Annotated in this window: 50 protein-coding genes, 2 tRNA genes and 3 pseudogenes; 30 read left to right on the top strand and 25 right to left on the bottom strand. The window is 61.7% G+C overall.

Translation table 11 applies throughout. The features are described 5' to 3' along the window. Window positions 1-156: 156 nt before the first annotated feature. A pseudogene (locus REH34_RS00275) lies at window positions 157-321 on the bottom strand (6-chlorohydroxyquinol-1,2-dioxygenase); the annotation flags it as partial. Between the two features lie 52 nt (window positions 322-373). On the opposite strand from REH34_RS00275, the gene REH34_RS00270 reads away from it, so the two are divergent. Beyond that, window positions 374-1798 (top strand): IS1182 family transposase, encoded by a 1425-nt coding sequence (locus REH34_RS00270; protein WP_311972198.1) that lies wholly within the window; start codon window positions 374-376, stop codon window positions 1796-1798. 109 nt (window positions 1799-1907) lie between these two features. On the opposite strand, the gene REH34_RS00265 is transcribed toward REH34_RS00270, so the two are convergent. Together REH34_RS00265 and REH34_RS00260 are read right to left on the bottom strand one after the other, a co-directional pair. Beyond that, on the bottom strand, window positions 1908-2096 hold the full coding sequence (locus REH34_RS00265; RefSeq protein WP_311972197.1) for a hypothetical protein: 189 nt from the start codon (window positions 2094-2096) through the stop codon (window positions 1908-1910). 200 nt (window positions 2097-2296) lie between these two features. Next, window positions 2297-2437 (bottom strand): annotated as a pseudogene (locus tag REH34_RS00260) (dioxygenase); the annotation flags it as partial. A gap of 674 nt (window positions 2438-3111) precedes the next feature. Between REH34_RS00260 and REH34_RS00255 the strand changes: the two are divergent. From REH34_RS00255 to REH34_RS00245, 3 genes are all read left to right on the top strand, one after another. Next, window positions 3112-3185 (top strand) — tRNA-Cys (locus REH34_RS00255). Window positions 3186-3370: 185 nt separating this feature from the next. Further along, window positions 3371-3757 carry a DUF4124 domain-containing protein gene (locus REH34_RS00250; protein WP_311970316.1) on the top strand — a complete coding sequence of 129 codons (387 nt, stop codon included), beginning with the start codon at window positions 3371-3373 and terminating at the stop codon, window positions 3755-3757. A 238-nt stretch (window positions 3758-3995) separates the two neighbouring features. After that, window positions 3996-4082: transfer RNA gene (locus REH34_RS00245), tRNA-Leu, on the top strand. A gap of 354 nt (window positions 4083-4436) precedes the next feature. Here the strand turns inward: REH34_RS00245 and REH34_RS00240 are convergent. From REH34_RS00240 to REH34_RS00230, 3 genes are all read right to left on the bottom strand, one after another. Further along, window positions 4437-6158, bottom strand: a complete 1722-nt coding sequence (locus REH34_RS00240) for an ATP-binding protein (RefSeq protein WP_311970315.1) — start codon at window positions 6156-6158, stop codon at window positions 4437-4439. 113 nt (window positions 6159-6271) lie between these two features. Beyond that, on the bottom strand, window positions 6272-6523 hold the full coding sequence (locus REH34_RS00235) for a hypothetical protein (RefSeq protein WP_226502762.1): 252 nt from the start codon (window positions 6521-6523) through the stop codon (window positions 6272-6274). A gap of 140 nt (window positions 6524-6663) precedes the next feature. After that, entirely contained in the window at window positions 6664-6897 is a 234-nt protein-coding gene (locus tag REH34_RS00230) for a DUF6555 family protein (RefSeq protein WP_226502761.1), read from the bottom strand. A 206-nt stretch (window positions 6898-7103) separates the two neighbouring features. Between REH34_RS00230 and REH34_RS00225 the strand changes: the two genes are divergently transcribed. The 3 genes from REH34_RS00225 to REH34_RS00215 all read left to right on the top strand — a co-directional run bounded on the left by REH34_RS00225 (window position 7104) and on the right by REH34_RS00215 (window position 12311). Continuing rightward, the gene (locus tag REH34_RS00225) at window positions 7104-9350 is read left to right on the top strand and encodes an ATP-binding protein (RefSeq protein WP_311970314.1); all 2247 of its coding nucleotides are present in this window, start codon (window positions 7104-7106) and stop codon (window positions 9348-9350) included. A 49-nt stretch (window positions 9351-9399) separates the two neighbouring features. Further along, window positions 9400-9861: a response regulator gene (locus REH34_RS00220; protein WP_226502759.1), complete on the top strand. Its 462-nt coding sequence runs from the start codon at window positions 9400-9402 to the stop codon at window positions 9859-9861. A gap of 71 nt (window positions 9862-9932) precedes the next feature. Then, window positions 9933-12311, top strand: coding sequence for a response regulator (locus REH34_RS00215; RefSeq protein ID WP_311970313.1), 2379 nt, complete (start codon window positions 9933-9935; stop codon window positions 12309-12311). A gap of 107 nt (window positions 12312-12418) precedes the next feature. On the opposite strand, the gene REH34_RS00210 is transcribed toward REH34_RS00215, so the two are convergent. The 7 genes from REH34_RS00210 to REH34_RS00180 form a co-directional block, all read right to left on the bottom strand. Then, the gene (locus REH34_RS00210; RefSeq protein WP_311970312.1) at window positions 12419-13720 is read right to left on the bottom strand and encodes an MFS transporter; all 1302 of its coding nucleotides are present in this window, start codon (window positions 13718-13720) and stop codon (window positions 12419-12421) included. Window positions 13721-13803: 83 nt separating this feature from the next. Further along, window positions 13804-14757: a sugar kinase gene (locus REH34_RS00205; protein WP_311970311.1), complete on the bottom strand. Its 954-nt coding sequence runs from the start codon at window positions 14755-14757 to the stop codon at window positions 13804-13806. Further along, a complete protein-coding gene (locus REH34_RS00200) occupies window positions 14750-15547 on the bottom strand; it encodes an AP endonuclease (protein WP_311970310.1) in 798 nt (265 codons plus the stop codon). Before REH34_RS00200 ends, REH34_RS00205 begins: the two co-directional genes overlap by 8 nt. Window positions 15548-15641: 94 nt before the next feature. After that, window positions 15642-16664, bottom strand: a complete 1023-nt coding sequence (locus tag REH34_RS00195; protein ID WP_226502754.1) for a LacI family DNA-binding transcriptional regulator — start codon at window positions 16662-16664, stop codon at window positions 15642-15644. A 100-nt stretch (window positions 16665-16764) separates the two neighbouring features. Beyond that, entirely contained in the window at window positions 16765-17406 is a 642-nt protein-coding gene (locus REH34_RS00190; RefSeq protein ID WP_226502861.1) for a DUF1345 domain-containing protein, read from the bottom strand. A gap of 92 nt (window positions 17407-17498) precedes the next feature. Continuing rightward, window positions 17499-18701, bottom strand: coding sequence for a hypothetical protein (locus tag REH34_RS00185; protein WP_311970309.1), 1203 nt, complete (start codon window positions 18699-18701; stop codon window positions 17499-17501). Then, entirely contained in the window at window positions 18701-19108 is a 408-nt protein-coding gene (locus tag REH34_RS00180) for a helix-turn-helix domain-containing protein (protein WP_226502753.1), read from the bottom strand. The genes REH34_RS00185 and REH34_RS00180 overlap by 1 nt, the downstream gene beginning before the upstream one ends. An 84-nt stretch (window positions 19109-19192) precedes the next feature. On the opposite strand from REH34_RS00180, the gene REH34_RS00175 reads away from it, so the two are divergent. Continuing rightward, window positions 19193-20047, top strand: coding sequence for an SDR family oxidoreductase (locus REH34_RS00175; protein WP_311970308.1), 855 nt, complete (start codon window positions 19193-19195; stop codon window positions 20045-20047). Between the two features lie 210 nt (window positions 20048-20257). Further along, on the top strand, window positions 20258-20923 hold the full coding sequence (locus tag REH34_RS00170; RefSeq protein ID WP_311970307.1) for a polysaccharide lyase family 7 protein: 666 nt from the start codon (window positions 20258-20260) through the stop codon (window positions 20921-20923). A gap of 272 nt (window positions 20924-21195) precedes the next feature. Here the strand turns inward: REH34_RS00170 and REH34_RS00165 are convergent, their stop codons facing one another. Beyond that, a complete protein-coding gene (locus REH34_RS00165) occupies window positions 21196-22107 on the bottom strand; it encodes an aliphatic sulfonate ABC transporter substrate-binding protein (protein ID WP_311972196.1) in 912 nt (303 codons plus the stop codon). Between the two features lie 346 nt (window positions 22108-22453). Here REH34_RS00165 and REH34_RS00160 point away from each other — a divergent pair, with 346 nt between their 5' ends. The 6 genes from REH34_RS00160 (at window position 22454) to REH34_RS00135 (ending at window position 26943) form a co-directional block, all read left to right on the top strand. Further along, window positions 22454-23035: a YjfI family protein gene (locus REH34_RS00160; RefSeq protein WP_311970306.1), complete on the top strand. Its 582-nt coding sequence runs from the start codon at window positions 22454-22456 to the stop codon at window positions 23033-23035. 27 nt (window positions 23036-23062) lie between these two features. Then, window positions 23063-23767, top strand: coding sequence for a PspA/IM30 family protein (locus REH34_RS00155; protein ID WP_311970305.1), 705 nt, complete (start codon window positions 23063-23065; stop codon window positions 23765-23767). A gap of 117 nt (window positions 23768-23884) precedes the next feature. Beyond that, window positions 23885-24544, top strand: a complete 660-nt coding sequence (locus REH34_RS00150) for a DUF2491 family protein (protein WP_311970304.1) — start codon at window positions 23885-23887, stop codon at window positions 24542-24544. Window positions 24545-24600: 56 nt separating this feature from the next. Further along, the gene (locus tag REH34_RS00145) at window positions 24601-25026 is read left to right on the top strand and encodes a DUF350 domain-containing protein (RefSeq protein WP_311970303.1); all 426 of its coding nucleotides are present in this window, start codon (window positions 24601-24603) and stop codon (window positions 25024-25026) included. A 17-nt stretch (window positions 25027-25043) separates the two neighbouring features. Beyond that, the gene (locus REH34_RS00140; protein ID WP_311970302.1) at window positions 25044-25772 is read left to right on the top strand and encodes a DUF1190 domain-containing protein; all 729 of its coding nucleotides are present in this window, start codon (window positions 25044-25046) and stop codon (window positions 25770-25772) included. Window positions 25773-25785: 13 nt separating this feature from the next. Beyond that, window positions 25786-26943 carry a glutathionylspermidine synthase family protein gene (locus REH34_RS00135; RefSeq protein ID WP_311970301.1) on the top strand — a complete coding sequence of 386 codons (1158 nt, stop codon included), beginning with the start codon at window positions 25786-25788 and terminating at the stop codon, window positions 26941-26943. Window positions 26944-27051: 108 nt separating this feature from the next. On the opposite strand, the gene REH34_RS00130 is transcribed toward REH34_RS00135, so the two are convergent. The 5 genes from REH34_RS00130 to REH34_RS00110 all read right to left on the bottom strand — a co-directional run bounded on the left by REH34_RS00130 (window position 27052) and on the right by REH34_RS00110 (window position 35328). Then, entirely contained in the window at window positions 27052-29052 is a 2001-nt protein-coding gene (locus REH34_RS00130) for a U32 family peptidase (RefSeq protein ID WP_311970300.1), read from the bottom strand. 160 nt (window positions 29053-29212) lie between these two features. Then, window positions 29213-31660, bottom strand: a complete 2448-nt coding sequence (locus REH34_RS00125) for a TonB-dependent receptor plug domain-containing protein (RefSeq protein ID WP_409373213.1) — start codon at window positions 31658-31660, stop codon at window positions 29213-29215. A 340-nt stretch (window positions 31661-32000) separates the two neighbouring features. Then, complete coding sequence (locus REH34_RS00120; protein ID WP_311970298.1) at window positions 32001-33347, bottom strand: LLM class flavin-dependent oxidoreductase; 1347 nt, start codon at window positions 33345-33347, stop codon at window positions 32001-32003. 70 nt (window positions 33348-33417) lie between these two features. Further along, complete coding sequence (locus tag REH34_RS00115; RefSeq protein ID WP_311970297.1) at window positions 33418-34104, bottom strand: peroxiredoxin-like family protein; 687 nt, start codon at window positions 34102-34104, stop codon at window positions 33418-33420. Between the two features lie 264 nt (window positions 34105-34368). Next, window positions 34369-35328 carry a D-isomer specific 2-hydroxyacid dehydrogenase family protein gene (locus REH34_RS00110; protein ID WP_226502744.1) on the bottom strand — a complete coding sequence of 320 codons (960 nt, stop codon included), beginning with the start codon at window positions 35326-35328 and terminating at the stop codon, window positions 34369-34371. A 557-nt stretch (window positions 35329-35885) separates the two neighbouring features. On the opposite strand from REH34_RS00110, the gene REH34_RS00105 reads away from it, so the two are divergent. The 6 genes from REH34_RS00105 to REH34_RS00080 are packed head-to-tail and all read left to right on the top strand — an operon-like array spanning window position 35886 to window position 42985. Continuing rightward, window positions 35886-38246: a TonB-dependent receptor gene (locus tag REH34_RS00105; protein WP_311972195.1), complete on the top strand. Its 2361-nt coding sequence runs from the start codon at window positions 35886-35888 to the stop codon at window positions 38244-38246. A gap of 10 nt (window positions 38247-38256) precedes the next feature. After that, entirely contained in the window at window positions 38257-39213 is a 957-nt protein-coding gene (locus tag REH34_RS00100) for an amino acid ABC transporter permease (RefSeq protein WP_311970296.1), read from the top strand. Then, entirely contained in the window at window positions 39206-39991 is a 786-nt protein-coding gene (locus tag REH34_RS00095) for an amino acid ABC transporter ATP-binding protein (protein WP_226502742.1), read from the top strand. The genes REH34_RS00100 and REH34_RS00095 overlap by 8 nt, the downstream gene beginning before the upstream one ends. A 4-nt stretch (window positions 39992-39995) precedes the next feature. Next, the gene (locus tag REH34_RS00090; RefSeq protein WP_409373212.1) at window positions 39996-40925 is read left to right on the top strand and encodes a transporter substrate-binding domain-containing protein; all 930 of its coding nucleotides are present in this window, start codon (window positions 39996-39998) and stop codon (window positions 40923-40925) included. A gap of 20 nt (window positions 40926-40945) precedes the next feature. Continuing rightward, window positions 40946-42523, top strand: coding sequence for an FAD-dependent oxidoreductase (locus REH34_RS00085; RefSeq protein WP_311972193.1), 1578 nt, complete (start codon window positions 40946-40948; stop codon window positions 42521-42523). 27 nt (window positions 42524-42550) lie between these two features. Further along, window positions 42551-42985, top strand: a complete 435-nt coding sequence (locus REH34_RS00080; protein ID WP_226502741.1) for a RidA family protein — start codon at window positions 42551-42553, stop codon at window positions 42983-42985. Between the two features lie 32 nt (window positions 42986-43017). On the opposite strand, the gene REH34_RS00075 is transcribed toward REH34_RS00080, so the two are convergent. Next, window positions 43018-43554 carry a DUF4142 domain-containing protein gene (locus REH34_RS00075; RefSeq protein WP_311970295.1) on the bottom strand — a complete coding sequence of 179 codons (537 nt, stop codon included), beginning with the start codon at window positions 43552-43554 and terminating at the stop codon, window positions 43018-43020. Between the two features lie 238 nt (window positions 43555-43792). Here REH34_RS00075 and REH34_RS00070 point away from each other — a divergent pair, with 238 nt between their 5' ends. The 4 genes from REH34_RS00070 to REH34_RS00055 all read left to right on the top strand — a co-directional run bounded on the left by REH34_RS00070 (window position 43793) and on the right by REH34_RS00055 (window position 49108). Continuing rightward, complete coding sequence (locus tag REH34_RS00070) at window positions 43793-44692, top strand: glyoxalase (protein ID WP_226502739.1); 900 nt, start codon at window positions 43793-43795, stop codon at window positions 44690-44692. A 14-nt stretch (window positions 44693-44706) separates the two neighbouring features. Continuing rightward, a complete protein-coding gene (locus REH34_RS00065; RefSeq protein ID WP_311970294.1) occupies window positions 44707-46146 on the top strand; it encodes an alginate export family protein in 1440 nt (479 codons plus the stop codon). Window positions 46147-46249: 103 nt separating this feature from the next. Beyond that, window positions 46250-47968, top strand: coding sequence for a ubiquinone-dependent pyruvate dehydrogenase (poxB, locus tag REH34_RS00060; protein ID WP_311970293.1), 1719 nt, complete (start codon window positions 46250-46252; stop codon window positions 47966-47968). 201 nt (window positions 47969-48169) lie between these two features. Next, window positions 48170-49108 carry a cupin gene (locus tag REH34_RS00055; protein ID WP_311970292.1) on the top strand — a complete coding sequence of 313 codons (939 nt, stop codon included), beginning with the start codon at window positions 48170-48172 and terminating at the stop codon, window positions 49106-49108. A 22-nt stretch (window positions 49109-49130) separates the two neighbouring features. Here REH34_RS00055 and REH34_RS00050 read toward each other — a convergent pair whose 3' ends face one another. After that, on the bottom strand, window positions 49131-50039 hold the full coding sequence (locus REH34_RS00050; protein ID WP_226502735.1) for a LysR family transcriptional regulator: 909 nt from the start codon (window positions 50037-50039) through the stop codon (window positions 49131-49133). Between the two features lie 275 nt (window positions 50040-50314). Between REH34_RS00050 and REH34_RS00045 the strand changes: the two are divergent. After that, window positions 50315-50641: pseudogene (locus tag REH34_RS00045) on the top strand (hypothetical protein); the annotation flags it as partial. Between the two features lie 7 nt (window positions 50642-50648). Here the strand turns inward: REH34_RS00045 and REH34_RS00040 are convergent. Together REH34_RS00040 and REH34_RS00035 are read right to left on the bottom strand one after the other, a co-directional pair. Next, window positions 50649-51110 carry a YbaK/EbsC family protein gene (locus REH34_RS00040; RefSeq protein ID WP_311970291.1) on the bottom strand — a complete coding sequence of 154 codons (462 nt, stop codon included), beginning with the start codon at window positions 51108-51110 and terminating at the stop codon, window positions 50649-50651. 90 nt (window positions 51111-51200) lie between these two features. Then, on the bottom strand, window positions 51201-51875 hold the full coding sequence (locus REH34_RS00035) for an HAD family hydrolase (RefSeq protein WP_311970290.1): 675 nt from the start codon (window positions 51873-51875) through the stop codon (window positions 51201-51203). A 527-nt stretch (window positions 51876-52402) separates the two neighbouring features. On the opposite strand from REH34_RS00035, the gene arnT reads away from it, so the two are divergent. Beyond that, on the top strand, window positions 52403-54049 hold the full coding sequence (gene arnT, locus REH34_RS00030; RefSeq protein WP_311970289.1) for a lipid IV(A) 4-amino-4-deoxy-L-arabinosyltransferase: 1647 nt from the start codon (window positions 52403-52405) through the stop codon (window positions 54047-54049). Between the two features lie 66 nt (window positions 54050-54115). Here the strand turns inward: arnT and REH34_RS00025 are convergent, their stop codons facing one another. Beyond that, window positions 54116-54373: a hypothetical protein gene (locus REH34_RS00025; RefSeq protein WP_226502731.1), complete on the bottom strand. Its 258-nt coding sequence runs from the start codon at window positions 54371-54373 to the stop codon at window positions 54116-54118. Between the two features lie 200 nt (window positions 54374-54573). On the opposite strand from REH34_RS00025, the gene REH34_RS00020 reads away from it, so the two are divergent. Together REH34_RS00020 and REH34_RS00015 are read left to right on the top strand one after the other, a co-directional pair. Further along, window positions 54574-54819 (top strand): helix-turn-helix transcriptional regulator, encoded by a 246-nt coding sequence (locus REH34_RS00020; RefSeq protein WP_311970288.1) that lies wholly within the window; start codon window positions 54574-54576, stop codon window positions 54817-54819. After that, the gene (locus tag REH34_RS00015; RefSeq protein WP_226502729.1) at window positions 54812-56047 is read left to right on the top strand and encodes a type II toxin-antitoxin system HipA family toxin; all 1236 of its coding nucleotides are present in this window, start codon (window positions 54812-54814) and stop codon (window positions 56045-56047) included. Before REH34_RS00020 ends, REH34_RS00015 begins: the two co-directional genes overlap by 8 nt. Before the next feature lie 237 nt (window positions 56048-56284). Here the strand turns inward: REH34_RS00015 and REH34_RS00010 are convergent, their stop codons facing one another. Continuing rightward, window positions 56285-56620, bottom strand: coding sequence for a hypothetical protein (locus REH34_RS00010; RefSeq protein ID WP_311970287.1), 336 nt, complete (start codon window positions 56618-56620; stop codon window positions 56285-56287). Between the two features lie 284 nt (window positions 56621-56904). On the opposite strand from REH34_RS00010, the gene REH34_RS00005 reads away from it, so the two are divergent. After that, window positions 56905-57546, top strand: coding sequence for a dTMP kinase (locus tag REH34_RS00005; protein ID WP_311970286.1), 642 nt, complete (start codon window positions 56905-56907; stop codon window positions 57544-57546). The last annotated feature ends 125 nt before the right edge of the window (window positions 57547-57671 follow it).

Genomic DNA, 57671 nt, shown 5'->3' with positions numbered 1-57671 from the left:
TGGGGCGTTTCTGAGGGCGTATTGCCTAGGGCTGTGGCAGTCAAGCCCGCACGTCGGCGCCGAACCCTGAAGGACTAAGCACACACACTCGAAATCCAGCGTGCAGTACCCTCGATCGAGGCCATACGGGTCTTCACCCGGCGGATGATCCTGCCAGTTGGCAATCAACGAAGAGCGCACGCCGAAGACCGCCTCCGAATCCAGATAGTCACCGCCTTCACGAAACACATGGGTCACCAGGCGCTCATGATTCGGTGCGGTGATCATGAAATGCAGGTGCGCCGGTCGCCATGGATCAGACCGTGTGAAAACCCTGGAAATATGCTCATCAATTCAAGAAAATGCCCCTATCGCTAGATACGGGCATTTTCTTATGCGCTATATCCAAGGTGAAAACCGTTCCCAGACCGCTTTGTTCCCTGTGTCGATGGACGAGCTTATTCCCGATGATCACCTGGTTCGCGTTATCGACGCCTATGTCGCGCTTCTGGACTTCGAACAGCTGGGCTTCGATAAAGCCAAGCCCAAGGCTACCGGGCGCCCTTCGTATGATCCCGCCGATCTAGTCAAACTCTATTTATATGGATATTTTCAGCGCATTCGTTCGTCGCGGCGACTTGAAGCGGAGTGCCAACGCCACGTGGAGGTCATGTGGTTGTTGGGACGACTGGCCCCTGACTTTAAAACCATTGCCGATTTTCGGCGCGACAACAGTGCGGCGTTCGTCGCAACGTGTCGTGCCTTCGTTCGGTTCTGCCGCCAGGCCGGGCTGATTGCCGGAGAGCTGGTAGCCATCGACGGCAGTAAGTTTCAGGCGGCCGCCTCCGGCAGCAAACACCTGACCTTGAAAACACTTCAAGCCCGAGAAGCGAAACTCGACAAGAGGATTGCGCGCTACCTGGCGCAACTCGATGAAGCGGATCGCGAGGAAGACGCAGAGCCGATCGACCGCTCGGCAGTACAAGTGGCGCTGGCCAAGCTGCAGGTAGAGAAGGCCAATAACCAGACGTGCCAAGTACTGATGCAAGCTCAAGACCTGACTCAGCACGTCGTTGGCGAACCTGATGCGCAAAAAATGCGAGGGCCTTACGTCGCATTGGTGGCATACAACGTTCAGAGCGCTGTGGACGCAAAGCACTGTTTGATCGTGCACCACGAAGTCACTAAGGATTGCTCCGATAACCGCCAACTTGAGCCGATGGCCAAAGCTGTTAAAGACGAGCTTGAGCAATCAACACTCTGCGTTGTGGCGGATGCAGGTTATTCAAATGGCACCCAGTTCCAGGCGTGTGAGGATGCGGCGATCACCGCATTTGTCCCGCCCAACAGATCCACCAACGCGGCGAGTGATGGGGAGCAGTATTTTGACCGCAAAGACTTCGGTTACAACAAAGACACCGATCAATATCAGTGCCCTGCTGGCAAATTACTGAACCCGAAATACCTGAATAACAGTGGTCGAGTCTATAAAGCGAGCATCCGCGACTGCAAGGGCTGCCTGCTGAAAAGCCGCTGTACAAAAGGCGAGCATCGCTCGCTGATGCGCCATGCCCATGAAGAGGCGTTTGAGCGAATGGAGCAGCGGATGAAAGCTCATCCCGAGATGATGTGCTATCGCCGCTCCACTGTTGAGCACCCCTTCGCCAATCTGAAGCACTGGATCTTCGGCAATAGCCGCTTTTTGCTACGCCAGTTGAAGGGAGCTCGTGCAGAAATGGCACTGGCGACACACGCCTACAACCTGAAAAGGGCTATCCAGGTGCTGGGAGGTCGAAAACTGATGGCGCTGATGGGCTGAAAGGCCCTTTTGTTTTTTACGGTTCGTAAAAGCCAATGCCCCGACAAGTCGGGGCATTGGCTTTATTCGCTGAGAACTGAGTTTTTCACACGGTCTGACGGATGGCGGTTCAGCGCCTCCAGCATTTACCGAGGGGGCCGTCATGGGGGATCGGATAGCAGTCAGGCACGATGGTGCGAAAGTGGCATGTGCCTTGTGCATCGGCTTGCAGCACGGCGCGGCCTTGAAAGGTCGCTTCCCCGAGCTCGGGCTTCTGGACATCGTAGAAGCCTGCAGCATCGGCCTGCCAGACCTCCACGGTCCCGGCTTGCCGTGAATGTCCCGCACGTGGGTGCGCACGAACCAGGGCGTTCCAAGCAAGCCTTCGCTGATGTCTGCGCCGAGGTCGAAATGCGGGGCGTTCGGGACATGGAAGGGGCCGAAGACCGTCGCTTCGGTACAGCCCTCAGGCTTGCGGTTGTTCTGCGCGGTGACCAGGGTCGACAGCCCCAGGGTGTCCGAATGCAGGATGAACTCCTGGCGCAGCGGCGAGCAGATCTGCCCGACCGCTGTTAAAAACTGGATGCCCCTGTCCCATTCCTCTTCGGTCAGCTGCGTCTCCCGAGCGAAGTCGTCCAGGTGCTGTATCAGGCCGGCCATTATTTCGTGCAGGCGCGCATCGCCGGTTTCGGCGTTGCGGGCGAGCACGGCTTGAGTGATGGTGTGTTCATGAAGGTTTTTCATGAGTCTGCCCTTCCTGCCCGTGGTTCTACCGGGGATGAACAGTAGCCCTGACCAAGCTGTACGCGGGAGCGCCGGCTAGGCGAACATCGCCGCGCTCTCAAACGGGGGTGGTGGTGCATTTGAATTGGAGTATGTGCATGCTCGCAGAAGATTCCAGGTATCTCGCTTCGACCCGCGAAGGCAGCCAAGGTGTCAACGTGCTCACGGATTTCATCTGCGCAATTGGAAACGTCGATTCGGCGTTTCTGGGGTATGGCGTGCAACTTCCATCCGCAGAGCTAGGGGGCAAAACCGCGGCTGGGGCGAGGGCTGGTTGCCTACCTAGAAAAAAACAATCGGGGTTCCCGACCAATGGGTAAAACCTCTATACGGGCTGGTGCTGGCTCCGAGTGGTAATCTACAGCCGTGCCTGGAAGTTTTTCGCGCGGTGTGTTGACAACCCTTCGAAACCAGTCCAGAATTGCGTCCATTCCTGAGGCAGGAATGAGAAAAACCCTAAGTTAATCAAATGGTTAGCGATTGGATGTTGGTCTCGTTTCCCGCTCCAGTTTAAAGTGTGCAGCAAGCCGGTTTGGGTGCTTCACATCTGAGGCCGAGTAGCAAAATGGTTATGCAGCGGATTGCAAATCCGTCTATGCCGGTTCGATTCCGACCTCGGCCTCCACCTTTGAAAGCCCCGCAGATTAACGTCTGCGGGGTTTTTTTTGATCGCCGAAAAATGGCGGGTATTCTCGGGGCGAGCGATGCCCGGATCAGGGCATTGCGCGTGCGATGTTGGCGATTTAATATGCCTCTCCAACCTCCCACGGCGTACCTCGCCGACGTTATTGCCCGACAAGGACGTTTGCAATGATTCGATCTCTCACGCTCCTGACGCTCCTCCTGGGCGGCGCTGCCGGCGCGCAAGCCGATGTGTTCAAGTGCACGCACCTGAATGGCTCGGTGAGCTTTGCGGCGGTGCCGTGCAGGCCTGAGGTCGGCGCGACCCAATGGGAGAGCACCACCGTGCGCACCAAACTTAAAAGCGTATCGCCCGAAGACGCCAAGCCCCAGGTCATCAACGAGCGCGCCACCGAGATCCTGCGCAAGGGCTATAACACGCGGATCAAGTACACGGTCACGGTCGTCCCGGACCCGAACGGCGAGAAGCTCAAGTACGACGGCAAGCAAGGCTTCAACTACAACACCTGCAACCGCGGCGGGCAGGTGGTAGCGTGCAGCGGCAACGGCCCTTGATCGCGCGTGCAAGCTCCTTCAGTACATTCACAAGCTTTGCTAGCCCACTGATTCACAAGCAGTTTGTATTGGTGGGGCGGCAGAGAAAACTGGTGTCCAATTGCGGATTTCTGCTTGCCTAGGGCGGCTGGGGTGTATATATTCGTCTCCCTGTTCGGGGTATCCAGGCAGCACCTCTCGGTTATTAGCCGCAGGTGACTCGCCAAATCCTCAAACTGATCCGCAACACCGCGCTGCCGCCCGAATGGCGAAACTGGTAGACGCATGGGACTTAAAATCCCCCGCTCGTAAGGGCGTGCCGGTTCGATTCCGGCTTCGGGCACCATCCAAAATCAAGCGCTTAGCTTGCCTGTCTTCAAATATCTCTGATGCACTCCTCTGTGTAGTTGATCCGACTGGGCGCTCTCGTGCTCGGATTGCGTGCGCCTTTTGGACCTATCCTCACTCGCTAAGTGATCCGCGCTTAGCATTGCGGCTCAATGTCCGCATGATTAGTCAATAAATCCTTTAAAAACAGATAGTTGAGGTATCTTTATAATGCTATTTATACGGTGCTGATCAGAGAGCATTTTGAATGGATTATTCTACAAAAACCTTTTAAAACAGATATCTATAGAGGTTTATTAAGGTTTTTTAGAGATTGCGCTGTGGTTGGCGAAATTCACATGTCGCCGCACCTTCAGCTCCCGATCACACCCTTGATCCGACTCGTCAGATCATCCATTGAAAACGGCTTGGTCAGCAGGTGCATCCCCGGCGCGAGCTGCTCTTCCCACGTCGCGGCGTTATGCGCATAGCCGGTAATGAACAGCACTTTGAGGTCCGGGCGCAGGGTGCGGCCGGCGTCGGCCACCTGGCGGCCGTTGATGCCACCGGGCAGGCCAACGTCGGTGACCAGCAGGTCGATCTGTGGATTGCGCTGCAGTACTTCCAGGCCGGTGGCTCCGTCTGCGGCTTCGAGCGCAGTGTAGCCGAGGTCTTCGAGTACTTCGGTGATCAGCATGCGCACCGTCGGCTCATCGTCGATCACCAATACCGTCTCGCCTTGTCCGAGTGCCGAGGGCAGCGCGGGCGCTGAGGGGGTGGCGCACGGAGTGGCTTCGGCACGGGACCTGGGCAGGTAAAGGGTCATTTGAGTGCCCACCTCCAGCTGAGAGAGGATCTGTACGCTGCCGCCGGACTGACGCACGAACCCGTAGATCATCGACAGCCCCAACCCCGTGCCTTCTCCTGTGGGCTTGGTAGTGAAGAAAGGATCGAACGCATGGGCGATCACGTCGCTGGTCATGCCGCTGCCGGTGTCGCGGACACTCAGGGTCAGGTACTCGCCGGGCGGCAGGTCGCGTTCCGCGGCGGCGCGAGCGTACAGGGTGCAGTTGGCGGTACTGATGGTCAGCGTCCCGCCTGCGGGCATGGCGTCACGCGCATTGATGCAGAGGTTGAGCAGGGCGTTTTCCAGTTGATTGGCGTCGACCTGGGTCAGCCACAGGTTGGACTCGCTCTGGGTGTCGATGTGCACGCTCGGCCCGACCGTGCTGCGGATCAGTTCGAGCATGCCCTGTACCAGTCTGGCGATATCGGTCGGGCTGGCTTCGAGCGTCTGGCGGCGGGAGAACGCCAGCAGGCGGTGAGTCAGTGCTGCCGCCCGGTTCGATGCGCCCTGGGCGGCATTCAGGTAGCGCTCGACGTCGGCCACACGGCCCTCGGCGATACGCAGGCGGACCATCTCCAGGCTGCCCATGACGCCCGTCAGCAGGTTGTTGAAGTCGTGCGCCAGGCCACCGGTCAGTTGCCCGACCGCTTCCATTTTCTGGCTTTGGCGCAATTGCTGTTCCAACAGGCGTTGGGCGGTCATTTCGACACCGACGCCAGTGCGGCGCACCGGCTCGCCTGCGGTATTGAAATACGTATGTCCGCGCGACAGTACCCAGCGTATCGAGCCATCGGGGTGAACGATACGGTACTCAAGCTCCAGGTCGCCACTCGTTACCAGGCCGCCGGCCATGGTCTTGCGCAACGCGAACAGATCATCAGGGTGAACGTTGGCCAGAAACTCCGCGCGCTTGATCCCGGCGGCGGCCTGCTCGGCATCGATGCCATAGAGCTCGCTGACACCTTCGTCGCAATAGAAGCAATCGTTGGACACTTCATAGGTCCACACGCCAACACCGCTGACGGCCGAGAGCGCAAGGCGGGCGAAGTCCATGGAGTCGTAGAGTGCGGTATCGCTGGCTTGTTCGGCGGTGACGTCGCGGCCGCCGACTTCGTGCCTCTGCAGGATCGATGCAGCGGCGCGACGCGCATCTGCGATGCTGGCGTAATGCCCCTCGCGCACTTGGGTATCGAGCAAGGCGCCGAGGGCCAGGTCGAGGGCGATGTCCTGGGGGGCACGATAGGACATGCGCAATTCTCTGGGCTGGGTAGTCGAACGTGGGGCGATTATCACCGCCGGGAAGAAAAGTTGCCAGCGCCCGGGCTATTGGTGCAAGCCTGGCGCTCGGTCGATGTTCAGGCCTAGGCGATGTCGGTCGAGCGTCGCCCACGGCCCAGGCCGCGCTCGCGCAATCGGTCGGCGTGAGAGTGGAGCAGGTCGGCATCGTCCTGGAAGGCCAGGATCAGTTTCGCCAGTTCCATACGCTGCGATTGATCATCGATCCTGGCCAGGCGCAGGGAGATGGCCAGCAAGGTATCGATTGAACCCTCCAGGTGGCTGGCAACGGCACGCAGATCCTGATCGATAGTGGGCGGCGCTCGTAGTTTGCGCATCAACTGTCCGTACGTGTTTCCGATTGATTGATCCATGTGAAGGGCACTACTCGTGAGGATGAGTGAGTTGGCAGCTCCTGCGCGCATAACCCTGTGATAGCAAAATGCTCCCAAGGTTCCCAACCAGGTAGCAATTGCCATCATCCCGGCATCCGTCGCCAGGTTACGCCCGTCACCCCACACTGCTGAGCGTGCAGCTGTATTTCACGCGAGCAGCCTTTGGTCATGGTCACGCCATAGACCCGCCCGGCGCCACTGTGCAGGGCCGAGTAATACCAGGCATCGGCATCCGACATCCGCGAATCCTTTTGCGAGAACTGCTTGTGTTCGCCCTTGAACAGATAGCTGATCAGGTAGTGCTTTTGGATGCTCATGTGCACCACATCTCCCTTGTGAGCGCAATATGACCCTGTGGCCATAGGCCAGTTCCGTAACGCCGGAAAAAACCCTTAAACAGTAATCAAACACCTTGTAACCTGTGCAAAAGGGCAGCCTCTGTACAGTTTTTACGATATCTTTGTCACCTGTGCCCGGCGCCGCCTGCCACGAGGTCGCAAGCAGGGCAACAAGGAGATCTTCTTTGACATCTAGTTTCACAGGCTTGGATTACGCGCTCGCTGCGCAGAATTGCGCCAAAGAGCCTATTCATATCCCTGGAAGTATTCAGCCCCACGGCTTTTTGCTGGTACTCGATGAACACAGCCTCGAGATCTTGCAGGCCAGCGCCAATGTGTCGAGCTGGCTAGGGCTGGATCCCGATCGGGTGGTCGGCAACAGCCTGCACGCGCTGTTGATCGACAGCGCCTCGTTGGCCGCACGGCTAAAGGCCCTGCCGGTGGACGAGCAGCATCCGTTCCACGTGGGAGACGTGCGCTTCAATCAGGGCAGCCGTGTCGACAAGCCCATTGCCATGATGGTGCACCGCAACGATGGCGTGCTGATCGCCGAATTCGAGCCCACCAACGATTCGGTGAGCGGCTATTGCACTATTTATCCCCTGGTCCGGGCGTTTATCGGCCAACTTCAGGAAGCCCAAGGCATCGACGAGCTGTGCTATCGCTCGGTGCAGGAAGTCAAGCGCATGACTGGCTTCGGTCGGGTCAAGGCCTACCGCTTCGATGGCGAAGGCAATGGCCTGGTCAATGCCGAGATCGCCGACGAGGGATATCCGAGCTACATGGGCCTGTGTTTTCCGGCCAGCGATATTCCGCAGCAGGCGCGTCGCCTGTACTGCGCCAACCGCATCCGGGTGATCGAAGATGCGCGTTACCAGCCGTCGCCGCTGCTGCCGGTCAACAACCCCCGCACCGGGCAACCACTGGACCTGGGGTTTGCGGCGCTGCGCAGCGTCTCGCCGGTGCACGTGCAGTACATGCTCAATATGGGCACGCTGGCCTCGATGTCGATCTCCATCGTGGTGCGCGGCGAGTTATGGGGGCTGATTTCCTGCCATCACGACAGCCCGCGCCCGGTGGGTTTCCAGACCCGCACCGCCTGCGAATTGCTCGGCAGCGTGCTGTCGTTGCAGATCGAGACCCGTGAGGCACAGGCCGCTGCCGAGCGTATGCTCAACCTGCGCCACCAGATCGTGCAAATGCTCTCTGCCATGGCCGATCGCGACAGCGTGCGTGATGGTCTGTTGGCCGTGCCGCAGGTGTTCACCGGTTTTACCGGTGCCAGTGGCGCAGCGATCATCTCCGACGCGCGTTGCGAGCTGGTGGGCGATACCCCCCCGCAACCACAAGTCGATGCCCTGATCGACTGGCTGGCAAATTACCAGCCGGGCGCCGAGGTATTCCAAAGCGACAACGTCAGCCGCGATATCCCGCAATTGCCCGAGCTGGCAGCCCATATCGGTGGTGTCCTGGCCGTGGCTATTTCGGAGATCCACTCGCATTATCTGATCTGGTTCAAGCCCGAACAGACCCGTACCGTGCAGTGGGCCGGCCGCCCCGAGAAGAGCCTGAGCGACAGCGGCGCCCTGAATCCGCGTAACAGTTTCGAGCAGTGGCAGGAGAGCGTCGGTGGCTATTCCACGCCTTGGCATCCACTGGAAGTCGAAGGCGTGGCCGAACTGCGTACCGCTACCCTGGGCATCGTGCTGCGCAAGGCTGAAGAAATGGCGCAACTGGCCGGCGAGCTGAAAAAATCCAACAAGGAACTGGAAGCCTTTTCCTACAGCGTTTCCCACGATTTGCGCGCGCCCCTGCGGCACATCGCCGGTTACGCCGAACTGCTGCGTGACCTCGAGGCTGCCAAGCTGTCCGAGCGCGGTGTGCGCTTCCTTGAACATATCGGCGAGTCTGCCCGGTTCGCCGGCACGCTGGTCGACAATCTGCTGAGTTTCTCGCAGATGGGCCGGGCGGCGTTGCGGTTTTCCGACGTCAACCTCGGCGTTCTGGTCGACGCCATCCGCACCGAAATGCTCCCGGACTATGAAAACCGTTCGGTCACCTGGAAGATCGCGCCCTTGCCGATCGTTTTCGCCGATGCGGCATTTATCCATCTGGCGTTGCGCAACCTGTTGTCCAACGCCATCAAGTACAGTCGCAAGCGCGAGCAGGCGGTGATCGAGGTCGGCTCCTTCGAGCAAGACCGCGAGGTGGTGGTGTTCGTGCGTGACAACGGCGTGGGCTTCGATATGGACTACGCCGGCAAGCTGTTCGGCGTCTTTCAGCGCCTGCACCGCATGGAAGAGTTCGAAGGCACTGGTATCGGCCTGGCCAGCGTGCGACGTATCATCGATCGCCACGACGGCCGCGTATGGGCCGAAAGCGCTCTGGACCAAGGCGCGACATTCTATTTCGCACTCCCTAAACACGACTGATCGCTTGCAGCGCCCGTGACGCCCGCAAGTTGAAACAAATGAGGCCCCTATGCTCAAACCCATCGTTCTGGTCGAAGACAACCCCCATGACCTGGAACTGACCCTGGTCGCGCTCGAGCGCAGCCAGTTGGCCAACGAAGTCATCGTCCTGCGTGACGGTGCCGAGGCGCTCGACTATCTGCTGCGCCGCGGTGAACACAGTGATCGGCTCGAAGGCAATCCGGCAGTGATGTTGCTGGACCTCAAATTGCCCAAGGTCGATGGCCTTGAGGTGCTGAAATCGGTGCGCGAGTCTACCGAACTGCGCAGTATCCCCGTGGTGATGCTCACGTCCTCCCGTGAAGAGCCGGATCTGCAGCGCGCGTATGAATTAGGAGTGAACGCTTACGTAGTCAAACCGGTCGAATTCAAAGCATTCGTGGCAGCCATCTCGGACCTCGGCATTTTCTGGGCTGTACTCAACGAGCCACCCCCCGGTTCGCTGCGCCTGACTCGCCGTTCCGACTCCTGATCCACGCACCGCGAATCACAGCCTGGACTCACGTTCCGGCTGACTGCCCCTGACTTGAAAGACGATCCTCGATGCCCGCAAAGCCACTGAAACTGCTGTTCGTCGAAGACAGCCCCCGTGACGCCGAGCTGACGCTCCTGACCCTCGAACGCAGCGGACTCGACGTCGATACGGTGGTGGTGCATAACCACATCGGCGCCGAACAGGCCTTGCTGGCACAACCTTTCGATTTGATTCTCAGCGACTACATGCTGCCGGGTTCCTCGGGGGGGCAGGTACTTGAGTGCGCGCGGCGCTGCGCCCCGGCTACGCCGTTCATCTTCCTGTCCGGCATCTTCGGAGAAGAGCACGCGGTGTCGATGATGCGACAGGGCGCCGTCGACTACGTCCTCAAACAGAACCTGGCGCTGCTGCCCAAGGCCGTCAATCGTGCTATGGCCGAGGTCCACGAGCGCCAGCAGCGTCAAGTCGCCGAGCAGACCCTGCACGACGTTGAAGCGCGTGCACGCCTGGCAATCGATGCGGCGCAAATGGGCACCTGGGATTACGATCCGCGCAGCGGCAACTTGATCTGGGATGAGCGCTGCAAGGCGCTCTACGCCCTGGAGGAAGGAGGCGAGGTCACCTTCGAGTATTTTCTTGACCGCACCCACCCTGACGATTTGCAGCTCATCGAGGACAAGATCGCTGAAGCCTTGCGCGGTCCCGAAGGTCGTGGCTACCAGGTGGAATATCGCATCGTGCTGCCCGACGGCAGTGAACGCTGGCTGTCGACCAGCGGCCGTTCGACCTTCGTCGATGGCCAGTGCGTGCGTTTTACCGGGGTGATCCAGGACATCAGCGAGCGCAAGCAAAGCACCGAAGCCTTGGAGCGACTCAACGAACTGCTGGGCGATCGCGTGCAAAAGCGCACCCGCGAGCGCGATCGTACCTGGGAGCTGTCCCGCGAGTTGCTCGCGGTGATGACCTTCGACATGCAGCCCATCGCGCTTAACCCAGCCTGGGAAGTGACACTGGGCTGGACTCGCCAGCAACTGCTCGACGGCTGCCTGCTGGACCTGATTCATGCGGACGACGTCAGTGCCACCGTGCAGGAAATCGACAACATCGCCAAGGGCAATGTGTCGAGTCGCTTCGTCAATCGCATGCGCCATGCAGCCGGGGATTTTCGCTGGCTGTCCTGGACCATGGTGCCTGATGCAGGCCTGATGTATGCCGCTGTGCGCGACATAACCGGTGAGCGCGCCATCGTCGATGAACTGGCGGCGACCAACCAGCGCCTGCGTGATCAGATCAGCCAGCGCGAGCGTGTCGAGGCGGCGCTGCACCAGATGCAGCGCCTGGAGGCGGTCGGCCAATTGACCGCCGGCGTGGCGCATGACTTCAACAACTTGCTGACGGTGATCCTCGCGAGCTCGAGCTTCCTCAGCCGGGACCTCGAGAAAGGCCAGTTCGATAAATTCCGCAGCCGCCTGCAGAGCATTCAGGAAGCCGGTGAGCGGGGTGCCAAGCTGACCGGGCAGTTGCTGTCGTTCTCCCGGCGCCAGCGCCTCGAGCCGCTGCCGGTCAACCTTAACGACACCCTTTTGGGCATGTTCGAACTGCTGCAACGCTCGCTGGGTGGCAGCATCTGGGTCGAGACCGACACCGCGCCCGACCTGTGGAACGCCCTGGTCGACCCCACTCAGACCGAGATGATCATTCTCAACCTGGCGATCAACGCCCGAGATGCCATGCCCAACGGCGGCGTATTGAAATTGCAGACGCGCAACGAAACCGTCACTCTGGCACCGCAACGCCCCGAAGAGCCCGAACCCGGCCGATATGTGATGCTGTCGATCGGCGACTCCGGCAGCGGCATGAGCGCGGCGGTGGTAGCCAAGGCCTTCGAGCCGTTTTTCACCACCAAAGAAGTTGGCAAGGGCTCGGGCCTGGGGCTTGCGCAGGTGTTCGGTTTTGCCAAGCAGTCGGGTGGCGGGGTGAGCATCGACACCGAGGTGGGCCAAGGCACCACGGTCAGGGTCTACTTGCCGGCCATTCGTGACACCGCGCCGCAGGATGCTCCCGCCGAGGTTGAATCGTTCGTCGCGTCCGGCGAGCAGCCGCAGCGCACCATCTTGCTGGTCGACGACGACGACACGGTACGCAACGTCACTTGCGCGGTGGTCGAGGGTCTGGGTTACCGGGTGGTCGAGGCCAGCAGCGGCGCCGCGGCCATGGGCCTGCTGGAAGAGGGGATAGACCTGGTATTGACCGACTACGCCATGCCTGGCATGACCGGTGCCGAGCTGGCGCTGCAGGTCCATTCACGGTGCCCGGGTATGCCGATCGTGTTCATCACCGGTTTCGCCGAACCTGGCGGCCTTGATCCGCTGGAGCACATCATCGTGCAGAAACCGTTTCGTGGTGATGAGCTGGCGCTGAAGCTGCAACGCGCGTTGCAGCTGTAATCAGCGCCAACAGTCGCGGCCCTTTCACGGCCAAGCCTCGCTCCCATAGTTGATTCCCCTGTGGGAGCGAGGTCGCGCGTCCGGTAGCGAACGCGTCACCGTAGATCTCAATGGCTCCCCGCCCGCGCATGCCCCACAAGCGACGCCTGTGGGGCCACTTTTTGCGTATCGCGGGTCTTCAGCGCGATGGTCAGCACCGCTGAAATCAACAGCGCGCCGCTCATCAACAGGTACGATGCTCCCGGATCGCCGGTCGTGGCATTCAAGTACCCGACCAGATAGGACCCGCCAAACGACCCCAGTGCGCCCATGCTGTTGATCAGTGCCATGGCGCCACCGGCCACATTGCCAGGCAGGATTTCCGGAATGATCGCGAAGAACGGCCCGTAAGGCGCGTACATGCATGCCGCCGCCAGCACCAACAAGCCGTAGGACCACCAGAAGTGCTGACTGCCCAGCGCATACGAGGCATAGAACGCCACGGCGGCAAGCAGCAGCGGTGGCCAGACGAACCGCTTGCGCTTCTGCAGCTTGTCCGAACCCCACGACACCAGCACCATGGCGATCACCGCCGCCAGATAAGGCAGCGCCGACAACCAGCCGGCCTCGATCATGTCCATTTCCTGACCGGCCTTGAGGATCGACGGCAGCCACAGCACAAAGCCATAGACGCCGATACTCCAGCAGAAGTACTGCACCGACAGCAGTATGACCTTGGGCGAACGGAAGGCCTCGGCGTAGTTCTTGACCGGTTTGATGCCCTGTTGCTCGGCTTCCAGTGCGGTCTGCAAAGCTTGTTTGTCGGCATCGCTCAGCCACTTGGCCTGTTGCGGGCGATCATCGGCCAGGCGCCACCAGATAAACGCCCAGATCACCGCCGGCAGGCCTTCGATGATAAACATCCAGCGCCAGCTGAAGTGCTGCACCAGATAGCCGGAGACCACCGACATCCACAGCATGGTCACCGGGTTGCCGAGGATCAAAAAAGTGTTGGCCCGCGAGCGTTCGGCACGCGTGAACCAGTGGCACAGGTACACCAGCATCGCCGGCATGACCACGGCCTCGACCACACCCAGCAGAAAGCGGATGACCACCAGCCAATAGGCACTGTCGACTACGCCCGTCAGCGAGGCCAGACCGCCCCACAGGATCAGGCTGACGAATATCAGCTTCTTGACGCTGTGTTTTTCGGCATAGATCGCCCCCGGCACCTGAAAGAAGAAATAGCCGAGGAAGAACAGCGCCCCCAGCATCGACGACAGGCCCGGGGTGATCTGCAGATCGTGGGCCATGCCCGATGCCGCGGCAAAGCCATAATTGGCGCGGTCCAGATAGGCCAGGCTATAGGTGATGAAGACGATTGGCATGAGATACCACCAGCGGCGGCTTGCCAGTTTGAGCTTTTCCATGGTTCGACTCCTGAGCTTTTTGTTGTTGTCGCGAGCGCTCTGCGGCAATTGAAATGGACCATCCAGTGTTGCAGCACCTGGGTTCAGGCGCTTTGTTGCCAGTGACTGTCGGCTTCGAGTTCGGCTCGCAGCGGCAGGCCTTCCATGTCGCCCTGGGTTTGCACCGCACGGCTGCCGATCCAGTTGCCGCGGTTGACGGCAGCCGCCACGCCAAGGGTTTCAAGCAGGCCGCTGATCACGCCGACCGCAAAGCCGTCACCCGCGCCCACGGTGTCGACGACCTTGGCCACCGGGAAACCGGCCACGTAGCCTTGCTCCTGAGCCGTACGGTAGTAAGCGCCCTCGGGGCCCAGCTTGATCGCGACCATTTCACTGCCCTGGTCGAGATAAAACGCGGCGATGTCTTCGGGGGTCTGGTAGCCGGTCAGCAATTGCCCCTCGGCCAGCCCGGGCAGCACCCAGTCCGCCTGCGCGGCCAACGCATTGATGCTGGTGATCATCTGCGCCTGCGACGGCCACAGTGACGGTCGCAGGTTGGGATCGAACGAGACGCTGCGGCCGCGGCTGCGCATCTCGCTCATGACATGGCGCGAGAGCGCGTGGGTATCAGCGGACAAGGCCGGGGGAATACCGGTGGCGTGAACGTGGCTGGCAGCCAGCAAACGTTGGCTGAGGTCGGCGATACTCAGATGGCTGGCCGCCGAGCCCTTGCGGAAATATTCGACGGCCGGGTCGGCGCCGTCATCTTGCCGGGACTTGAACTGAATGCCCGTGGGGTGTCGTGCGTCCACCGTCACATGGCTGCAATCCAGACCTTCGCGCTCAAGGGTGGCGACCACGAATCGCCCCAGCGCGTCATCGCCGACCCGGCTCAGCCAGGCGACATCGAACCCCAGGCGCGCCAGACCGATCGCCACATTGTTGTCGGCACCGGCGATGCGCTTGCGAAATACCTCCACGCCAGCCAGGTCGCCGGTCTGCTCGGCGACGAACATGGCCATGGTTTCGCCGAAACACAACACGTCGAACTCAGACATGAGCGCTCACCTCGTGCAGCGGGCTTTGATGGGGCTGGCCGAGGCGGGCGAGGGCGGCGACCTGCGTGCGGGTGACGAGGGCCAGGTCGTCGTCTTGCAGGGGGAATTCGATAGCTCGCAGCACCCCTGGGGCGACACGCTGCAGCACTTGCTCCCACAGGTGCAGATCACGCAGGGTCGGTGGCGTGGCGACCAACTTGCCGGCAGCGTTCAACTGCACGCCCTTGCAGTGCACGTATTCCACGTACTGGCCGAGCCGTGCGAGGGCGTCGAACAGCGACTGCGCTTGCCATTGCCAATTGCCGATGTCGAAGGTCATGCCGACGGCGACGCCCGCAACGCGAGCAGCGCTGAAGAACTGCGCCAGGCGCTCGATCTGGCCGCCTTGTGGCGTCTGGTCGTTTTCGACCAGCAGGCGCACCGGGTGGTCGCCCAGCAACCTGTGAAGGGTGGCCAGATCCTGATTGGCCGGGAAAAACCCCAGAGAAACCTTGAGGTATTGCGCGCCGCAGGCATGTGCATGGGCCTGGGCAGCGGCCAGTGCGGACGCTTGCAATGTACCGTCGGCGGCCCACAGCTCGAGCGGTGACGAATACACGCAGTTCAGCCCGCGGGCCTTGATGGCGAGCGCCAAAGCGGTTTTGTCGTCGGGCAGGCCGAGCTCCTCGCGCAGCTCTATGGTGCTGACGCCAGCATCGGCCAACAGGTCGATAAACGCTGCCTGACCACGTTCGCGCACGAGATCGGCGCCGTAGCTGGACAAACTGATGGAGACGGGGTGGAGAGTCATTATTATTGTCCTCTGTAACCGGTTTCATTTATTGCGCTGCAAATCTTCTGTAGCGAAGGGGCTTTGCCCCCCGGTTCGGGGGCAAGCGCCTTCGCTAGAGACGTGATCTGGTCGAGCCGCGAACAATCAGCTGAACGCCGAAGTCCACCGTTCTTGTAGGACTGCGGCTGCCCTGCAGACGTTCCAGCAGGCACTCGAAAGCGCGCACGCCGATGTCGTGGGTTGGCTGCGCCAGCGATGTGATGCCACCCCCGACCAAGGGGTACCAATCGAGCTCATCGAGGGCCAGCAGGCCGAAGTCGTCGAACAGACTGTGTCCCAGCCGATGCAGGGCGAGGGTGGTGGCCAGCGTGGCAACCCCGTTGGCACAGAAAAACGCCTTGGGACCAGGCCCCGGGCGCTGCAGGAAAGCCTGCAACTGGCCCTCCAGATCGTCCGAGGTATAGATCACTGCGCCTTGCACATCGGCATGGGTCTGTACCTGCAACTTGAATGCCGCTGCCCGTTCGGTGCGCGAGCTGGTGCCGTCCTGGGGTTCGCTGACCAGCAACAGGTCGCGGTAGCCTTGGGCGTGCAAGTGCTCGATGGCCGTGGCAACCGCAGCTGGGTTGTCCAGCCCGACCAGATCGCTGTCGAGCTGATCGACCTTGCGATCCACCAGTACCATGGGCATCTCGCGGTGCAGCTCGCGCAGCTCGTCCAGTTGATGGCCGAGGGTGTTCACGATCAGGCCTTCGACGTTATAGGCGCGCACCGCCGCCAGCTGTTCGCCTTCCTGCACCTGATCGCGGTCGGTATTGCACATCACCAGGCTGTAGCCATGGCGACGGCAGGCGCTTTCGACACCGTGCATCACGGCGATGGAATAGGGGTTGCGGATATCGGCGATGAGCATGCCGATCAGGCGTGTACGGCCGCGCTTGAGGCCACGGGCCATTTGATTGGGGCGGTAGCCGAGGTCGGCAATGGCGCGTTCGATGCGTTCGGCGGTGAGTTCGGAAAGCAGCGCGCGGTCGTCGCCGATAAAGCGCGAAACGCTGGCCTTCGAGACCCCGGCACGTTCGGCCACGTCAAGCATGGTGACGCGGTTACGCTGGGCGATGGAAATACTGCTCATGCCTGATTCCTTTTATGGGTGTTATTGCCAGGCGAAAGGCATTTGAAACCGGTTTCAGGAGACACCTGTTCGGCCACCACGTCAAGTGGCCGTTGGTCGGTCAATGCATCAGCCCTGCGGCAACGTTGATGGAAAACCCCAGTATCACGGTGTTGAAGACAAAGCCGATCAGCGAGTGAGCCAGCACGGTCTTGCGCAGCGGGCGAGAGGCGACGCCGACGTCGGAGGTCTGCACGGCCACGCTGAGGGTGTAGGAAAAATACAGAAAGTCCCAGTAGTCGGGATTGGTTTCACCGTCGGCAAAACGCAGGGTCGGTTCCTTGCCGGTGCGGGTATAGAACAGCCGCGCGTAGTGCAGGGCGAAAATCACCCCGATCAGCAACCACGAGCCGACGACGGTGAGGCCGGTATACAGGTAGTCCAGGGCGTGAGCGCTGTTCGCCGGGCCCTGGCTGGCGGCGAGCTCCAGGCCGATGGCGAACAGGCTGGCGATCGCCGCGACGCACACCGTGACCAGCACCAGCCCGGCATTCTCGTCCTCGACTTCGGCAATTTGTTTGACCCGTGCGAAGGGTGAGCGGGCCGCGAGCCACAGCATCAGCGCCAGGTAACTCCAGGTGCCGGCGTTCCAGCCGATGAGGATCTTGGCGATCACCGAGGACGCCGGTATCAAAGCGCCAACAACGATGCCGAGCAGCACGCAAGCGGTGAGGCGCGGATGGGTATGAGCGAGGCGAGGCAGGGCCATGGAAGCCTTTCAGTGGGCAGGAAATCGGCGATTATTACCCAGTCGGGTCAAAAACGATACGTGGACCCTGCAGCGCGGGGGGGCCTTCAGCCACGCTCACGCATGAAGAATCCTGCCACGTACTTGCTGAAGGTCTCCAGGCTCTTGAAATCGGCATAGCGCTTGAAGGTGTCTGAGCTGGGTTCGGGGCCTAGCGGCTGCTTGATCAGCGACACCGACAGCACCCGGTCGCCCTCGGCGCTGAGCACCAGTTCATCCATCACTGCGGCACCGATCACCGGCCGGCGCATGGTCACCGCCACGCCTTTGCTGGCCATCCAGTCGATCAGCTTGACCAGGGCTTTGAGCGGTTCGCGCTCTTCGTCACGGAACACCGGGAACAACTGGCCGCGGGACAGCACCGGTACGGTGGCGACGTTGATCATCTGGTAGAACTGGCTGCCAGGCGTGGCGGTCGAGTAGATCGCCAGCGCCAGCAGTGGGCCGGTGGTCCGGGCGCCGCCCCACAATAGATGATGCCCCTGGAAATCGAAGCCGTCCTGGCTGCGCTCGTTGAACACCTTGCGCCCGCGTACCTCGCTGACGCAATCGAGCAGCAAGCCGTAACGTCGATGACCGGCGAATGCCGTGGAATCCTTGAGGCGCGCCTTGAGCATCATCATGTGTTTCATGTCGATGCGGGTTTCCAGATAATGGCTGGCCGGCACTCGCTCGATCAGGGGATAACGCGCGGCCACGCTGCGCAGCTGGGCGAACTGGTCGGTCAGGGTCTGCTTGGCATGGCTGGCGTAGACGTTTAGCCCCGAGGCCTCGATCAGGGTCAAGGCCAGCGACAGCAGGCGATGGTGCTCCTTGCGCGCCTGTGCACTGGGGCTGGTCGCCAGGCCGTTGGCGTCGCTGCCGGGCGCACGAAAGTCGCCAATCAGCCGCAGTGCCGTGTCCGGTGGCAGCCAGGAGGCCGGAGTAATCGGCTCGTCAGCTTCCGCGCTGCCTGGCTCGCGCTCATCCTTGGTGAACGGGCAGCCGCTGGCGTGCTCGGCAGTGCCGGGGTTGTTCTTGAGGAACAAGGTGCCGGTGTTGCTGTTGAGGGTGACGTTCATCACCGGCAACACGTTGGGCTGGCAGTCACAAGCCAGCCACTGCCCGGCGGCGCGGATGCGCATCAGCCATTGATTGGCTTGCAATTGGGCGACGCCTTCGAGGCGCGCAGTGACGAAGCCTTCGAGCAATTGCTGTTCGGCGGGGGTGAGGGTGCGGACCTGGCTGCCGCTTTTTTCGATGATGCGCATCAATCGACGTTTCCTTCTTCACGGCGCTCACGATACGCCATGATCCGCGGCATGCTGGCTTCGATCCAGTCCACCATCACTTCCAGGTGCCGCGCCGCTTCTATGCCCAAAGGCGTGAGGCTGTATTCGACATGGGGCGGCACCACCGGCAGGGACTTGCGATCAAGCAAACCGTCGGCCTCCAGGCCCTGTAGCGTCTGCGCGAGCATCTTTTCGCTGACACCGCCGATCTTGCGCCGCAGATCGCTGAACCGATGCATGCCACCCAACAGGATCACCAGCACCAGCACGCCCCAGCGGCTGGTCATGTGCTTGAGCACATCGCGCGATGGGCATTGAGCATTTAGCAACTCGCCACGTCGGGCGGCGACTGAAAACGGCACGGTGAACGTCTCGGGAATACTCATGACACTTACCTTTTTGTACGTACTTACGAAAAGTTAGCTAGAGCGGTAGGGTGACGACTCTTCTCATTTCTCAAGGTTTATCCCATGATCGCAATTACTGGCGCTACTGGCCAACTCGGCCGCCTGGTCATCACCGCACTGCTTGAGCGCGTACCTGCCGCGCAGGTAGTCGCCTTGGTGCGTGATCCGCAAAAGGCTGAAGACATCGCTGAACTGGGTGTGGACGTCCGCCACGCCGATTACAGCCTGCCGGGTACTTTGGGCGCGGCGTTGGCTGGAGTCGAAAAGCTGCTGTTGATCTCCTCCAACGAGCTGGGCCAACGTGCCAATCAGCATCGGGCGGTGATCGATGCGGCCAGGGCGGCGGGGGTCAAGTTGGTGGCGTATACCAGCGTGCTGCATGCCGATACCTCCGCCCTGGGCCTGGCCGAAGAACACCGGCAGACCGAGCAGGCGTTGCAGGCCAGCGGTGTGCCCTACGTACTGCTGCGTAACGGCTGGTACAGCGAGAATTATCTGGCCGGGGTCGCTAGCGCGCTGGCCCATAACACCTTGCTGGGCAGCGCTGGGGAGGGTCGGATTTCTTCCGCCAGCCGCGCCGATTATGCTGCGGCCGCTGCGGTGGTGCTGACGGGCAATGATCATGCCGGGAAGGTGTACGAGCTGGCAGGGGACGACAGCTACACCCTGAGCCAGCTGGCAGCGCTGATTGCCCAGCAGTCGGGTACCGAGGTGGCTTACCGGAATCTGCCGCAGGCCGAGTATGAGAAAGTCCTGGTCGACGCCGGCCTGCCCGAGCCCGTGGCCGAGCTGCTGGCCGATTCGGATGCCGCCGCTGCAAAGGGCGCGCTGTTCGATGACGAAAAGCAGCTCAGTGCACTGATCGGGCGTCCGACCACGCCGGTTGCCGTTTCGCTGCAGCACGCGCTGGCGAAGTAGGCGACAACATCACTGGAGCGAGGGGCAATCCCCCTCGATACAGCTATGACTTGCCGTCAATGAGGACCGTTCGTCAATTTTTCGACTAAATTCGCGGAACTTTGCTCAATGGTGGCCCAAGTGCATTATTTCAAACGGGATACTTTGCGGCCTCTGCCCGTATGACGGGTTACCTCACGTCATTGTGAATCGCCGGAGCCTATCCACCCCATGATCGATCTCTCCACCTGGAATCTCACCATTCCCCAAGGGTCACCCGCACTGACCGTCGCCACCGCCCGCTTGCAGACCTGGACCGACACCTACTTCAAACGCTCCGGCAGCACCCTGATATTCTGGGCCCCGGTCACCGGCGCGCACTTTGGCAGCAGCCACTTCCCCCGCAGCGAATTACGCGAAACCGACCAAGCCGGCAGCCCGCTGAGCTGGCGCTACAACAGTGGCAGCAACACCCTCAAAGGCAAGGTCGCGGTCAACCAGGTGCCGTCCGAAGGCAAGGTGGTGGTGGCGCAGATTCATGCGATCAACTCGCCATCCCCGCTGGTCAAGATCCAGTACCGATGGGAAAACGGCAGCGGCAACGTCGACATCACCTACCGCACCAAGCCCGGCGACACCAAGAGCCCGATCGTCTACACCCGGACCAACATGCCGTTGGGCCAGGCCTTCAACTATTCGATGCGGGTCAACAAGGAAGGCGAGGTGATCATGATGATCAACGGCCAAGGCGTGAAGACCAAACTCAACGGCAACTGGAAGCCGTATCAGTTCTACTTCAAGGCGGGCAACTACACGCTGGACAACACCGGCTATGCCAGCGAAGGCGGCAAGGTCACCTATTACGCCCTCAAGGCCACGCACCCTAACAGCGGTTGAGCCTGCAGCGCCGCCCCGGCGATGGGGCCTGGCCCGGCGGATTACCCGCATGGCTCAGCCGACACGCAGAACCACCGGCCTCAATCTCAGGTCCTGAACCGCGCGACCAACTTTTTGAGGTTTATCGCCAGTCGCGTCAGTTCATTGCTGGCAGCAGGGTTTGGCGGGTGCCTTCACTGCTTTGCACCTAGCTACATATGAGAATCCCCCCACTATTAGCATTGCTGAATTCTCAGCTGCAGCCCTCGGCGTTCTCTCGAGCGCCGCGGCTATCAGGGTTTCCAGATCTGCACGTCATGGGCGTCAACCGCCTTGGGCAGCAATTTGGCAGCAAGGAACGCATCGGCGATTTTCTGCTGTTCGCCCAGTTGGTCAGCCTGGACCGGCTCGACCTGATAGCTGCGATGGGCGTTGGCCGCCTCTACGGTGGGCGCGTCGAGGTTGCCCCACAGCGGGCCCAGCACCTTCGCGGCGTCTTGCGGATGGGCCTTGATCCATTGGCCAGCCTGTTGCAATTGCTCGTAGACCAGCTTGAGCACTTGCGGGTGGGCCTGGGCGTACGGCGTGCTGGTCAGGTAATAGCGCTTATAGTTGGCAAGGCCAGTGCCGTCGGCCAGTACACGGGTCGGCAGCTGGCGCTGGACGCTGGTAAGGAAGGGTTCCCAGGTCACCCAAGCGTCGACCTTGTTATTTTCGAATGCCGCGCGGCCATCGGCCGGAGACAGGTAGGCGGGGTCGATATCGGCAAATTTCAGGCCGGCCTTGGCCAGCGCGGCGATCAACAAGTAATGGGTGCCGGCGGCCTTGGTCACGGCAATCTTTTTGCCCTTCAGGTCGGCCAATTGGTGAATCGGCGAGTCATTGCGCACGACGATGGCCTGGGCGGCGGGCGAGGGCGCTTCTTCGGCGAAGTAAGTGAGCTTGGCCTGGGCGGCCTGGGCAAAGATCGGGACCGTATCGGCGACGTCCGCGCTGATGTCGACGTTACCGATGTTCAGCGCCTCCAGCAGCGGCAGGCCGCTAGGGAATTCATGCCAGCTGACGTCGATACCCTTGTCCTTGAGCGCCTGCTCCAGGGTGCCCTGGCTTTTCAGCAAGGTGATCAGGGTCGATGACTTTTGATAACCGATGCGAATGGTTTCGGCGGCCTGGGCAGGTGCGCCGAGTGCCCAGGCGACTGCCATAAACAGCCCCGCCAGGGCGGTGGAGCGGGGTGTCATAGCGCGTCTGATCAGTGAAGGCATGAGGTTTCTCGACGTCGGAGTTTAGATGCAAAGCTAAGATTCAAAGATCATATGGTTGTAAGAACGATTCGTTAAATATCATTTTGCTATTACGTTATTCAGGATGTTCGCTGAATTTTCTTACATGGAAGGCTTGCCGGGGCAAGGAACGCGGCGTATATTTTCTTACATGTAAGGTTTTGAGGTTGCTCGAATGCCGACAGCAAAGAAACCCCCATCAGGGAAGCCAGCAGCGACTGACAAGGCTGGCACCAAGCCCAAGACGTCCGCTGACTATGTACGCGAGATGCGCACTCGGCTTGCCGAAGCCGGCTTGGTCAAGCGCGAGTTCTGGGTGTTGCCTGAGAACGTCGGTGCGCTGCGAGGGATCGAGAAAGCGTTACGCCAGCCCTTTTTAGGGGAACGGATCAAATTGGAGAACCACATGACCGAAAACAGCAACTGGACCATCAGTTCCCTGCACAAGGCACTCGCGGAGCTGGAAATCGTCACCTCGGGCAGCATCAAGCTGGGGCTCAGCGAAGGCGGTGATTCAAGCATTCTGCTGACCATGACCGAGCAGGGTGATCTGCCGATCTATATCGCCGTGTCAGGCGAGCAGATCCTGGTCGATACAACGCTGGTCGAAGTCGCCCACGTCAAGGACATCGCCGCCTTCAACAGCCTGGTATTGCGCAGCCGCGACCTGTTCCCATTGTCCTCGGTGGGCGTCGAGACGCTGGGCGACGGTACTGACGTGTATTGCATGTTCGGCGCCCTGAGCTCCGCTTCGGCCTTGACCGTCATCGTGCAGGAAATCCTCACCCTGGCGGACAACGTCATCCGCGCAGTCGATGCGTTCGAAGACCATTTCAACGTCAACCTTTAAACGCCGTCTTCAGGCAGGAGTCAACCCATGAGTATCTGGAAGAAACTGGTGACCGCCGTCCGTGGCGGTGCAAGCGAGGTTGGCGAGTCGATCATCGATGCCAATGCCATTCGTATCCTCGAACAAGAGCAGCGCGACGCTGACAACGCGCTGATCAAGGCTCGTAATGGCCTGATCGAGATCAAGTCCAAGCAAAAGATCGCCCAACAGCGCGTCGAAGGCCTGGACAGCGACATCGCCAGCTGGGAATCCAAGGCCATGGCCGCACTGACCGCCAATCAGGAAGGCCTGGCCGGTGAATGCGCCGAGCGTGTCGCCGCACTCGAAGCCCAGCGCAATCAGGAAGCCGAGCTCGCCAGCCAGTTCGGCAAGCAAGTCGGTCTGCTGCAAGCGCAGATCGCCAAGGCCGAGGCGCAGCTCAAAGGCATTCGCCAGCAGACCGAAATGGCCAAAGCCCGCGAAACCGTGCAGCAGGCAAGGGTCGCTACCGCCAATGCAACGGGCGGTGCCAACGGCAAGGTTGAAACCGCTGTGGGCTCGCTGGCGCGCATCAAGCAGCGCCAGGATGAACAGGACGCGCGCCTCGAAGCCGCCGAAGAAATCGCTGCCTCCGCCAATGGCGCAGATCTGGACCAGCGTCTGCAGGCCGCCGGAATCGGTGCGAAGGCGGGCGGCGCGGATGACGTGCTGGCACGTTTGAAAGCCAGACAAGCCGGCAATAACGCTCGATAAGCGGCGAGATCGGGCGAACGGAGTGATTCGTTTGCCCTTTTTTTTGGCCCGCACATCAGGGATCGCGGTAGCCGATACGTCCGGCTACCGCCACAGGAATTGACGCTGGAGGTTTCAATGAGTTGGATCAAGCGCGTGATGGGCCTGCAAGCGCCTGCATCAGTTGGCAAACCGCTGTCCGGCGCAGACCAAGCGCCCTTTGGACTGGCAGCGGGGCGCATGCTGTGCCTCGATCCGCACCTCAAGGCCTTGCTGACCGGCGAGTCGACGCTGGTGGTGCCCGATGACGAAAAGGTCGCGGCCGTCGGCAGGATCGACCTGGGGCAAGGCAAGCGCCTTGATCGCTTCTATCTCGATAACGAGGATTACTTCCTGCAAGTGGTCATGAACGGCCCCCGCGAAGACGACATCGAGGACATCATCCTGTTCGGCTATCACGAGATGCGCACAGTCGCCAGCAAGGCCGAGTTGCTGCGCCTCGTAGGCCCAGATTCGAAGATCGGCATGCCCTACTACGAGCTTGAAGGCACCGAGTACGCACGCCAATGGGGCTCCGAGGACGGGCAGACGGAGCTGACGCCGATGACCGAACATGTAAAAAGCCCTGAAACGGCCTACACGATCTACCACAACAGCCTTCTCTACGCCCGCGACACTGGCTTGCGTAACCGCCGCGAATTCCTGTTGTTTTCCACTGAAGAAGACGAAGAGGGCAACGTGGCGCTGTCGACTGCAGTGGGCGTGACCCTGCAAATCACCGATATTTCCGTGCTCTGACGCTTGCCGGAGCACCCTCTGGCGGCTATTCCCCTCTGCTCTGATAAGGAATCACCATGCTTGACGCGCTTCGTCTGTCACTCAACGCGACTGCGGTTTTCGGTTTTATCATCTATATCGTCGTGGCCGCGTTGCTGTTCGCGCTGTTCCAGTTCATCTACACGCACATGACCCCGCACAAGGAGTTCCAGCTCATCCGCGACAACAACCCTGCCGCGGCAATCGGCCTGGGCGGATCGTTGATCGGCTTCGCGCTGCCGGCCAGCAGCATCATCGCCTATAGCGTCAGCGTGCTGGATTTCGTGGTTTGGGTGGTGATCGCCGCCGTGGTGCAGTTGCTGGCGTTCTTCGCCACCAGTCTGGTGCTCAAGGACCTCTCGGCGCGCATCGCCCGTGGCGAAATGGCGGCCGCTATCTACGCCGCCTCGGTGGCGATCAGCGTCGGTTTTCTCAACTCGGCGTGCATGACACCGTCGGCCTGAGCCCCAAGGAGCAAGCGATGAGAGCAAGGAGTTCGGTCAAGTTGGTATTGGCCACTGCGGTACCCATGACGCTCGCGGCATGCAGCCATCCGGATGACGCGATCACGGTGCGCAACAATTACAAGAGCGTGCAGGCCTGCGTGGATGCCAAGGTGGCGGTCGACGTGTGTTCCGATGCCTATATGCAGGCCCTGGCGGATCACCGCAAGATCGCCCCGACGTACGACGACCAGGCGGCCTGCGACGCGGACTTCGTGCCGGGCTACTGCGATGTCACCTCGGACGGCAAGTACATGCCGAAAATGGGCGGTTTCGAACTGGCCATGTCCGGCAACCTGCCCAAAGGCGGCATGGAACAGGCGAACGCCCAGGCGGCCCAGTCGGGCCACGGCGGCGACAATGGCTTTATCAATGGTCTGCTGTGGGGGCAGATGCTCGGCAACAACAATAACAACTACTATTCGCAGCCCATTTACGATTCACGGGACAGCCGCGGCGCTTACAGCAGTTCGACGCTGTCCCGGCAGATCGAACTGGGCAAGAAGTTCGGCTCCTCGACTCAGGCGCGCAGCAGTTCGAGCGCCAGTTACACCAACGAAACCCTGGGCCGCAGCCTGGGCAGCGACTCGAGCGGCGGTCGCTCGCGGGTCAGCTCGGCGATCTCCCGTGGCGGCTTCGGCCAGCAAGCCACCGCCCGCAGCGGCTGGAGCGGCAAGAGCTCCAGCAGTTTCAGTGTCGGCGGCTAGCGGGGGAGGCTACGTGAAAAAAATCACTGTCCCCGAGCGCCCGGATTGGCGCGAACACGTCGAACGTGAAGGCTTCAGCTTCCACACCATCGACGGCGAACGCTACTGGGATGAGCGCAGCTACTACCAGTTCACCGAAGCGCAGATCAGCGCGGACATCGAAGCACCCACCAAGGCCGTGCACGAGATGTGCATGGACCTGGTCGCGCGTGTGGTCGAGAGCGAAGCGTTGCTGGAGCGGCTGGCGATTCCACCGCAGTTCTTCGACCTGGTGCGTACCTCCTGGAAAGAAGGCCACCCCCATCTTTATGGCCGCTTTGACTTCAGCTACGACGCCAGTGGCCCGGCCAAATGCATCGAAGCCAACTACGACACCCCGACCAGCCTGCTCGAAGCCGGCGCGGTACAACTCCTGTGGCTGGAGGACCAGATCGCGCGTGGCGTGCTGCCGCCCGAGGCGACCCAGTTCAATACAATCGCCGAGGATCTGGTTCGCGCCTTCGCCGCCTTTCCTGCCGGCGGGCCGTTTTATTTCTCGGCGATGTCGGGCTCGGTGGAGGATCGCGGCACCACTGATTTCCTGCGCAAGATGGCGGGGCATGCCGGTATTGACGCACGGCATATCGACATTGAGCAGATCGGTCTGACCGCCGCCGGTCGCTTCGTCGACCTCGACGGTCGCTGGATCGAGCGATTGTTCAAGCTGCACGCTTGGGAGCATATCTTCCATGAGGAGTTCGGGAGCGCTGTTCCTGGCTGCGATACTCAATTCGTCGAGCCGCCCTGGAAGTCCATCGTCAGCAACAAGGGCATGCTGCCGCTGCTCTGGGAAATGAACCCGGGGCATCCGAATCTGCTGGCCGCGCATATCGACAACGACCCGCGACAACCCGTCCCCAGTGGCTGGGTGCGCAAACCGTACTTTTCCCGCGAGGGCGCCAATATCGAACTGCGTACCGCTGATGGGCAATTGCTCACCGAGGACGGGCCCTACACCGATGCACCCTACATCCTGCAGGCACTGGCACCCCTGCCGAAATTCGGCGACAGCTACACCTTGATCGGATCCTGGGTGGTGGGGGATGTGGCATCAGGGATCGGCATTCGCGAGGACGACAGCCTGATTACCAAAGACAGCAGCCGCTTCGTGCCGCACGTGGTGCTCGGCTAGACACCTGCACCACCCTCACCGTGGGAGCGAGCTTGAGCGTCAGGCGGCGAAGCTTTGGCACCAACAGCTTCGCGGCAATAGCCCGATCCCACAGCGCGGCACAGGCGATCAGTGCGCGGCGCGAGGAATGGTCTTGAGCAGGTCTTCAGGGCTGATATGCCCGACGATCTGCTTGACGCCACCACTGCCCGGCAGTGGCAAGTCCAGAATGTGCCCCTTCATCTTGCCGATCACATGCATCTCGCACGGCTTGCAGTCGAACTTCAAGGTCAGCACTTCGTCGCCGTGGATCAACTGCATCGGCGCGACCTTGGTGCGCACCCCGGTCACGCCCTTGGCCTGTTTGGGGCACAAGTTGAACGAGAACCGCAGGCAGTGCTTGGTGATCATCACCGGCACCTCGCCGGTCTCCTCATGCGCCTCGTAGGCGGCATCGATCAGCTTGACCCCGTGGCGATGATAGAAGTCTCGCGCCTTCTGGTTGTAGACGTTGGCCAGGAACGACAAGTGCGATTCCGGATACACCGGTGGCGGTGTGGTCTCGGCCTTGCGCCCACCCTGCGGGTGAATGGCGACGCGTGCCGCAGTCAGCGCCTCGATGACTTCGCGGCGCAGGGCCTTGAGCTGCGAGTTGGGGATGAAATAGGCCTGTGGTACATCGAGCTTGATGTCGGTGGCGTGATACTGGGTGGTGCCCAACTGGCCGAGCAGATCGTGCAGTTGCTCGAGTGCCTGTTCCGGCTTGTTGGCCAGCCCGAAAGGGCCGTCCAGGGCGACACTGGCGCTGGCGCCTTCTTCGCTGGTGGCGGTCAGTGCCAGACGGGTTTCGGTCAAGCGCGCGGCCCAGGCGATGCCGATACGGCGCTCGGCCGAAGTCTTGAGCAAGGCGTGTTGCCAGTTATGGTCGAGGTTGCGGCTCAGGGGATGGTTGGGCTTGAGGTTCAGGCCCTTGGGCATCTCGTTGGGCTCGACGCGGTAGCGATAGCGTTTTTGCCCGTCCTCTTCGAACTCGCCCTTGGGCTCGGCGATATTGGCGCGAAAACCCACCACGTCACGCTTGACCATCACGTTGAGGCCATCGCCGTTGGACAGCGGCTCGAAGGTGTTGACGATCAGGTCGCGCTTGCCGACTTTCTCGACCACGCCCACCGGTACCCCGGTGAAGGTCGGGGTGTCGAAGGCGCCGATGTCGATCTTGCGATCGCTGACGAAATAGTCGGTGCTGCCGCGGTGGAAGGTCTTCTCCGGATCGGGCACGAAAAAGTGCACGGTACGGCCGCTGGAAGCACGGGCCAGGTCAGGGCGGTCTTCGAGGATGTCGTCCAGGCGCTGACGGTAATAGGCCGTGATGTTTTTCACGTAGCCCATGTCCTTGTAGCGGCCTTCGATCTTGAACGAGCGCACGCCGGCCTCGACCAAAGCGCGCAGGTTGGCGCTCTGGTTGTTGTCTTTCATCGACAACAGGTGTTTCTCGAAAGCCACCACGCGGCCCTGATCATCCTTGAGGGTGTAGGGCAGGCGGCAAGCCTGGGAGCAATCGCCGCGGTTGGCGCTGCGGCCGTTGTGGGCGTGGGAGATGTTGCACTGCCCGGAAAACGCCACGCACAGCGCGCCGTGGATGAAAAACTCGATGGCGGCATCGGTTTCTTCGCTGATGGCACGGATTTCCTGCAGGTTCAGCTCGCGGGCCAATACCAGTTGGGAGAACCCGGCCTGGTCGAGAAACTTCGCGCGCGCCAGGGTGCGGATGTCGGTCTGGGTGCTCGCGTGCAACTCGATGGGTGGGATGTCCAGCTCCATCACCCCCAGATCCTGCACGATCAGCGCATCGACGCCGGCGTCGTGGAGCTGGTGGATCAGCTTGCGTGCCGGTTCCAGCTCGTTGTCATGGAGGATGGTGTTGAGAGTGGTGAACACGCGCGCATGGTAGCGATGGGCGAATTCAACCAGCTCGGCGATATCGCTCAGCTCGTTGCAGGCGTTATGGCGCGCGCCGAAGCTCGGGCCACCGATGTAAATGGCATCGGCGCCATGCAGGATGGCCTCCCGCGCAATGGCGACGTCGCGTGCCGGGCTGAGGAGTTCCAGGTGGTGTTTGGGTAGGGACATGTTTTTTTAGTCTGGTCTGTCACGGTCAAGGCGGGCATTGTAGCGGTGAAATGCTTGACCGGCATCCTTCTGCGGGCAGGCGGCGCCGAGCGGGCCCGCGCGCGAGCGCCCGGACCCACGCCGATCAAGCGCGCCGCGCCGTGGCGGTACGCCCCTGGCATCAAAAATCGTAAGCCAACTTGGTGTACCAATACCCACCACCCGGATAAAACGGCGGGTTGCCATACGCCGCCAGTCCAAGGCTGCTGTACACGGCGTTTTTGTCCGGCCGCACGTTGAACAGGTTAGTGCCACCGATGCTGGCGGTCAGCTTGTCGAAGAAGGTGTAGCTGATGTCCAGATCGGTGATCCACTTGGCGCCGAAACTGCGGTCGCCGCTGGGGTTGACGGCCAGGGTCTTGACCGCGCCATAGCGGGTGGTCTGCAGGTTGACGGCCAAGTCGTCGAGCTTCCAGTTGGCACCCAGGATGATTTTGGTCTTGGGCGAGGCTTCGGTCAGGTCGCCCTCGCGGTCGCGGCCCACCAACGTGACTCCGGAACCGGCCAGCGAAGGCGGTGTGCCGCGCACGCCCTGAATGGTGGTGCGGTTCCAGTTCAGCGCCGAGGTCCAGCGCACTTCACCCCAAGGGCCGAACAAAGTGGTGTGGTCAGCGACCAGATCCAGCCCGGCGGTACGGGTGTCGTAGGCGTTGGTGTAATAGTTGACCCAGGTACCGCTGGCGATACCCTGGGATTGCAGGATGCTATTGATGGCACCATTGCCCCGGTCGTAGATGTTGCTGGTCAGGGTGATGCGGTTGTCGATGTCGATCAGGTACGAGTCGGCAGTGATGCTGGTGCGTGGCGCCGGTTGCCAGGTGAGGCCCAGCCCCAGGTTGCGCGACTTCTCGGGCTTGAGGTCATCACCGCCCAGAGCCTTGGCCAGATTGCTGCCCGAGGGTGTCAGGCGAGTCACGGCCGGGACCACGTTGCCGTTGACGTCGGTGTTCACGCGGTTGTCGGCTACGGTGTAGCCGATCTGAGTCAGGGACGGCGCGCGAAACCCGGTGCCGACGGTGCCCCTCACGGCCACGGTGTCGGTCAGTTCATAGCGCGAATTGACCTTGAGGCCAAAGGTGTTGCCCGAATTGTCGTCGTAGTGCTCTACGCGGCCGGCGACGTCGACGAACCAGCGATCGGTCAGGTCGAACCCCAGGTCCAGGTAGCCTGCGTAGTTGTTGCGGATCAAGCTGACTTCGTCCTCCGGGCGAATGGTCACGGCGGCCTGGGCACCGGTGGCCGCAGGGTAGGTGCCGGTGATGTAGGCGTCGGGTTCGCCGGCAAAGGTACTGAACCGTTCCCAGCGATGCTCCAGGCCAGCGGACACCTGGACCGGCGGCGTCAGGCTGAACAGGCTGTCGTAATGGCGGGTGAAGTCGAGGTTGTTGACCCACTGCTCGAAACGAAACGTTGCCAGGTTGTCGAACTTGGTAGGCGACGCCGTACCCAGCGACGGGTTGATGTTGAGGTCGCTGGAGTGGTGGACATTATTGCGACCATAGGTGGTGCTCAGGTCCCAGTTCCAGTCGGCCAGTTGCCCCTTGCCGCCGAAGAGGAATTGATAGTCGCGATCCATGATGTTGTTGAGCGGATAGTAACCATCGGGAAATACCTCCGGTACCGACGCGGTCCCTGTGGGCAGGCGGAAATAGTTGGCCGCCTCGGCTTTGCGCTCGCCGTAGGTGGAGTAGGAATAGAGAGTCAGGTCGTCCAGCGGCAGCTCGGCGTTGTAGGCCAGGTTGAAGGCCTTGAGGTCGGGGTCGCCGTTCTTGATCGCTACGCGGTCCCAGGCAGCTTGCTTGATGGGGTCGTTGAAGGCCTTGACGCTGCTGTCGGCCTTGTCGTTCCAGGAGGCATCGCCGCGATGGCGGGCATCGGCAGACAGATGCAAAAAGCCGCTCTCACCCAGTTTGAAGCCCTCGTCGCCGGCATACTTGGTGGTTTGGCCCTGGCCTGAGTACAGCTTGCCGTAGCTGGTTTCCACATGACCACCGGCATCGCTGGACTTGAGGATGACGTTGATCACCCCGGCCACCGCGTCGGAGCCGTATTGGGCTGCGGCGCTGTCCTTGAGCACTTCGATGTGGTCCACCGCGCTCACCGGGATCAGGTCGATATCCACGGCATTGGCGCCACTGTTATCGATACTGCCGCGCTGGCCCACGGCGCCGTTGTGGCGGCGTTTGCCGTTGACCAGCACCAGCGTGTAGGCCGGGCCCAGGCTGCGGTTGCTCAGGGGCCGGGTCACGGAGTTGTACCCCGCGATATTGGTACCGAAGTTGAACGAGGGCAGCAGCTTGGAAATCGCCTCGGACAACTCGGCGCGGCCGGTCTTGAGCAACTGGTCGCTGTTAATGATATCGATGGGGGCAGGGCTGTCGGCGACGGTCCTTTGCTGCCCGCGCACGCCAGTGGAAATCACCGTGACAGTACCGAGTTGGGCATCGTCGGTGGCGGCGTCGGCCAGTGGCGTAAAGGCGCTCAGCAGCAAGGACGCGGTGAGCGCGGACAGCGGAACATTCGGAGCAGGTCGAGGGGTAGAGCTGAAGCGCATGGCAGGCGTTTCCATTCAAACGGGCACTGGCCCGTTGTCCGGGTGCAGGTTCGATAGCCTTGATTAGTGGGGTTGTGAGCGGTAACGGTGTCGTCTGGGGAGGGATACTACTGGCATAAAAAACGGAAGGTAAATTCTATTTTAGAATATGTTTATCATAAAATAAACGCATCTACTAAAGTATGGATATGTGAAACAAGCATGTTCTAAAGCATTCCACGCGAGCGGTAATAGCAAAGAATTCTGCGCGAAAGCGGGGGTAGAGAAGGGATGCACATCGACGCTCAGGAAATCCTGATCGCATTGATGATGTCCCGCTGCAGCGGGGCATCAGGTGTCAGGTATCAGTCAGGGATCAAGCCGGTTGCGCGACCTCGGGAAGCTCGATCATCCCGGCGCTATGCCGGTTACGCGGCACATCAATGCCCAAGTGGCCGCGCAGTGTGCTGGCGCTGTACTCGCTACGGAACAGCCCGCGCTCACGCAAAATCGGCACGACTTCGTCAGTAAAACGCGCAAACTCACTCGGCGCGCTCACGCGAATATTGAAACCGTCGACAGCTCCTTGCACGAACCAGCGCTCGATTTCGTTGGCCACCGTCAACGCCGAGCCAACGAAGCCTGCAAACGGCTGAGCGAAGCGCAGTGCGGCTTGGCGCACCGTGAGATTGCGTTCGCGAGCGACCCGCTTGATGTGTTCGGCGTGGCCGCGATAGCCGTTTTCACCCAGTTCTCCGAGTTCAGGGAAGGGCCCGTCGAGGGGGTACTGAGTAAAGTCGTGGTAGTTGAACGGCCGGCCCAGTTGCACCAGGGCCTTGGCCAGATCGATCTCGCCAAACAACTCTTGCGCAATGGCCAGGGCCTGCTCGTCGGTGTCGGCGATGATCGGCCGAATACCGGGGAACAGCAGCACCTGATCCGGGTCGCGCCCGGCTTGCGCAGCGCGGCGCTTGATATCGCCGTAGTACTCCTGGGCATCTTCGAAATTGTCGACACCGGCAAAAATACCTTCGGCAATATCCGCCGCCAGGCGTCGTCCGGATTCCGAGATGCCCGCCTGGAAGATGACCGGTTGACCCTGTACCGAACGCGCCAGGTTCAAGGGCCCGGCGACCGAGAAAAACTCGCCGCGGTGGTCCAGGCGGTGTTGCTTGCGGGTGTCGAGAAAGTGCTTGCGCGCCTTGTCGCGGGGGAAGGCGTCGTCCTCATAGCTGTCCCACAGCCCTCGCACTACGGCCACATGTTCGCGCGCCTTGCGATAACGCTCGCCATGGTCGATGTGCTGTTCGAGGCCGAAGTTGCCTGCCGCGCCTTCCAGCCCGGTGGTGACTACGTTCCAGCCGGCACGGCCGTGGCTGATCTGGTCCAGGGAGGCGAACTGGCGGGCGACATTGAAGGGTTCGGTGTAGGACGTGGTGAGGGTGGCCACCAGGCCGATCTTGTCGGTAGCGCCGGCCAGCGCCGACAGCAGGGTCAGTGGCTCCAGACGGTTGAGGTAGTGGGGGGCGGAGTCCGGGGTGATGTAGGGGCTGTCGACGATGAACACGAAGTCGAACTTGGCCGCCTCCGCCGCGCGCGCCTGTTGTTTGTACCAGTCGATATTGACGCTGGCATCCCCGGGGATCTCGGGGTGCAGCCAATCCTGCTGGTCGGTGCCGACTCCGGTCAGGATGGCACCCAGGTGCAATTGACGTTGACTCATGACTTCAATTCCTTTTGCGTGTAGAGGTTGATGCCGCGCCTGGCTGGCGCGGCGCCAAGGGGGCGCTTGGTCAGGCTCGACGCGCCTGCTGGCCGGTCGAGGCGAGCAACGCATCCACTGCATCGATGATCGGTTGAGCTTCGGTGCGCACCAGCCAGTCCGGGCTGACTTCGGCGAAATGCACGCGGCGGTCGGTGCCGATCACCACCACGGCCGGTTGCGGCAGTTCCCAGGTCCCGGTGCCGGTGACCTCGCCGATGCCCGAGCCCTTGGCCAGCGATGCTTGTCGCGAGGCCTCGTCGAAGCTATAGAGGATGCCCAAGCGCCGGCCCAGGGTGTTGTCCTTGTCGCTGGCGACTTGCAGGGTCAGCGCATGTTTGTCGCGAATTTCCACCAGCCGCTCAGGCACCTGCGGGCTGACCGCGACCAGCGGCACTCCGCGTTCGCGCAACGCCGGTTGCAGGGTGCGCTCGTAGGACGGGATGGCGATGTTGCAGGCCGGGCACCCGGCAAACCGGAAGAACACCAGCACCGCAGGGCCATTGGCGAGTAATTGCTGCAGGGTCAGCGTGCCGCCCTCGACAGGGAGCAGTTCAAAAGGCTCGACGCTGTCGCCAGCCTTGACGAAATCCAGTGTGCGCGCCTGATCGACCAGGTGCAGGCGCTGATCGACGTTGATCTTCAGTGCCTCCGGTGCCCAGGTCCGTACGCGCTCGGCATGCAGTTCGGCCAGCTGTTGGTTGAGGGATTCGCTCATGGCATGTCTCCTGGTAACGCAATGTGGATGTGGGCCTGGTAGAGAAGTCGAGTCATGCAGCGCCTGCTCTTGGTGAAGGGGGAGGGCCTGCGCCAGGATTGGGGTCGGTCTGAGGGGACGATATGCCAACGGAAATCGGCTGTGAAAGGCTTTTTGGGTCTAAGGTAATTATGTTTTCTGGGTATTTAAGGTTGCAAACTAAATCAGATATTTCTATCTTTAATGAGTCCGCTAGTCACTCGCCTGCGCCAGCGGGCCCTGCAATCAATACCCGCGGCTACGATCGGCGAGGTTCACCAGCGGCTGCTGATCCACAAACCGCTGCAAATTGTCGAGGAAAATCGCCCTGATCGCTTCGCCGGTCTGGGTGGAGATGGCTGAGGTGTGGGGTGACAGCCGTACTTTCGCGTGGCTGTACAGGCGGTGCCCTGCAGGCAGGGGTTCCGGTTCGGTGACATCCAGCGTGGCGAACCCCAGCGTGCCGTGGTCCAGCGCGTCGAGCAGCGCATCCTGGTCCAGCAGGCCGCCACGGGCGATGTTGATCAAGTGCTGCCCCGGCTTGGCGCTGGCCAACACCTTGGCGTCGATCAGGTGCCGGGTCTGTGGGGTGAGCGGCGCGGCCACCACCAGATGATCGGCTGCGCTGAACAGGTGGTGAATGTCGCGGGCCGTCTGCACGCCCTTCACATCAGGTGGCGTAGCGCTTTGGCGCAGGGTGATGACCTTCAGGCCCAGCGCTTGCGCCTTGCGTGCCAGGCTGCTGCCAATGGAGCCGAAGCCGAGGATGCCCAGCGTCTGGCCTTGCACCGGCGTCAGTGCGGTGAATTGCCAATCGGCATCCTGCACCCAGATGTCCGGCAGATGCTTGTTGTAGGCGAAGATCGCCGCCAGCACGTACTCGGCTATAGGGTCGCTGGCGCTGCCGCGCGCAGTGCTGACTGGCGGCCCGGCGAAGAACCAGTCCGGATAGGCATCCAGGCCTGAAGACACCACCTGAATCCAGCGCAGGTTGTAAGGCCAGCCAGGTGGGGGCGTATCCCCAGCCTGATAGCCGCGCACATTGATCGGCCGCCCAAGCAGCACGCTGGCTGCTGGGGGCAGGTCGCTGGGTACGCCGTTGGGCACATCGATCAGTCGTGCGCCAGGGTGACGCTGTGCCAGCTGCTCGCGCAGTGTCTGGTTGAAAGATGCGTCCATCTGGCTGGCAATCACCAGTTCGCTCATGGGGTGTTCTCCTCGGATAACGCCTGCAGACGCGGCACTGCGCACGCGCTGAACAGGGGCAGGGGAGCAGAGAATATGGACATGGGCAAGGGCTGTGAAATTATCTTTCGATCTATGCTAATTATAAAAATCTGTAATGATGTTTGATAAGCGACATTAAATTATAGATTGGGTCGGATTTGGCTTGGGGTTTTCTTGACGCCGCCTCGGGCGGTAGCTGGAATCGTCTAGCAATCGCGGGGGTAAATTCAGATTTGTAATTAAAAACAGCAAAAACAATAAAATTAAATCATACATTCCTATACCCAAATCGAATTATGCCGGCCTTGGTTATTCTCCTATCTTGATGCCCAGACCACCTACCCCACCCCCGGATGGTAACCATCAGATCAGGCCTGCAGCCTATCAGCGCCCCGGACGGGCGCCTGCTCGCAGGTGTTGGACGGGAGTCACCCTTCGATATGGAATTCGTCAACCAGCGCACAGGACGCATCGCACGCGCTTTTGAACGCAAGCCTTTTATCCCCCCATTGACTCTGAGCCCCTTGGCGCTCGCCATGACCGGCGTGCTGTTCGCCAGCGGCGCGCGCGCCGATGAATCAGCCCTGGGCACCGTCGTCGTCACCGGCAACCGCGGCGGCGAACAGCGCACCGTGACCAGCAGCCCGGTCCCGATCGATGTGGTCAGTGCCAAACAGCTGCAAGCCACCGGCAAGCCTGGGCTCATGGAGGCCCTGAGTGCTGTCATCCCCTCGTTGAGCTTGCCGGAAAAGACCGGCTGGGACGCCAGCGGCATGGCCCGCGCACCGAACCTGCGCGGGCTGAATGCCGCCGAGGTACTGGTGCTGGTCAATGGCAAGCGCCGCCATACTGCCGCCACCTTGAACATCAATGGCATCAACACCGGCGCCGCACCGGTGGACCTGGACATGATCCCCATCGGTGCCATCGACCATGTCGAGGTCCTGCGTGACGGCGCCGCCGCCCAGTACGGCTCGGACGCCATCGCCGGAGTCATCAACGTGATCCTCAAGGCCGACGCCAGTGGCACCTCGGTGAGCAACGCCGGTCAGGGCTACGACGGCAAGAAACAGACCGTGCAGCAGAGCCTGGACAAGGGCTTCGAAATCGGCGAAGGCGGCATCGTGCATTTGTCCCTCGACGCACGCACCCAAAATGACGACAACAAGGCCAGCGCCAACGGCTACTCCTATGCCCAGGCCTACGACAGGGCCGGCAAGTCGACCTACGGCGGCTACGGTACGCCGAAGATCGACCTGCTCAACCTGGCCTACAACGCCGAACTGCCGCTCAACGACACGCTGAGCCTGTACTCTTTCAGCACCGTGTCGCACCGCGAGGCCGAGCAGGGGCAGAATTTCCGCCTGCCGACCATCACCAACACCATCACTACCGGCCCCAATGGCTACCCCGCCGGATACGTGCCGGTCTGGACCATCAAGGAAGACGACTACCAGGTGGCCGGCGGCGCCAAAGGTCTGTTCGGCGCCTGGGACTGGGACCTGTCGACCACCTACGGGCGCAACGAGGCCGAGCAGGGCAGTTACCACAACCAGAACCCGTCGCTGGGCGAAGCCACACCCAACCATTTCACCAACGGCACCTGGGTCTCGGATGAACTGACCACCAACCTCGACCTCAAGCGCAATTACGATATCGGCTTGAGCAAGCCACTGGACGTGTCCTGGGGCCTGGAGCACCGGCGCGACAGCTACGAGGTGAAGAAAGGCGATTACGCCTCCTATGCCGACGGCGGCTACTGCGTGGCACCGGGCAATTGCGCCTCGTCCGGCGCTCAGGTCACCAACGGTATTTCGCCCGACGAAGAAGCCAGCGCCAGCCGCAACAGCGTCGCCAGCTATGTGGACTTCGGCGTCCATCCGCTGCCGCAGTGGTACCTGGGGACTGCGCTGCGCTATGAGCACTACAACGAAGGCGTGGGCGCGACCCGCAGCGGCAAGATCACCACCCGCTACGAGTTCACCCCGCAACTCGCGGTGCGCGGCACCGTCAGCAACGGCTTTCGTGCGCCGTCGCTGGCCAACAGCCTGTTCAGCGCCCGCTCGACCACATATGGGGTGGTCGACGGTGTCTACCAGTCGATCAACTACGGTGTGCTGCCGGTGGACTCCGCTGCGGCCAAGGCGCTGGGTGCCAAATCGCTCAAGCCCGAGCGCTCGACCAACTTCAGCCTGGGCCTGACCTACACGCCCACCGATCGCCTGACCCTCACCGCCGACGCCTACGTGGTCAATATCCGCGACCGCATCACGCTCACCGGCACGCTGCTGGGCAATGAGGTGACACAGGTGCTGCAAGCCAACGGCATTACCTCCACCTCGGGCGGCCAGTACTTCCTCAACGGCGCCGACACCCGCACCAAAGGTCTCGATCTGGTCAGCAACTACAACCAGGACCTGGGCGCCTGGGGCTCGCTGAAATACACGGCGGCCTTCAACTGGAACCAGACCGACATCCTCAACAGCTCAGGCAGCACCGATATCGGCGGCACCGCCTACGAGCTGATGGACCGCAAGGCGCGCAACGTGCTGACCACCGTGCAGCCCAAGACCAAGTTGATCCTGGGCGGCAACTGGAGCATCGACAAATTCAACGTCAACCTCGGCCTGACTCGCTATGGCTCGTGGAAGGAGGTCAACGATGCCGATGACCGCTCCCTGGACCGGACCTGGAACGCGCAGTGGATCACCGACCTGGATGTCGGCTACAGCCTGACCAAGAGCCTCAATGTGGCCATCGGCGCCAAGAACCTGTTCGACGTGTATCCCAAGAAACAAGGCGTGCCGTCATCGACCATGGTCAGTGGCTACGGGACCTACTCGCCTTACGGGTTCACCGGTGGCTACTACTACACCCGCTTGACGTATGCCTTCTAAGGAGCTTGCCATGCCCATCGTTACCCAAGCCGTCGGCTATCGCGACAGCCCCGAAGAGACCGCGCCGCCAGCGATCGACACGACGCTCACGGTCATCCCCGCGCGTCACCCCTGGCGCTGGGTCGGCTCGGCCTTTGCCGCGCTGGTACTGCTGGGCATCGTCCACTCGCTGGCGAGCAATCCGCGCTGGGAGTGGGGCGTGTTCGCCCATTGGTTCCTCGCGCCTGCGGTGCTCAAGGGGCTGGCCAAGACGTTACTGCTGACCCTGGCGGCGACCGTGCTCAGCACCGTGCTCGGGACCGCCCTGGCGCTGGCGCGGCTATCCGGCTCGCCGTTGCTGGCGGCGATGGCCTGGGGTTATATCTGGTTCTTCCGTTCGATCCCGGCGCTGCTGGTGTTGATCATCCTCTACAACTTTGCCTACCTGTATGACCACATCAGCCTGGGCCTGCCGTTTACCGACACGGTCTGGTACCAGTGGTCGACGGTGGACGTGCTCAGCCAGTTCGCGGTCGCAGCGTTGGGGCTGGGCATGATGCAGGCGGCCTATACCGCCGAGATCATTCGCGGCGGCATCCTTGGCGTCGACCCTGGTCAGCATGAGGCAGCCGCGGCCCTGGGGTTGCCCGCCAGCCGACGGATCTTTCGCATCATCCTGCCCCAGGCGCTGCGCTCCATCGTCCCCACCGCGTTCAATGAAGTGATCGGCCTGGTCAAGGGCACCTCGATCGCCTACGTGCTGGCCATGCCGGAACTCTTCTATACCGTGCAAGTGATCTACAACCGAACCCAGGCGGTGATCCCACTGTTGATCGTTGCCACGGTCTGGTACCTGCTGATTACTACGGTGCTGACCAGCCTGCAGTATTACGTGGAGCGCCATTTCGCTCGCGGTGCCCTGCGCCAGCTGCCAGCCACGCCGCTGCAGCGCCTGCGCGGCTGGCTGAAGGAGAAGGCCCGTGGCTGAAGGTCGAATCCAGATCCAGAACGTCAGCAAGCGCTTCGGCAACCAGTGGGTGCTCAACGACATCGACCTGACGGTAGAGCCCGGCAAGGTCACGGTGATTCTCGGCCCGTCCGGATCGGGCAAGTCGACCCTGCTGCGCACCATCAATCACCTGGAAAAGGTCGACGCCGGGCACATCACCATTGACGGCGAATACGTCGGCTATCGGCGCAAGGGCGACCACCTGCACGAGCTCAAGGAGCGCGAAGTGCTCAAGCGGCGCTTGCACGTGGGCTTCGTGTTCCAGAACTTCAACCTGTTCGGCCACCTGACCGTGCTCGAAAACATCACCGAGGCACCGCTGGCGCACAAATTGTGGCGCAAGGCCGAGGCCCGTGATCAGGCCCTGGCGCTGCTGGCAACGGTCGGGCTGCAAGACAAGGCCGATGCCTACCCCAGGCAGTTGTCCGGCGGCCAGCAGCAGCGGGTCGCCATCGCCCGGGCTCTGGCACTGCGTCCCAAGGTGCTGTTGTTCGATGAGCCCACCTCGGCGCTGGACCCGGAACTGGTTGGCGAGGTGCTCGATGTGATTCGCCGCCTGGCGGCGTCCGGCACCACCCTGGTGGTGGTCACCCACGAGATCGGCTTTGCCCGCGAGGTGGCCGACCATGTGGTGTTCCTGTGCGACGGCAAGCTGGTCGAGCAAGGCCCGCCCGAAGTCATTTTTCAACATCCGCGTCACCCGCGCACCGCTGCCTTTCTGGGCAAGGTGCTGACTGCCAACCTGTTAAAGGAATAACCCCATGAAACGTCCCATTGCCTTGCTGGCCATGGCTATCGGTGCCGTGATCGCCCTGCCGACTCTGGCCGCCGAGCAGCCGCCGGTATTCGACCTCAGCCCGCAGCGGGCGCCTATCGATGCGCCGCGCAATCCGGCGGCCATCGCCCAGATCCCCCAGGGCTTCAAGTTCGTCGAACCCGGCACGTTCACCGTGGCCATCGCCGGTGCCTCGGGGCCGCCCTTGGCGCTGTTGGCCAGCGACGACAAGACCACCATCGGCAGCGAGGCCGACACCGCTCGGCTGATCGCCGACAGCCTGGGCCTGCAGCTCAAGGTGGTGCAGACCAGCTGGGAAGACTGGCCGCTGGGCGTCAGTTCGGGCAAGTACGACGCCGTGCTGAGTAACGTCACGGTGACCGAATCACGCAAAAAACGCTTTGATTTCGCCACCTATCGCCAGGACGTGCTGGGCTTCTACGTCAAGGACAACAACCCTGTGACGTCCATCAAAGAGGCCAAGGACATTGCCGGGCTGAAGGTGATCGTGGGCTCCGGCACCAACCAGGAAAAAGTCCTGCTGGCCTGGAACGAGGCCAACGAAAAAGCCGGGGTCGAGCCCGCCACCCTGGTGTACTACGACGATCAGGCGGCCGCGACCCTGGCCCTGCAGTCCGGGCGCGCGGATGTGTTCTTTGCGCCCAACTCGCTGCTGGCTTATATCGCCGCCACCCGTGGCGGCATCAAACGGGTCGGGCAGTTGAACGGTGGCTGGCCGCTGCAAGCCGACATCGCGGTGACCCTGCGCAAAGGCAACGGCCTGGTCACGCCGATCCATACTGCCCTGGAAGGCGCAATCGCCGGTGGCCAGTACGCCGCCGTGCTGGAGCGCTGGGGCCTGGATGCCGAGCGCATCGATCATTCGCAGATCAACCCGCCGGGTTTGCCGGACTGAGGAGGAGCTCGATCATGACTATCAACCTGACCCGCCGCGAAGCCCTCGCCAGCGTCAACGCGGTGGGCGGCGAACACGCCGCCAAAGCCGCACTCGCGGCCTTGGGCCTGGGGCCGTCGACCCATTTGCAGCACCTCAAGCTCGATCATCTCCAGCAGGCCGGGCAGGGCGCCCGCGTGCTGATCCTCGGCGCCGGGATCGCCGGGCTGGTCGCGGCGTTCGAGCTCAAACGTGCGGGCTTCGAAGTGCGCATCCTCGAAGCCCGCCAGCGTGTGGGTGGACGTAACTGGACGCTGCGCAACGGCGACCGGGTCGACTATCTGGACGGCCGCAGCCAGACCGCCCAGTTTGCCCCGGGCCTGTATTTCAATGCCGGGCCGGCGCGTTTGCCAGGCCAGCACCGGACCATCCTCGACTACTGCAGCGAGCTGGGCGTGCCCCTCGAAGTACTGGTCAATACCAGCCACAGCGCGCAGCTGCGCCCCGAACTGGACCACCCGGCGTTCAGCGTGCGCCGCGCGCTGAACGACACCCGCGGGCACCTGGCCGGCCTGCTGGCCAGTGCCATCAAGCGCGATGCACTGGACGAGGAGCTGTCGGCCGAGGAGCGCGTGCGCCTGCTGAATTTTCTCCAGGGCTACGGTGATTTGTCCGAAGAGCTGGTGTACGAGGGCAGCTTGCGTGCGGGCCACGGTGTCGCGGCGCCGGCCCCCGGTTCATTGCCCGGCTTCACGGCCCCATTGGCGTTGGATCGGCTGCTGCATCCGGAGCTGTGGGGCGCCCTGTTGCACACCGAGTACCCGGAGTTTTCCGCGACCATGTTGCAGCCGGTGGGCGGCATGGACCGTATCGCGACAGCGTTCGAGCAGCGGCTGCGCGATCAACTGCAATTCGGCGCAGTGGTGCGTCAAGTGCGCCAAAGTACCGAGGGCGTCACGGTGACGTATACCGACAGCGCCAGCGGTGAAGCGCATCAGGAGCAGGCCGACTATTTGATTTCGACCATTCCTCTGCCCTTGCTGGCGCGCCTGGACACGGACTTCAGCGAGCCCTTCAAGGCCGCGTTGCACAGCACCCGCAATGGCGCGGCGACCAAGGTGGCCTGGCAGGCGCCACGCTTCTGGGAGCAGGACTATCGCATCTATGGCGGGTTGTCCTGGGTCGAGCACCCGGCGCGCATTCTGTGGTACCCCAGCAACGAGCTGAACAGCCCCGAAGGGCTGCTGGTGGCGGGCTATGTGACCGGCGACGGCGCCGATACCTTCGGCCGGCGGCCGTTGAGCGAACAATATGCGACCTCGGCCGAGGCGGTAGAACTGCTGCATCCAGGCCACGCCGCCAGCCTGCAGCATCCGTTGGCGGTGTCCTGGGAGCAGGTGCCTTTCAGCGAAGGGCCGTGGTTGTTGCGCGAGCAATTCCCGGCCCACGCCCATGCCTTGCTGGAGCAACCCCAAGGCCGGGTTTACCTGGCCACCGATGGCCACGGCCAGAGCGGCGTCGGGATCTGGCAGGAATCAGCTGCCAACTCTGCGCGACGCGTGGTCGGGCAACTGGCCGAGCACGTCATTCGTCAGCGCCAGACGGCGTTGGCATCCTGAATATTTTCCAATAGAGAGAGACCGAACATGACCCAGACCCTCGTGCGCACCGGAGCCAGCACCGCGCCTATTTCCCAGACCGTCAGCGTGCCGGCCAGTGCGCAGCTGGTATTCCTCAGCGGCGCCTTGCCCGACGTCGCCGACCCACAGGCCCCTCAAGGCACGGCCGCCGCCTACGGCGACACACGCACGCAGACGGAGTCGGTGATTCGCAAGCTCCAGCAGGTGCTGCAAGCCCAAGGCCTTGATCTGGGCGATATCGTCCAGTTGCGGGTGTTTCTGGTGGGCGTGCCCGAGCTGGACGGCCGCCTGGACTTCGCCGGCCTGCAAGCCGGCTACACGCCGTTTTTCGGCACCGCCGAGCAACCCAACAAACCCGCCCGCACCGCCATCCAGGTCGCGGGCCTGCCGTTGCCTGGGGCGTTGGTCGAGATTGACGGGATCGCGGTGCGCCAGGGCTGACGCCGAGCGGATACGCACCTGGCCGATGACGGTTACTTGCGATGGGTCTTGAGCAGCCGCTGGGCCATCTGCAGGTGTTTTTTCATCATCGGCAGGTTGGCCTCGGCAAACGCCTTGAGCTCGGGGACGGTAGCGTTTTGTGCTTCGTCCTCGAACAGTTTGACCGCGCCCTCGTGGGCCTTGACCTGCGCCGTGGCATAGCTGGTGTCGAAGCTCTGGCCCTTGGCGGGTAGGGTCTGCAGCTTGGCGGCCTGGGCCTGCACGGTCGCGTCGTCCGGCAAGCTGATATTCAGCTGTGCGGTCAGCGCGGCCAGTTGCTGGGCGAGGGTCGTATGGTTGTCGATCAGGCGCCGCGCCAGATTGCGCGTGTCGTCGAAACTGGCTTTGCTCAACGCTACCTGACTCGCCTGTATTTCTGCGGCGTTGGCCACGGCAAGCTGGTCGACGAAGGTGTCGGCGCTGGCGATGCAGGCAGCCCCCAAGGTGCCCAGGCCGAGCAGGCAAGACAGGGCCAGACGGGTAGTAGCCAGTCGGGTAATAACCAGCCGAGTCATAAAAAGTGCGGACATGAAATTCCCTCTGAAGAATCGCGCAGTGTAGGCAAAACCTCGCAGGTCAGGGCCGGCTGAGGAAAATTTAATTCCCTGCCCGGACTGTGCGGCATCCGCAAGCACAGGCGCCCGCAAGGCGCGGTGCATTAACAGCACAATCATACAATCCTCAACGCCGCCTCTGCGGCCAGTATGCCCTGTCTCTTTCATCATCCCCGTTGCTGGGGATCATCATGAACTTGCTGGGTCATCCACCATGATCAACCTACCGCTCAAACGTCTGGCCGTTGCGCTGGCGTTCTCTTCCCTGTGCAGCATTGGCGCGTCGGCCGCTACCGCGCCCGTTGCCGTCGCCCCGCAGTACGACACCAGCCACGTCTATGTCGCCCCGGCGGATGTCGACGCCTTCGTGAAAAGTTTCCTGGCCACGTTTGGTGGCAAGAGCACCGCCCAGGTGGTGGTCAACGTGCTGCCAGTGCCGAGCAGTACCACCTCGCAGCTGCTGCAGACCCCAGTCGGCACCGTGTCGTTGTTCGGCTTCACTACGCCGGTTCCGTACCCCTTCGGCAGCGAGCGCAACGGCTACCTGGTCAAGGATCTGGACGTCGCCATCGCGGCGGCCAAGGCCAATGGCGCGGATGTGATCGTGCATGATTTCCCGGATCCGATCGGTCGTGATGCAGTAGTGCAATGGCCGGGCGGTATCAACCTGCAACTGTACTGGCACACCAAGGTGCCGAATTACGCCGCCTTCGAGCACATCCCGGAAAACCGTATCTATGTCTCCCCTGAGCGCGGCGATGCGTTTGTCAAAGCCTTCCTGGGCTTTTCCCATGGCAAGGTCGTGAGCGACGACCGCCACGCTGCCGGTGAGCAGATCGGCCAGCCAGGCAAGACGTTCCGTCGCGTTGCGCTGGCTTCCGAGTTCGGCAAGATGACCGTGCTGATCACCGACGGCCACCTGCCATTTCCCTACGGCCATGACACCACCGGTTATGAAGTGGCCGACCTGACCGCCACGCTGGCCAAGGCCCAGGCAAGTGGTGCCAAGGTGCTGGTCGGCGCTGCGCAACAGGCAGACCGCAGCGCGGCGATGGTCGAGTTCCCGGGCGGTTATGTGGCCGAGATCCACCAGCTTGCTGCCAAGAAATCCTGAGCGGGAGAACGCTTATGCACCGGCGCCTGACACGCAGCAACCCGACGTCCCGCCAGCAGGTGCGCGCCTGGGCGTGGGCCTTGGCTGCATTGGGGCCATTGGGCCTGTCTCACAGCTACGCGGCCGACTCGGCGGCCACCGTCGAGCGGCCGACCCTGAAGACCAATCGCTGGCAAGAGGACTGGTCGGTCTTGCAGGACCCTGCGCTGCGCACCGCCCCGCTGGACAACCTCAAGTACATTGCGCTTTCCAGCGACGACGCCCAGCGCTATCTGTCGCTGGGCGCCATCGTGCGCGAGCGTTACGAAATCAACGACGCGCCGGCCATCGGCACCCGCGGCGCGCGCGACAGTTGGTTGATCCAGCGTTTGCAGATTCATGCCGATCTGCACTTCGATGAGCACTGGCGGTTGTTTACCCAGCTCGAGGATGCCCGGGCATTTGGCAAGGACAGCCTCGGCGGCGCCGACCAGAACCACTTGGACCTGCGCCTGGCGTTCGCCGAATACGTGACGTCGCTCGGGCAGAATACCTTCAAGGCGCGGGTCGGCCGGCAGGATTTCGCCTTCGACCTGCAACGCTTCATCTCCAGCCGCGACGGGCCGAACGTGCGCCAGTCGTTCGATGCCTTGTGGGCCGACTGGGAAACCGCGCAATGGCGCTTGATCGGTATTGCCAGCCATCCGGTACAGTATCAGGACCTGCGCCATTTCGATGACAAGTCCAACTCGGACGTGGCCTTTCACATGCTTCGCGTGGAGCGCCTGGTGGGCGGCAAGAACGAGTTGTCGGCCTACTACGGCCTCTATGAAGAAAAAGACGCCAGCTACGTTGACGCCCAGGGCGACGAGCACCGCAATATTTTCGACACGCGCCTGGGCGGCAGTGCCCTGGGCTACGACTGGGACGTGGAAGGCATGCTGCAACGCGGCGCCGTCGGGGCCAAGGACATTCGTGCCTGGGCTGCCGGCAGCCGCCTCGGTTATACCTGGGCCGACACCGCCTGGAGCCCGCGCATCGGCCTGCAACTGGACGCCGCTTCCGGTGACCGTCGCCGCGGCGATGGCACCCTGGGCACCTTCAATCCGCTGTTCCCCAATGGCTACTACTTTTCGCTGTCAGGCTACACCGGCTACAGCAACCTCTATCACGTCAAACCGACCCTCACCGTCAAGCCACTCACCGGCCTGTCGGTGATGGCCGGTGTGGGCCTGCTATGGCGCCAGACCACCGAAGATGCCGTCTACACCCAGCCCAATTTGCCGGTGGCCGGGACTGCAGGGCAGGGTGGTCGGTGGACGGGCTACTACGACCAACTGCGGGTCGACTATGCCTTTACCCGCAACCTTTCCGGGGCCGTCGAAGCGGTGCACTACAACGCCGGCGAGGCGCTGCGCGATGCCGGCGCCCATAACAGCAACTACCTGGGGGTGGAAACCAAGTTCATGTGGTGATGGTGCCCACCGCCATTGATGGAGTTTTATTAATAAATTCCCCGGAACACCGTCAGTCGACTGGCACTCAGAGTGCTGAACTTATTCATTCAAGGATGCCGCAATGCCTACCGCTGCCGATTTCATGGTCAATACGCTCAAGCAAGCCGGAGTAAAACGGGTGTACGGGGTGGTTGGCGACTCGCTCAACGGCTTTACCGACAGCATGCGGCGCCTCGGTGGGCTGGACTGGGTGCACATGCGCAACGAGGAGGCGGGTGCCTTCGCAGCGGGTGGCGAAGCCCACCTCACCGGGGAGCTGGCGGTGTGCGCCGGCAGTTGCGGGCCGGGCAATCTGCACTTGATCAATGGCCTGTTCGATTGCCACCGCAGTGGTGTGCCGGTCCTGGCCATCGCCGCACATATTCCCAGCACCGAGATCGGTATCGACTACTTTCAGGCGACCCACCCCGAGTCGCTGTTCAAGGACTGCAGCCACTACGTCGAGCTGGTGTCCAATGCCGAGCAATTGCCGCAGATCCTCGAGCGCGCCATGCGCGTGGCCATCAGTCGCCGCGGTGTAGCGGTGGTGGTGATCCCTGGCGATATCGCCCTGGCGCCCCTGGACGCAACCGTTAGCCAGTGGCTGGCGCCCAAACCGCCCGTGGTAGTGCCGGCGCCGGCGCAACTGGACGAACTGGCCGAGTTCCTCAACACCGGTAAACGCATCACCTTGTTCTGCGGCGCTGGTTGCGCGGGCGCCCATGCTGAAGTCGTCGCCTTGGCCAAGCACCTCAAGGCGCCGATCGTGCACGCGTTACGCGGCAAGGAACATCTGGAGTACGACAACCCGTTCGATGTCGGCATGACCGGCCTGATCGGTTTCGCCTCGGGCTTCAAGGCCATGAAGGCGTGCGACACGCTGCTGATTCTGGGCAGCAACTTTCCCTATCGCCAGTTCTTCCCGGAGCATGGCCGCATCGCCCAGATCGACTTGCAGCCTGAGGCCTTGGGCAACCGCTGCCCACTGACCTTGGGCCTGATCGGTGACATCAAGCACAGCCTCGAGCAATTGTTGCCGCGCCTGCACGAGCACACCGACAGCAGCCATCTCGACAAGGCGCTGGCCGACTATGCCAGCGCCCGCAAGGACCTTGACGCCCTGGCCGAAAGCGGCCCCGACAGTTCGATCATCCATCCCCAGTACCTCAGCCGCCTGGTCAGCGAACTGGCGGCCGAGGACGCCGTGTTTACCTGCGACGTCGGTACCCCCACGGCCTGGGCCGCGCGGTATCTGAAGATGAACGGCAAGCGCCGCCTGATCGGCTCGTTCAACCATGGCTCGATGGCCAACGCCATGCTCCAGGCCATTGGCGCCCAGGCCAGTTTTCCGGGGCGTCAGGTGGTATCGATGTCCGGCGACGGCGGCTTCAGCATGATGATGGGCGACTTCCTGACCCTCAGTCAGGCCAACCTGCCGGTCAAGGTGATCGTGCTCAACAACGGCACCCTGGGCTTCGTCGAGATGGAAATGAAAGCCAGTGGCTTTGTCGATGTGGGCTGCGACCTGAAGAACCCCAATTTCGCCCACATGGCCGAGGGTATGGGCATCAAGGGTATTCGGGTCGAGCGCCCGCAGGACCTGAAAGCGGCGCTTGCCGCTGCGTTCGCCCATGAGGGACCGGTGCTGGTCGACGTGGTCAGCGAGCGTCAGGAGCTGATCATGCCGCCCGAGATCACTGCGGCCAACGTCAAGGGTTTCGGCCTGTTCATGCTCCGCGCCGTGCTGGATGGTCGGGCCAAGGAGCTGGTGAGCCTGGCGAAGAACAACCTGTTTCGCTAGGGCCTGACATAAGGCGTTGCCTGTGCTGGCCCACACTCCTGGAATCTCCCGCCAGGGGCAGTCAGCACAGGGCGCCATAAGCGGGCAGGCGGCCGTAACCCTCCCCATGGCGCATAACTCTTGTGCCATTGGGGGGCTTAATCGCATCGGGCAGGTCACCTACAGTAAAGGCACACCAAAAATAGCCCCGAGGTCATGACCGTGAACGCATCCCTGCAAGCCATTGCCATCGACAGCCCGCAGTATGAGGCCGAAGCCGAATACTTCGAGTACAGCAAGGCGGCTAATCCCATCGCCGCGAAAATCATCTCCAGAATCCCCTACAAGACTTTTCCGGGAGCGCTGTGCGCGACGGGCGAGTCCCGGGTGATTCCTTTGGATCTGAGCCAGGAGCTGGGCTGCGAAGGGCCCGCCACCGGCCCCGGTCTGACTGCCAATTTCATCCGCCTCAATGCTGGGGATCGCCTGGCACTGCAGCCGAACGCGACCTCGCAGGTGCTCTACGTCATTGAAGGTGCCGGATCCCTAGCTTACGGAGACTCGTCGTTCGAGTGGAGCAAAGGCTGCTTTATGGCCTTGCCAGGGCTGCTGTCCACGCAACTGAGCGCCACCGCCGATGCGCGGTTCTACTATGTGCATGACGAGCCGCTGTTGCGCTATCTGGGCGTCGAACGGACCCAGGACCGCTTTCAGCCGACGCTGTATCCCGCCGCAGTAGCCAATGCCAAGCTGCGCGAGGCGGCCGAGGACCCGCGCGCCAGTGACCGCAGCCGCGTCAGCATTCTGCTGGGCAACCGCAACTTCCCCCAGACCCGCACCGTGACCCATGTGCTATGGGCAATGTACGGGATCGTTCCCGCAGGCGCCGTGCAGAAGGCCCATCGGCACCAGTCGATTGCATTGGACTTCATCATCGATTGCCCGGTCGGCTGTTACACCTTGGTCGGCGCCCAGGTCGATGAACACGGCAAGATCCAGAATCCGACTCGGATCGACTGGGAGCCGGGCCTGGCCTTCGTGACGCCACCGGGCTACTGGCACGCACACTTCAACGAGTCGACGGAAGAAGCCTTCCTCATCCCGATCCAGGATGCCGGGCTGCAGACTTATCTGCGCTCGCTGGACATTCGGTTTACTTGAAGCGACTGCTATACCTGAGGCGTCAAAGTGTCCAGTACGGTGGCGAGCCGATGCGCGCCACCATGAAGTCGATGAAACTGCGTACCTTCGACGACACGATCCGCTTGGGCGGGTAGATGAACCACAGCGCGGCCGGCTCACTCGGCGGCGCGCACTGCCAATCGGCGAGCACGCGGACGAGGGCGCCAGCGCGTAACGCCGGGCCCGCCAGCCAGGTCGGTAACAGTGCGACGCCTGCGCCGATACTGGCGGCAACGAGCCTCGCTTCGATATCGTTGATTACCACACCCGGTGCGTAGTGCTCGGTGAGGGATACCTGCGGCCCCGTCCAGAGCAGTGACAAGGATTCAGCCTTGCCGGCGATGAATCGGTGGCTGCGCAGCTGTTCGGGGTGATCGACGCTGCCCGCGCCCAGGAGGTATTCGGGAGAGGCACATAACACCCACTGCACGTCGGCAATCTTGCGCGCCTTGAGGGTCGAGTCCGCCAGGCTGCCGATCCTGACGGCCAGGTCGACGCCGGCATCGATCAGGTTGACCTGATGTTCCTGGCAGCTGATCTGCAGTTGCACCTCGGGGCACTGGGCGCGGAAATCCTCCAGCGCCGGCACGATATGGTGGCGGGTAAAGGCCGGCGGCGCGTTGAGCTGCAGCACGCCACGAGGCTGGTGGTTGAGCGAGGCAGCAGCAAATCGGGCTTCATCGAGCGCTTCCAGCACCTTGGCCGCATGAAGCAGAAATGTCTCGCCGCCCTCGGTCAATTTCAGCGCGCGGGTAGAGCGGTTGAACAGTGCAATGCCCAGATCCGCTTCGAGGTCCTTGACGTAGCGCGAGACGGTAGAGGCTTTCATCCCCAGCCGGTCGGCCGCACGCGAAAAATTGTTCAATCGGGCCGCTTCGACGAAGGCCGTGAGTACCGCGAAGTAATCCATGCCGGTTTCCTTGCACCAGGCGGCGCCTCGCTCGGAGGCGGGAGTGCCACTATCGCATGGCTCGGGGTGGCGCTGAATTTTTTCAAGCGCATCGCGCTGTCGGTGCGTCGCGCGGCTTTGGCGCAGGGGCGATAGGTGTGGCGGGGGGGGGTGTGGCGAGGCCGTGTAGCCAAGCCACTGATCGGCCCGAGCAAAAGCAGGCAAAATGCTGGCCCCCAAGCCGTTCGCATAGGCACAAAATCCCCGTACTTTCAGGAGGTTGAGGCAGGGATCAAATGCGAAGTGTCATGATCACATTAGCGGGTTTTGCACTGACGGGCGCCAGCCTGTGTGCGCAGGCACGGGATATTCGCCCTGATGATCGCTTCATGTGCAGTTGGGGCGCGGGCACGGCAGCCAAGGCTCAGGAGCTGAAACTGTCCGGGGTGTCGCGTTATGCCGCGGCGCAGAAAATCCAGACCCTTTCCTTCAGCAAGAGCTGGATGCGCAGCATGGCCCTGGGCATCACCGAGCAGACGTTCGACAGCACCTCGCGGGCCAAACCGGTGGTGGTGCACGACACCTTCTATGACGGCTGCATCCACTATCGAGTTGCCCGCAAGGAGCCGGTCAAGCCTGCGCCACGTCAATCCACTGGGCATTCACCAACTCGGCCATACGTTGCGGGGGCACACGTACCGCAGCATTGACAGCGCCTCCAGCGGGAAGCACCTCGTCAAAAGCCTGCAGGGATACGTCACAGTACACCGCAACGGTTTCGGGCAAGCCGAACGGGCAGACGCCGCCGACCGGGTGGCTGGTGTGCGCGAGGACCTCGCTGGTGTCGAGCATCTTGGCCTTGACGCCGAAGTGCGCCTTGTACTTTTTGTTGTCCAGGCGCGCGTCGCCACGGGTGACGATGAGGATGATCTGATCGTTGACCCGCAACGACAGCGACTTGGCGATCTGCCCCGGCTCGACGTCGTGCGCGGCGGCGGCCAGGGCCACTGTCGCGGTGCTTTCCGGCAGTTCGATCACGCGAAGGTCCGGGGCATTTGCCGCGAGGAAGGATTTGACGGTTGCCAGGCTCATTGCATCTCCATGTGTAGGTAGCCAAAAACGCTGGATACCATAGCATGGCGATTTGCCTGCGGGTGCAGTTGGATCCTGATGCGGGCGGCTTCAGGCGAAAGAAGCCACCTCATCCAGGTGGTTCAACAGGTCCAACGGATCGTCGTATACCCGCAACGCACCGGCGCGCTCAAGCTCGCTGACATCGTAGCCCCCCGACAGCAGGCCGATCCCCGTGGCCTTGGCGCGACGCGCCGCGAGCATGTCCCAGATCGCATCGCCCACCACCAGGCATTCCTCGATGCCTACGCCCATCTTGTCGGCACCGGCCATGAACAGGCTGGGATCGGGCTTGCCTTGCTTGACGTCATCACGGGTGACCAAGGTGATGTCCTGGCTTTTCAAGCCGAGCGCCTTGAGGTTGATCTCGGCGGTCGCCATCTCGCCGCTGGTGGCGATGCACCACTTGAGGTTTTCCTGAGTGAGCGTGCGCAGCAGATCCGTCGCGCCGGGAAGGGCGATGATCTGACTCTGCAGGCGTTCATAGGCTTCACTGTGCCGTTTACTGAGCCGCTGCGCCTGATCGTCGGTCAGCGTCAGCCCCGTCTCGCGGGAGAGATTCTTGAGCATCAGGCCACCGCTCATGCCGATCTTGCGGTGGATGCGCCACATGGCCAGCGGGATGTTCTCGGCATCGAGGGCTTCTTTCCAGGCGGCGACGTTTTGGTAGACGCTGTCAGTCAGGGTGCCGTCGAGATCAAAGATGAAGGACGTTTTTTCACGCATAAGAGCAATCCATTTTCGGGAGCAGGTATTGATCTAGAGAGAGGGGTGGGAGGGTTGGTTCCGGCGGTAAGCTGGAAGGTAAAGCACTTGCCCGCATGCCTGATGGAGGGCGCACACCTGGACGCTATCAGGCCTGCGTTAGCCATGTTGGATATCCAACTGAAAGGTTGGCGCCGGCGCATCGCTCATACACATATTTGACATGGCTTTCACCGAGGCCCCATCCCGTTGTTTCTATCTTCCAGCCGCCGTGGACGACTCCTCCGAGTCCTGATCACGGGCTCGGCATGGCCGGCTGCGCGCCATCGACTCCCTAGGCGGCAGCAGGGCTGCTTGAGCGAATATGTAAGTAAACGTTTATTTTTCAACTGTTTAGTTGCAGTTAACTTTGGCCAGATTAGTCTGTTGCCCGCAGGCACCGTTGCCTCCATCCACCCCCCATAAAAGCCAGGGATTGCCATGTTTGTTGACCGTTTCACGACCCTCGATCCTGTCCATTCGCAACGCAGGGCCGCACGATGCCAAGCATGAAACAACGCTGGGTAGTGCCACTCCTGCTCCTCGCGTTCGCAGCGTTCTATCTGACCCCATTGGCATTCCATGGCCTGTGGATACCTGATGAAACCCGCTATGCGCAAATCAGTCAGGAAATGCTCTTGAGTGGGCACTGGGCGACGCCCCACTTCATGGGGTTGCGGTATTTCGAGAAACCTGCAGCTGGTTATTGGATGATTGCCGTCGGCCAAGCCATCTTTGGCCAGAACCTGTTCGGGGTGCGTATCGCCTCCGCACTGAGCATGGGGCTCAGCGTATGGCTCGCCTACGCGGTGGCAGGCCGCTTGTGGAACGATTGGCGCACCAGTTTTACCTGTGCAGTGGTGTTCATGAGCCTGGCGCTGATAGCGGCAGGCTCCGGTTACGCCAATCTCGATCCGCAGTTCACATTGTGGATGAACCTCGCCGGGGTAGCGCTGTGGTTCGCCTTCGTCAGCCGCAGCTCTAGGGCGCGGCTTGCCGCCTGGTGCGTGCTGGGCGTCGCCTGCGCCATGGGGTTCATGACCAAGGGATTTCTGGCCTTGTTGTTGCCGGTGCTGGTCGCGTTGCCGTACATGATCTGGCAGCGGCGCTTTCTGGAGCTGGTGCGTTTTGGTTGCGTTGCGGTGGTGGTCGCGGTTTTGATTGCATTGCCCTGGGCCTTGACTGTCCACGCGCAGGAAGCGGACTTCTGGCGGTACTTCTTCTGGGACGAGCATATCCGCCGCTTTGCCGGTGACGATGCCCAACACGCCGAGGGCTGGTGGTACTACCTGCCTTTGCTGTTGGTCAGCAGCCTGCCGTGGATCGCGCTGCTGCCAGGTGTCTTCAGAGAGGGCTTCAAGGCCCGCGGCGACCGGGCAACGTTATTCTTGTGGATGTGGTTCCTGCTGCCGCTGGTGTTCTTCAGTATCGCCAAGGGCAAGCTGCCGGCCTACATCATGCCGTGCATGCTGCCGTTGGGTTTGTTGCTAGGCCATCGATTGGCAGGTGCAATCCGTGAGGGCCGGACGCCAGGGCTGCGCGCCAATGCCGTGCTTAACGTAGCGCTGGGCGCTATCGGCCTGGCAGTGATCACCTTCTTGCAATTCACCAAGCCGATCTACATCGATGAGCCAGGCCACCTGGCGTTGCTGGTGATCGCTATTGTCGCCTGGGTCTTGTTGAATGGGCTGGCGGTGTGGCGGCCCCTGCGCTGCTGGGGCGCACCGGCGCTGGCGATGGGCGCGGTGTTGGCGTTAGTGCCTGCCGCATTGCCCGTCAGCGTGGTGGTCAACAAGACGCCTGATGTCTTCATCGCGCAGCACATGTCCGAGCTTCAAGGGGTCCATAGCCTGCTGAGCAACGAACTGGGCACCGCCTCGGCACTGGCATGGCACACACGTAATCCCGGCATCACGCTGTACAACACCGGCGGCGAGACCAAGTACGGCCTGCGTTATCCCGACGCGCAAGGGCGGGCGGTAACCGTTGAGGGTGTCGAACAGTGGTTGATCAACGCCCGCCGGGCAGGGAGCGTAGGGGTAGCGATGCGTATCAAGGGCGTCGACGAGCAGAAGGAGCTGGATCTGCTGCCCACCGATGGCAGACGCTATCAGAAGGGTTCGGTGGTGATCGTCATCTACGACCAGCAGCCCTGAGCATTCAGCCAGCAAAGACACGAAAAAGCCCGGCCTCGTGGGCCGGGCGCTGATGCCACCGACAGATCAATAACGCTGGTAGCGCGAACCGAACTCCGCACGTGTTTCGGCCACATAGATCGGCGTCTGGCTGTTGGCATGTTGCTGAGCGATAACGCGTTCGCTACCGTCGTCCGCCACTCGTTGTTTGAGATCGCGTACCGTTTGGGTACCGTCCTGGACCACGGCGATCTGTGCGTGGCTAGTGACGTTCTGTGGTGTGGCGAAGGCATGGGTGGTCGCGAGTGCGGTAAGGGTCAGGCCAAGGGCGAGTATCGTTTTCATGATTGAGCTCCAGAGAGTGGGTAAGTGCATGGGGCTCACTTTACGGGCGTTGGCTGACTAGCAAAAACCACTCGGGGACATAGTGGATATTGATGCGGATGATCGGTTTGACAGACGGCTAGTGACACCTATAAATGCATCGAATATAGTGCAAATATGCATTTATATTGGATTATGCACTGTATAGGATTCATTCTGTCATGGGCGACCTAGGTGTTCTTATCAAAAATCTGCGTAAACAGGCCGGCCTTTCACAGAGCGACCTGGCGCATCGGCATGGCATGAGCCGCGCGACCATTTCCGGTATAGAGAACGACACCATACCGGAGGTGGGAATTCGCAAGGTGGAGGCGATCCTCGCGGGCCTGGGCTACGAACTGACTGCTACGCCCACGCGGCGACGCAAGACACTCGATGAGCTGAAATCCGGAAACGTCCATGAATAGGCAAACCGACCGGCTCTATATTGGTGCTGCCGGCGTGGCTGCCGGCACGCTGGGGCGCAGCGGGGAAAACCACCACGATTCGGTTTTCTCATATCATTCTGCAGTTGCCGAAGAAAACGCCGTGTCACTGACGATGCCGGTACGCCTGGAGAGCTACAAATGGGAGTACGGTATTCATCCGCTGTTCGAAATGCACATTCCCGAAGGGCACCTCAAGAACGAACTCGTGCGGCGTTTCAGCAAGACGGTGCGCGGCTTTGACGACTTCGCGTTACTGGGCATCGTGGGTCCGCACCAACTGGGCCGCCTCAGCATCGCCCACGACCTCAGGGATGAGCCGCTGCCCGGCATCAAGCTTTCCGAGCTGCTGGTCTATGACGGTGCCAAAGATCTTTTCGACGACCTGATGCAAACCTACGCGGCATATTCCGGGGTGTCGGGTGTACAGCCCAAGGTGCTGGTACGCGATATCGACTCTGCCGGACCCGACATCGAGCGGCTGACCCACCGGGGCGCCACGCACCTGTTGAAGACCTTCAACGACCTGGACTTCCCACAACTGGCAGCCAACGAATTCTTTTGCATGCGGGCGGCACTGCACAGCGGGCTGCAAGTGCCTGAGTTTCGGTTGAGTCAGCAAGGCAAGTTTCTGGTGGTCAAGCGCTTCGATATCGGTCATAGCGACTATCTTGGCTTCGAAGACCTGTGCGTGCTGTCAGGGTGGGGCACGGCGAAGAAATACGACGGCAGCTACCAGGGCTGCGCAAAACTGATCAAGTCCTTCGTTAGCCCCGCACGCGTGACCAAGGCGCTGGAAGACTTTTTCATGATGGTGGCGTTGAGTGCAGGCATCCAGAACGGCGATGGGCACCTGAAGAACTTCGGCCTGTTATATGAGAACTGCAGCGAGGATGCCGACGTCTGGCTCGCCCCGGTCTACGACCTGGTGACCACCACGGTGTACAAGAGCAACGATATCATGGGGCTGTTGCTGGGCGGATCGAAGGCTTGGCCCAAGCGCAAGATGCTGGTGCAGTTCGCACGCAGTGCATGCGGTTTGACAGAGGCACGCTGCGGTGAATTGCTGCGCAGAATCCAGTCAGGCATGAGCCGCGCGATGGCCGAGATGGAGGGTTATCGGCGCGACCATCCCGAGTTCGACGCCGTGGGGCAAAGGATGGCGGCGGCATGGGCTGCGGGGTTGAACCGCAGTATTGCAGTTGAGTGACGTGCATCACCACCCAGCGGCCCATTGAAAACGAGACCGATGCGATCACTGATCACCCAGAAAATGCAGCACCGTGGCGCTGAACAACGCAGGGTCCTGCAAGAACGCGAGGTGACGGGTAGCCGGTAGCACCAGCAGACCGACCTTCGGGGCCCGATGCCGAGTGGACCCATCGACGGACGTGGCCCGAGGGACGGCGGCCGTGCAGTGCTGTTGCGCTGCCGACCGCGCTGCGACTTAGCGACCTTTGTTGAGCTTGATCACATCACCCGATACCGTGGTGGTGTAACCGTTCAGGACCCAGGCCCAGAACCATTTTTCCTGTACTTGCGTATTGATCAGCGCATCGCCGCCTTTGGCCGCGATCGCAGCATTCTGTGCGCGCACAAAGCGGGTGTTCTGGCGGATCGGGATCACGCCTAACAACATCAGGCCGGTGGCGCTGGCCTGGCTGTGACCCAGCACGGTGTACTGGCTGCTGTCATAGTGCGTGGAGGTCATCGGAGTGCCGGTGCACCCGGCCAGAGCCAGACCGAAAATGCCTGCGGCTACAACTTTGCTGAGGTACTTCAATTTACAACTCCATAGCGAAAATGCCGGGATCCAATTCCCGGGGCGCGACACTCTACCTGCCGAATCAAACGATTGAAAGCGCTGGCCGCTGCGTAAAGCCTAACCTGGCATGCGGGGTCATTGACCGCTAGAGTGTCCGGTCTGGCAACAGCCAGTCCTGCATCCGGGATTGATCGCTCACGCCACAGAGACCTACTACATGCCGCACCGTTGACGTGCGACGCGGACGCTTCAACGGTCTTGGCGATATAGCCCTTAACGATGTGAAACAGGTTGTTTGAACAATGAATCGCGCGCTGTTTATTGCTCTGGATGGGCCCAAAGGGACCGGTAAAACCACGCTGCTCGAAGCCGTCACGAAACGCCTGAGAGCGGCCAACAGAAAGGTCATCCGGTTGTGCGAGAAAAAAAGCGATCCCTACCGGGGCGAAACGATGGCCTTGGTGAACCAGTTCGTCAGGCATCCCACACGGCAGCTGGAATGGGCGGTGTGCGAGCGTTTTGCCGATAGCCGTGCCTGGATCTCCCGGCACGTGCTGCCACAACAGCCAGCGGACAGCATTATCCTGATCGATCGCTGGTATCCGTCTGATGCTGCGTTTCGCCGGTTAGTCCCGTTTGCAGAGATCCTGCGGTTGAACATCGAACGCAACGTGCAGGTGCCCGACCTGCATGTCGGGGTCGTTACCGCTCCTGATATTTCGTGGGCGAGGGCAGCGGCACGCTCGCGTGGGCTTGGCAGTACCGTTATCCAGCGGCTGGATGAGCAAACCGCTTGTACCCAGGCGTTCGAGCGAGCGGTTGCGGATAATGGCTGGGTGTCATGCCGCAATGAAGGAACGATCGAGGCGGCGACGGAGCAGGTGGTTTGCGAGATTTACAAGGTACAGGACGAGGTCCGCTGCGCGGTTGAGAAACCCGTATAGACCGACGGCAGCGGTTTGCAGATCATCGTGGCCGTTCGCAAAAAAATCACACCAAAGCATTGACGCCAAACTAATGGCTATTTAACATCTCACCCATGATGTCGCAGTGCCATGCAAGGACGCTC

This window comes from Pseudomonas baltica (assembly GCF_031880315.1).
Taxonomy (GTDB): Bacteria; Pseudomonadota; Gammaproteobacteria; order Pseudomonadales; family Pseudomonadaceae; genus Aquipseudomonas.
This window is presented reverse-complemented; position numbering and strand designations above follow the sequence as displayed.

Coding starts and splice junctions, on each gene's coding strand:
- REH34_RS00270 (WP_311972198.1), top strand. CDS start 374: ATGCGCTATATCCAAGGTGAAAACCGTTCCCAGACCGCTTTGTTCCCT.
- REH34_RS00250 (WP_311970316.1), top strand. CDS start 3,371: ATGATTCGATCTCTCACGCTCCTGACGCTCCTCCTGGGCGGCGCTGCC.
- REH34_RS00240 (WP_311970315.1), bottom strand. CDS start 6,158: ATGTCCTATCGTGCCCCCCAGGACATCGCCCTCGACCTGGCCCTCGGC.
- REH34_RS00235 (WP_226502762.1), bottom strand. CDS start 6,523: ATGCGCAAACTACGAGCGCCGCCCACTATCGATCAGGATCTGCGTGCC.
- REH34_RS00230 (WP_226502761.1), bottom strand. CDS start 6,897: ATGAGCATCCAAAAGCACTACCTGATCAGCTATCTGTTCAAGGGCGAA.
- REH34_RS00220 (WP_226502759.1), top strand. CDS start 9,400: ATGCTCAAACCCATCGTTCTGGTCGAAGACAACCCCCATGACCTGGAA.
- REH34_RS00215 (WP_311970313.1), top strand. CDS start 9,933: ATGCCCGCAAAGCCACTGAAACTGCTGTTCGTCGAAGACAGCCCCCGT.
- REH34_RS00210 (WP_311970312.1), bottom strand. CDS start 13,720: ATGGAAAAGCTCAAACTGGCAAGCCGCCGCTGGTGGTATCTCATGCCA.
- REH34_RS00205 (WP_311970311.1), bottom strand. CDS start 14,757: ATGTCTGAGTTCGACGTGTTGTGTTTCGGCGAAACCATGGCCATGTTC.
- REH34_RS00200 (WP_311970310.1), bottom strand. CDS start 15,547: ATGACTCTCCACCCCGTCTCCATCAGTTTGTCCAGCTACGGCGCCGAT.
- REH34_RS00195 (WP_226502754.1), bottom strand. CDS start 16,664: ATGAGCAGTATTTCCATCGCCCAGCGTAACCGCGTCACCATGCTTGAC.
- REH34_RS00185 (WP_311970309.1), bottom strand. CDS start 18,701: ATGCGCATCATCGAAAAAAGCGGCAGCCAGGTCCGCACCCTCACCCCC.
- REH34_RS00180 (WP_226502753.1), bottom strand. CDS start 19,108: ATGAGTATTCCCGAGACGTTCACCGTGCCGTTTTCAGTCGCCGCCCGA.
- REH34_RS00175 (WP_311970308.1), top strand. CDS start 19,193: ATGATCGCAATTACTGGCGCTACTGGCCAACTCGGCCGCCTGGTCATC.
- REH34_RS00170 (WP_311970307.1), top strand. CDS start 20,258: ATGATCGATCTCTCCACCTGGAATCTCACCATTCCCCAAGGGTCACCC.
- REH34_RS00165 (WP_311972196.1), bottom strand. CDS start 22,107: ATGGCAGTCGCCTGGGCACTCGGCGCACCTGCCCAGGCCGCCGAAACC.
- REH34_RS00160 (WP_311970306.1), top strand. CDS start 22,454: ATGCGCACTCGGCTTGCCGAAGCCGGCTTGGTCAAGCGCGAGTTCTGG.
- REH34_RS00155 (WP_311970305.1), top strand. CDS start 23,063: ATGAGTATCTGGAAGAAACTGGTGACCGCCGTCCGTGGCGGTGCAAGC.
- REH34_RS00150 (WP_311970304.1), top strand. CDS start 23,885: ATGAGTTGGATCAAGCGCGTGATGGGCCTGCAAGCGCCTGCATCAGTT.
- REH34_RS00145 (WP_311970303.1), top strand. CDS start 24,601: ATGCTTGACGCGCTTCGTCTGTCACTCAACGCGACTGCGGTTTTCGGT.
- REH34_RS00140 (WP_311970302.1), top strand. CDS start 25,044: ATGAGAGCAAGGAGTTCGGTCAAGTTGGTATTGGCCACTGCGGTACCC.
- REH34_RS00130 (WP_311970300.1), bottom strand. CDS start 29,052: ATGTCCCTACCCAAACACCACCTGGAACTCCTCAGCCCGGCACGCGAC.
- REH34_RS00125 (WP_409373213.1), bottom strand. CDS start 31,660: ATGGAAACGCCTGCCATGCGCTTCAGCTCTACCCCTCGACCTGCTCCG.
- REH34_RS00120 (WP_311970298.1), bottom strand. CDS start 33,347: ATGAGTCAACGTCAATTGCACCTGGGTGCCATCCTGACCGGAGTCGGC.
- REH34_RS00115 (WP_311970297.1), bottom strand. CDS start 34,104: ATGAGCGAATCCCTCAACCAACAGCTGGCCGAACTGCATGCCGAGCGC.
- REH34_RS00110 (WP_226502744.1), bottom strand. CDS start 35,328: ATGAGCGAACTGGTGATTGCCAGCCAGATGGACGCATCTTTCAACCAG.
- REH34_RS00105 (WP_311972195.1), top strand. CDS start 35,886: ATGACCGGCGTGCTGTTCGCCAGCGGCGCGCGCGCCGATGAATCAGCC.
- REH34_RS00100 (WP_311970296.1), top strand. CDS start 38,257: ATGCCCATCGTTACCCAAGCCGTCGGCTATCGCGACAGCCCCGAAGAG.
- REH34_RS00090 (WP_409373212.1), top strand. CDS start 39,996: ATGAAACGTCCCATTGCCTTGCTGGCCATGGCTATCGGTGCCGTGATC.
- REH34_RS00080 (WP_226502741.1), top strand. CDS start 42,551: ATGACCCAGACCCTCGTGCGCACCGGAGCCAGCACCGCGCCTATTTCC.
- REH34_RS00075 (WP_311970295.1), bottom strand. CDS start 43,554: ATGTCCGCACTTTTTATGACTCGGCTGGTTATTACCCGACTGGCTACT.
- REH34_RS00070 (WP_226502739.1), top strand. CDS start 43,793: ATGATCAACCTACCGCTCAAACGTCTGGCCGTTGCGCTGGCGTTCTCT.
- REH34_RS00065 (WP_311970294.1), top strand. CDS start 44,707: ATGCACCGGCGCCTGACACGCAGCAACCCGACGTCCCGCCAGCAGGTG.
- poxB (WP_311970293.1), top strand. CDS start 46,250: ATGCCTACCGCTGCCGATTTCATGGTCAATACGCTCAAGCAAGCCGGA.
- REH34_RS00050 (WP_226502735.1), bottom strand. CDS start 50,039: ATGGATTACTTCGCGGTACTCACGGCCTTCGTCGAAGCGGCCCGATTG.
- REH34_RS00040 (WP_311970291.1), bottom strand. CDS start 51,110: ATGAGCCTGGCAACCGTCAAATCCTTCCTCGCGGCAAATGCCCCGGAC.
- REH34_RS00035 (WP_311970290.1), bottom strand. CDS start 51,875: ATGCGTGAAAAAACGTCCTTCATCTTTGATCTCGACGGCACCCTGACT.
- arnT (WP_311970289.1), top strand. CDS start 52,403: ATGAAACAACGCTGGGTAGTGCCACTCCTGCTCCTCGCGTTCGCAGCG.
- REH34_RS00025 (WP_226502731.1), bottom strand. CDS start 54,373: ATGAAAACGATACTCGCCCTTGGCCTGACCCTTACCGCACTCGCGACC.
- REH34_RS00020 (WP_311970288.1), top strand. CDS start 54,574: ATGGGCGACCTAGGTGTTCTTATCAAAAATCTGCGTAAACAGGCCGGC.
- REH34_RS00015 (WP_226502729.1), top strand. CDS start 54,812: ATGAATAGGCAAACCGACCGGCTCTATATTGGTGCTGCCGGCGTGGCT.
- REH34_RS00005 (WP_311970286.1), top strand. CDS start 56,905: ATGAATCGCGCGCTGTTTATTGCTCTGGATGGGCCCAAAGGGACCGGT.